Source organism: Pseudomonas sp. FG29, from assembly GCF_057809355.1.
Genome location: NZ_JBMDJU010000012.1, coordinates 55,571 through 111,624 on the forward strand (window position 1 = coordinate 55,571; position 56,054 = coordinate 111,624).

At 62.5% G+C, this 56,054-nt stretch carries 53 protein-coding genes (2 of these 53 running past the window's edge); 36 read left to right on the forward strand and 17 right to left on the reverse strand.

Annotated features, from left to right (window positions below; genetic code table 11):
* From uppS to ispD, 19 genes are all read left to right on the forward strand, one after another.
* Positions 1-408 carry the 3' portion of a polyprenyl diphosphate synthase gene (gene uppS, locus ACODS1_RS14075; RefSeq protein WP_489086141.1) on the forward strand. It extends 339 nt beyond the left edge of the window, so the window shows 408 of its 747 coding nt (coding positions 340-747); its start codon lies beyond the left edge, outside the window; its stop codon occupies positions 406-408.
* Complete coding sequence (locus tag ACODS1_RS14080; protein WP_489086142.1) at positions 408-1,223, forward strand: phosphatidate cytidylyltransferase; 816 nt, start codon at positions 408-410, stop codon at positions 1,221-1,223. The genes uppS and ACODS1_RS14080 overlap by 1 nt, the downstream gene beginning before the upstream one ends.
* The gene (gene ispC, locus ACODS1_RS14085; RefSeq protein WP_489086143.1) at positions 1,220-2,404 is read left to right on the forward strand and encodes a 1-deoxy-D-xylulose-5-phosphate reductoisomerase; all 1,185 of its coding nucleotides are present in this window, start codon (positions 1,220-1,222) and stop codon (positions 2,402-2,404) included. Before ACODS1_RS14080 ends, ispC begins: the two co-directional genes overlap by 4 nt.
* A 19-nt stretch (positions 2,405-2,423) precedes the next feature.
* Entirely contained in the window at positions 2,424-3,776 is a 1,353-nt protein-coding gene (gene rseP, locus ACODS1_RS14090; RefSeq protein WP_489086144.1) for a sigma E protease regulator RseP, read from the forward strand.
* A gap of 73 nt (positions 3,777-3,849) precedes the next feature.
* Entirely contained in the window at positions 3,850-6,210 is a 2,361-nt protein-coding gene (gene bamA, locus ACODS1_RS14095) for an outer membrane protein assembly factor BamA (protein ID WP_489086145.1), read from the forward strand.
* Between the two features lie 36 nt (positions 6,211-6,246).
* The gene (locus tag ACODS1_RS14100) at positions 6,247-6,750 is read left to right on the forward strand and encodes an OmpH/Skp family outer membrane protein (RefSeq protein WP_322978417.1); all 504 of its coding nucleotides are present in this window, start codon (positions 6,247-6,249) and stop codon (positions 6,748-6,750) included.
* A complete protein-coding gene (gene lpxD, locus ACODS1_RS14105) occupies positions 6,747-7,808 on the forward strand; it encodes a UDP-3-O-(3-hydroxymyristoyl)glucosamine N-acyltransferase (RefSeq protein WP_489086146.1) in 1,062 nt (353 codons plus the stop codon). Before ACODS1_RS14100 ends, lpxD begins: the two co-directional genes overlap by 4 nt.
* 47 nt (positions 7,809-7,855) lie before the next feature.
* The gene (gene fabZ / locus ACODS1_RS14110) at positions 7,856-8,296 is read left to right on the forward strand and encodes a 3-hydroxyacyl-ACP dehydratase FabZ (protein ID WP_036998539.1); all 441 of its coding nucleotides are present in this window, start codon (positions 7,856-7,858) and stop codon (positions 8,294-8,296) included.
* On the forward strand, positions 8,293-9,069 hold the full coding sequence (gene lpxA, locus ACODS1_RS14115; RefSeq protein ID WP_322978416.1) for an acyl-ACP--UDP-N-acetylglucosamine O-acyltransferase: 777 nt from the start codon (positions 8,293-8,295) through the stop codon (positions 9,067-9,069). Before fabZ ends, lpxA begins: the two co-directional genes overlap by 4 nt.
* 5 nt (positions 9,070-9,074) lie before the next feature.
* Positions 9,075-10,208 carry a lipid-A-disaccharide synthase gene (gene lpxB / locus ACODS1_RS14120; RefSeq protein WP_322978415.1) on the forward strand — a complete coding sequence of 378 codons (1,134 nt, stop codon included), beginning with the start codon at positions 9,075-9,077 and terminating at the stop codon, positions 10,206-10,208.
* A complete protein-coding gene (gene rnhB, locus ACODS1_RS14125; protein WP_489086147.1) occupies positions 10,208-10,804 on the forward strand; it encodes a ribonuclease HII in 597 nt (198 codons plus the stop codon). Before lpxB ends, rnhB begins: the two co-directional genes overlap by 1 nt.
* Before the next feature lie 71 nt (positions 10,805-10,875).
* Positions 10,876-14,406: a DNA polymerase III subunit alpha gene (gene dnaE / locus ACODS1_RS14130; protein ID WP_489086148.1), complete on the forward strand. Its 3,531-nt coding sequence runs from the start codon at positions 10,876-10,878 to the stop codon at positions 14,404-14,406.
* Positions 14,407-14,532: 126 nt separating this feature from the next.
* Entirely contained in the window at positions 14,533-15,483 is a 951-nt protein-coding gene (locus tag ACODS1_RS14135) for an acetyl-CoA carboxylase carboxyltransferase subunit alpha (RefSeq protein ID WP_489086149.1), read from the forward strand.
* A 58-nt stretch (positions 15,484-15,541) separates the two neighbouring features.
* Positions 15,542-16,864: a tRNA lysidine(34) synthetase TilS gene (gene tilS / locus ACODS1_RS14140; protein ID WP_489086150.1), complete on the forward strand. Its 1,323-nt coding sequence runs from the start codon at positions 15,542-15,544 to the stop codon at positions 16,862-16,864.
* Positions 16,865-17,014: 150 nt separating this feature from the next.
* Positions 17,015-18,646, forward strand: coding sequence for a CTP synthase (gene pyrG, locus ACODS1_RS14145; protein ID WP_322978410.1), 1,632 nt, complete (start codon positions 17,015-17,017; stop codon positions 18,644-18,646).
* Positions 18,647-18,649: 3 nt separating this feature from the next.
* On the forward strand, positions 18,650-19,495 hold the full coding sequence (gene kdsA, locus ACODS1_RS14150; RefSeq protein WP_489086151.1) for a 3-deoxy-8-phosphooctulonate synthase: 846 nt from the start codon (positions 18,650-18,652) through the stop codon (positions 19,493-19,495).
* 148 nt (positions 19,496-19,643) lie between these two features.
* On the forward strand, positions 19,644-20,933 hold the full coding sequence (gene eno / locus ACODS1_RS14155) for a phosphopyruvate hydratase (RefSeq protein ID WP_322978408.1): 1,290 nt from the start codon (positions 19,644-19,646) through the stop codon (positions 20,931-20,933).
* A gap of 405 nt (positions 20,934-21,338) precedes the next feature.
* The gene (gene ftsB, locus ACODS1_RS14160; RefSeq protein ID WP_322978407.1) at positions 21,339-21,617 is read left to right on the forward strand and encodes a cell division protein FtsB; all 279 of its coding nucleotides are present in this window, start codon (positions 21,339-21,341) and stop codon (positions 21,615-21,617) included.
* The gene (gene ispD / locus ACODS1_RS14165) at positions 21,614-22,318 is read left to right on the forward strand and encodes a 2-C-methyl-D-erythritol 4-phosphate cytidylyltransferase (protein ID WP_489086152.1); all 705 of its coding nucleotides are present in this window, start codon (positions 21,614-21,616) and stop codon (positions 22,316-22,318) included. Before ftsB ends, ispD begins: the two co-directional genes overlap by 4 nt.
* Positions 22,319-22,321: 3 nt before the next feature.
* Here ispD and ACODS1_RS14170 read toward each other — a convergent pair whose 3' ends face one another.
* Together ACODS1_RS14170 and ACODS1_RS14175 are read right to left on the reverse strand one after the other, a co-directional pair.
* On the reverse strand, positions 22,322-22,636 hold the full coding sequence (locus tag ACODS1_RS14170) for an HPF/RaiA family ribosome-associated protein (protein ID WP_489086153.1): 315 nt from the start codon (positions 22,634-22,636) through the stop codon (positions 22,322-22,324).
* Between the two features lie 112 nt (positions 22,637-22,748).
* Entirely contained in the window at positions 22,749-23,636 is an 888-nt protein-coding gene (locus ACODS1_RS14175; RefSeq protein WP_489086154.1) for a LysR substrate-binding domain-containing protein, read from the reverse strand.
* Between the two features lie 138 nt (positions 23,637-23,774).
* Here ACODS1_RS14175 and ACODS1_RS14180 point away from each other — a divergent pair, with 138 nt between their 5' ends.
* The 9 genes from ACODS1_RS14180 to rpoS all read left to right on the forward strand — a co-directional run bounded on the left by ACODS1_RS14180 (position 23,775) and on the right by rpoS (position 31,823).
* Positions 23,775-24,887 (forward strand): S-(hydroxymethyl)glutathione dehydrogenase/class III alcohol dehydrogenase, encoded by a 1,113-nt coding sequence (locus ACODS1_RS14180; RefSeq protein WP_489086155.1) that lies wholly within the window; start codon positions 23,775-23,777, stop codon positions 24,885-24,887.
* 65 nt (positions 24,888-24,952) lie between these two features.
* A complete protein-coding gene (fghA, locus tag ACODS1_RS14185; RefSeq protein WP_489086156.1) occupies positions 24,953-25,795 on the forward strand; it encodes an S-formylglutathione hydrolase in 843 nt (280 codons plus the stop codon).
* A gap of 98 nt (positions 25,796-25,893) precedes the next feature.
* Complete coding sequence (gene ispF, locus ACODS1_RS14190) at positions 25,894-26,367, forward strand: 2-C-methyl-D-erythritol 2,4-cyclodiphosphate synthase (protein WP_489086157.1); 474 nt, start codon at positions 25,894-25,896, stop codon at positions 26,365-26,367.
* Complete coding sequence (truD, locus tag ACODS1_RS14195; RefSeq protein ID WP_489086158.1) at positions 26,364-27,422, forward strand: tRNA pseudouridine(13) synthase TruD; 1,059 nt, start codon at positions 26,364-26,366, stop codon at positions 27,420-27,422. Before ispF ends, truD begins: the two co-directional genes overlap by 4 nt.
* Positions 27,410-28,159, forward strand: a complete 750-nt coding sequence (gene surE / locus ACODS1_RS14200) for a 5'/3'-nucleotidase SurE (protein WP_489086159.1) — start codon at positions 27,410-27,412, stop codon at positions 28,157-28,159. The genes truD and surE overlap by 13 nt, the downstream gene beginning before the upstream one ends.
* Positions 28,160-28,197: 38 nt before the next feature.
* Positions 28,198-28,833, forward strand: a complete 636-nt coding sequence (locus ACODS1_RS14205; protein ID WP_322978692.1) for a protein-L-isoaspartate(D-aspartate) O-methyltransferase — start codon at positions 28,198-28,200, stop codon at positions 28,831-28,833.
* A gap of 26 nt (positions 28,834-28,859) precedes the next feature.
* Positions 28,860-29,789, forward strand: coding sequence for a polyprenyl-phosphate transporter (locus tag ACODS1_RS14210; RefSeq protein WP_489086160.1), 930 nt, complete (start codon positions 28,860-28,862; stop codon positions 29,787-29,789).
* Positions 29,790-29,844: 55 nt separating this feature from the next.
* On the forward strand, positions 29,845-30,714 hold the full coding sequence (locus ACODS1_RS14215) for a peptidoglycan DD-metalloendopeptidase family protein (RefSeq protein ID WP_489086161.1): 870 nt from the start codon (positions 29,845-29,847) through the stop codon (positions 30,712-30,714).
* Positions 30,715-30,815: 101 nt separating this feature from the next.
* Positions 30,816-31,823, forward strand: coding sequence for an RNA polymerase sigma factor RpoS (gene rpoS, locus ACODS1_RS14220; protein ID WP_322978397.1), 1,008 nt, complete (start codon positions 30,816-30,818; stop codon positions 31,821-31,823).
* A gap of 498 nt (positions 31,824-32,321) precedes the next feature.
* Here rpoS and fdxA read toward each other — a convergent pair whose 3' ends face one another.
* A complete protein-coding gene (fdxA, locus tag ACODS1_RS14225; protein ID WP_021441853.1) occupies positions 32,322-32,645 on the reverse strand; it encodes a ferredoxin FdxA in 324 nt (107 codons plus the stop codon).
* A 138-nt stretch (positions 32,646-32,783) separates the two neighbouring features.
* A complete protein-coding gene (gene mutS / locus ACODS1_RS14230; protein WP_489086162.1) occupies positions 32,784-35,351 on the reverse strand; it encodes a DNA mismatch repair protein MutS in 2,568 nt (855 codons plus the stop codon).
* A gap of 79 nt (positions 35,352-35,430) precedes the next feature.
* On the opposite strand from mutS, the gene ACODS1_RS14235 reads away from it, so the two are divergent.
* From ACODS1_RS14235 to recX, 3 genes are all read left to right on the forward strand, one after another.
* Positions 35,431-35,931, forward strand: a complete 501-nt coding sequence (locus ACODS1_RS14235; protein WP_489086163.1) for a CinA family protein — start codon at positions 35,431-35,433, stop codon at positions 35,929-35,931.
* A gap of 87 nt (positions 35,932-36,018) precedes the next feature.
* Positions 36,019-37,062: a recombinase RecA gene (recA, locus tag ACODS1_RS14240; protein ID WP_322978394.1), complete on the forward strand. Its 1,044-nt coding sequence runs from the start codon at positions 36,019-36,021 to the stop codon at positions 37,060-37,062.
* Between the two features lie 3 nt (positions 37,063-37,065).
* On the forward strand, positions 37,066-37,533 hold the full coding sequence (recX, locus tag ACODS1_RS14245; protein ID WP_489086164.1) for a recombination regulator RecX: 468 nt from the start codon (positions 37,066-37,068) through the stop codon (positions 37,531-37,533).
* On the opposite strand, the gene ACODS1_RS14250 is transcribed toward recX, so the two are convergent.
* The gene (locus ACODS1_RS14250; protein WP_489086165.1) at positions 37,530-38,405 is read right to left on the reverse strand and encodes a DUF6685 family protein; all 876 of its coding nucleotides are present in this window, start codon (positions 38,403-38,405) and stop codon (positions 37,530-37,532) included. The genes recX and ACODS1_RS14250 overlap by 4 nt on opposite strands.
* A gap of 138 nt (positions 38,406-38,543) precedes the next feature.
* Between ACODS1_RS14250 and ACODS1_RS14255 the strand changes: the two genes are divergently transcribed.
* Together ACODS1_RS14255 and ACODS1_RS14260 are read left to right on the forward strand one after the other, a co-directional pair.
* Positions 38,544-38,765, forward strand: coding sequence for a DUF2835 domain-containing protein (locus ACODS1_RS14255; protein ID WP_489086166.1), 222 nt, complete (start codon positions 38,544-38,546; stop codon positions 38,763-38,765).
* 79 nt (positions 38,766-38,844) lie between these two features.
* Positions 38,845-39,867: a quinone-dependent dihydroorotate dehydrogenase gene (locus ACODS1_RS14260; protein WP_322978390.1), complete on the forward strand. Its 1,023-nt coding sequence runs from the start codon at positions 38,845-38,847 to the stop codon at positions 39,865-39,867.
* Positions 39,868-39,988: 121 nt separating this feature from the next.
* Here the strand turns inward: ACODS1_RS14260 and rmf are convergent, their stop codons facing one another.
* Entirely contained in the window at positions 39,989-40,204 is a 216-nt protein-coding gene (gene rmf / locus ACODS1_RS14265; protein ID WP_322978389.1) for a ribosome modulation factor, read from the reverse strand.
* 413 nt (positions 40,205-40,617) lie between these two features.
* Between rmf and rlmKL the strand changes: the two genes are divergently transcribed.
* Entirely contained in the window at positions 40,618-42,795 is a 2,178-nt protein-coding gene (rlmKL, locus tag ACODS1_RS14270) for a bifunctional 23S rRNA (guanine(2069)-N(7))-methyltransferase RlmK/23S rRNA (guanine(2445)-N(2))-methyltransferase RlmL (RefSeq protein ID WP_489086167.1), read from the forward strand.
* Between the two features lie 92 nt (positions 42,796-42,887).
* Here rlmKL and dacB read toward each other — a convergent pair whose 3' ends face one another.
* Entirely contained in the window at positions 42,888-44,327 is a 1,440-nt protein-coding gene (gene dacB, locus ACODS1_RS14275; protein ID WP_322978387.1) for a D-alanyl-D-alanine carboxypeptidase/D-alanyl-D-alanine endopeptidase, read from the reverse strand.
* Positions 44,328-44,485: 158 nt separating this feature from the next.
* Between dacB and ACODS1_RS14280 the strand changes: the two genes are divergently transcribed.
* On the forward strand, positions 44,486-44,827 hold the full coding sequence (locus ACODS1_RS14280; protein ID WP_322978386.1) for a YggL family protein: 342 nt from the start codon (positions 44,486-44,488) through the stop codon (positions 44,825-44,827).
* Positions 44,828-44,869: 42 nt separating this feature from the next.
* On the opposite strand, the gene ACODS1_RS14285 is transcribed toward ACODS1_RS14280, so the two are convergent.
* The 7 genes from ACODS1_RS14285 to ACODS1_RS14315 form a co-directional block, all read right to left on the reverse strand.
* Entirely contained in the window at positions 44,870-47,821 is a 2,952-nt protein-coding gene (locus tag ACODS1_RS14285; protein ID WP_489086168.1) for an HD domain-containing phosphohydrolase, read from the reverse strand.
* Positions 47,822-47,921: 100 nt separating this feature from the next.
* Positions 47,922-48,986 (reverse strand): FUSC family protein, encoded by a 1,065-nt coding sequence (locus tag ACODS1_RS14290; protein WP_489086169.1) that lies wholly within the window; start codon positions 48,984-48,986, stop codon positions 47,922-47,924.
* A gap of 6 nt (positions 48,987-48,992) precedes the next feature.
* Positions 48,993-50,324: a deoxyguanosinetriphosphate triphosphohydrolase gene (locus ACODS1_RS14295; RefSeq protein WP_489086170.1), complete on the reverse strand. Its 1,332-nt coding sequence runs from the start codon at positions 50,322-50,324 to the stop codon at positions 48,993-48,995.
* A 69-nt stretch (positions 50,325-50,393) separates the two neighbouring features.
* On the reverse strand, positions 50,394-51,557 hold the full coding sequence (locus tag ACODS1_RS14300; RefSeq protein WP_322978382.1) for an EAL domain-containing protein: 1,164 nt from the start codon (positions 51,555-51,557) through the stop codon (positions 50,394-50,396).
* Between the two features lie 98 nt (positions 51,558-51,655).
* A complete protein-coding gene (locus ACODS1_RS14305; protein ID WP_489086171.1) occupies positions 51,656-51,985 on the reverse strand; it encodes a hypothetical protein in 330 nt (109 codons plus the stop codon).
* Entirely contained in the window at positions 51,982-52,341 is a 360-nt protein-coding gene (locus ACODS1_RS14310) for a phage holin family protein (RefSeq protein WP_489086172.1), read from the reverse strand. Before ACODS1_RS14310 ends, ACODS1_RS14305 begins: the two co-directional genes overlap by 4 nt.
* Before the next feature lie 10 nt (positions 52,342-52,351).
* On the reverse strand, positions 52,352-52,669 hold the full coding sequence (locus tag ACODS1_RS14315) for an ElaB/YgaM/YqjD family protein (RefSeq protein WP_322978379.1): 318 nt from the start codon (positions 52,667-52,669) through the stop codon (positions 52,352-52,354).
* 357 nt (positions 52,670-53,026) lie between these two features.
* Here ACODS1_RS14315 and ACODS1_RS14320 point away from each other — a divergent pair, with 357 nt between their 5' ends.
* The gene (locus ACODS1_RS14320; RefSeq protein ID WP_489086173.1) at positions 53,027-54,235 is read left to right on the forward strand and encodes an ammonium transporter; all 1,209 of its coding nucleotides are present in this window, start codon (positions 53,027-53,029) and stop codon (positions 54,233-54,235) included.
* Positions 54,236-54,292: 57 nt separating this feature from the next.
* Here ACODS1_RS14320 and ACODS1_RS14325 read toward each other — a convergent pair whose 3' ends face one another.
* The 3 genes in view from ACODS1_RS14325 to purM are tightly spaced (at most 8 nt apart) and all read right to left on the reverse strand, a layout consistent with a single transcriptional unit that may run on beyond the window.
* Positions 54,293-55,009, reverse strand: a complete 717-nt coding sequence (locus tag ACODS1_RS14325) for a DUF3108 domain-containing protein (RefSeq protein ID WP_322978377.1) — start codon at positions 55,007-55,009, stop codon at positions 54,293-54,295.
* 8 nt (positions 55,010-55,017) lie between these two features.
* Positions 55,018-55,662: a phosphoribosylglycinamide formyltransferase gene (purN, locus tag ACODS1_RS14330; protein ID WP_489086174.1), complete on the reverse strand. Its 645-nt coding sequence runs from the start codon at positions 55,660-55,662 to the stop codon at positions 55,018-55,020.
* A protein-coding gene (purM, locus tag ACODS1_RS14335; RefSeq protein ID WP_322978375.1) for a phosphoribosylformylglycinamidine cyclo-ligase crosses the window boundary here: on the reverse strand, positions 55,662-56,054 show its end. 666 nt of this gene lie beyond the right edge of the window; the window shows 393 of its 1,059 coding nt (coding positions 667-1,059); the start codon falls outside the window, past its right edge — the gene reads right to left on this strand; the stop codon is at positions 55,662-55,664. The genes purN and purM overlap by 1 nt, the downstream gene beginning before the upstream one ends.

A 56,054-nucleotide genomic window follows, 5' to 3' on the forward strand; every position in this document is an offset into this window, starting at 1 on the left:
GCCGCCATGCGCGAAGCCGAGCAGCTTACGGCGGGGGCGCGGCGTTTCACGCTGCAGATCGCGGCCAACTATGGTGGCCAGTGGGACATCATCCAGGCCGCCCAGCGCCTGGCACGCGAGGTGCAGGCCGGGCATCTGCAGCCCGACGAGATCACTGCCGAAGTGCTGCAGGGATGTCTGGCAACCGGCGACATGCCGCTGCCGGATCTGTGCATTCGCACCGGTGGCGAGCACCGCATCAGCAATTTCCTGCTCTGGCAGCTGGCTTACAGCGAGCTGTACTTCTCCGACCTGTACTGGCCGGATTTCAAGCACGAGGCCATGCGCAAGGCGCTGGCCGATTTCGCCACTCGCCAGCGTCGCTTCGGCAAGACCTGCGAGCAGGTAGAAGCAGAGGCGCGCTCCTAATGTTGAAGCAACGAATCATCACGGCGCTGGTGCTGCTGCCTATCGCGCTCGGTGGCTTTTTCCTGCTCGATGGAGCGGCTTTCGCGCTGTTCATCGGTGCCGTGGTTACCCTGGGGGCATGGGAGTGGGCGCGGCTCGCCGGGCTGGCAGCTCAGGCGCAGCGTGTCGGTTATGCGGCGCTGGTGGCACTGCTGCTGGTGGGCCTGTATCAGGCGCCGCAACTGGCACCTGTGGTGTTGCTGCTGGCGGTTGCCTGGTGGGCTGTGGCCACCTTGCTGGTGCTCAGTTATCCCGATAGCAGTCGTTTCTGGGGCGGTGTACCCGGGCGTCTGGGCATCGGCTTGCTGATTTTGTTGCCGGCCTGGCAAGGCTTGGTGCTGCTCAAGCAGTGGCCTCAGGCGAACTGGCTGATCATTGCCGTCATGGTGCTGGTCTGGGGCGCCGATATCGGGGCGTATTTCTCGGGCAAGGCATTCGGCAAGAAGAAGCTGGCGCCGCGTGTCAGCCCCGGCAAGAGCTGGGAAGGATTGTATGGTGGCCTCGCCGCCAGCCTGGCGATCACCCTGGTGGTCGGCCTGTTGCAAGGCTGGTCGGCGCTCTCCGTGCTTATGGCATTGGCTGGTGCGGCGTTGGTGGTGTTGATCTCGGTGGTCGGTGACCTGACCGAGAGCATGTTCAAGCGTCAGTCCGGGATCAAGGACAGCAGCAATCTGCTGCCTGGTCATGGCGGCGTGTTGGATCGCATCGACAGCCTCACGGCCGCGATACCGCTGTTCGCGACGCTGCTCTGGCTGGCTGGCTGGGGCTCGCTGTGAGCGCGGTGCAGCGTATTACCGTGCTGGGGGCGACGGGCTCCATCGGCCTCAGCACCCTTGATGTGATCGCGCGCCACCCCGAGCGTTATGAGGTTTTCGCCCTCACCGGTTTCTCGCGTCTGACCGAGTTGCAGGCGCTGTGCCTGCTGCACCGGCCGCGCTTCGTGGTGGTGCCCGATGAGGCTGCCGCCGAGACGTTGCAGGTTGCCTTGCGCGCTGCGGGCCAGGCGTGCGAAGTGCTGGTGGGTGAAGAGGGCCTGTGCGCGGTTGCTGCGCATGCCGAGGTCGATGCCGTAATGGCGGCCATCGTCGGCGCGGCAGGCCTCAAGCCGACGCTGGCGGCAGTCCGCGCCGGCAAGAAGGTGTTGCTGGCCAACAAGGAGGCGCTGGTCATGTCCGGCGCCCTGTTCATGCAGGCGGTGCGTGAAAGCGGTGCGACGCTGCTGCCGATCGATAGCGAGCACAACGCCATTTTCCAGTGTCTGCCGCATGACTATGCGCGTGGCCTGGCGGCGGTCGGTGTGCGGCGGGTGTTGCTGACCGCTTCTGGTGGGCCGTTCCGCGAAACCCCTGTAGCTGACCTGGAGCATGTAACGCCCGAGCAGGCCTGTGCCCATCCCAATTGGTCGATGGGGCGCAAGATTTCCGTCGATTCGGCCAGCATGATGAACAAGGGGCTCGAACTGATCGAGGCCTGCTGGCTGTTCGACGCGGCGCCGGCGCAGATCGAGGTGGTGATTCACCGGCAGAGCGTGATTCACTCACTAGTCGACTACATCGACGGCTCGGTGCTGGCGCAAATGGGCAATCCCGATATGCGTACGCCAATCGCTCATGCCCTGGCGTGGCCGCAGCGAATCGATTCCGGTGTCGCCCCGCTGGATCTGTTCGCTATCGGTCGCCTGGACTTCCAGCGCCCGGACGAGCAACGCTTCCCCTGTCTGCGTCTGGCGCGCGAGGCGGCGCAGGTGGGGGGCACGGCGCCGGCCATTCTCAATGCGGCCAATGAAGTAGCGGTCGAGGCATTTCTGCAGCACCGCGTTCGCTTCACCGACATCCCGCGTATGATCGAGTCGGTGTTGAACAGCCAGGCGTCGCAAGCTGTCCAATCGCTCGATATGGTTTTGGCGGCTGACTCGCAGGCGCGCGAGCTGGCCAGGCAGTGGTTGGCTCGCCATTGATGCGGATTGGAGAAGAGAAATGAGTGCGCTGTACATGCTGGTGGGCACGCTGATCGCCCTGGGTGTGCTGGTCACCTTCCACGAATTCGGTCATTTCTGGGTGGCGCGCCGCTGCGGGGTCAAGGTGCTGCGTTTCTCCGTGGGCTTCGGCAGCCCACTGGTGCGCTGGCATGATCGGCAGGGCACCGAGTTCGTCATCGCCGCCATCCCGCTGGGTGGTTACGTCAAGATGCTCGATGAGCGCGAAGGCGATGTGCCGACTGAGTTGCTCGGGCAGGCCTTCAACCGCAAGACGGTCGGTCAGCGTATCGCCATCGTTGCCGCTGGACCGATTGCCAACTTCCTTCTCGCACTGGTGTTCTTCTGGGTCATCGCCATGCTGGGCAGTCAGCAGGTGCGTCCGGTCATCGGTGCGGTAGAGGAGGGTGGCCTGGCGGCTGCGGCTGGCTTGCAGTCCGGGCAGGAAATCGTTTCGGTCAATGGTCAGTCCACCACGGGCTGGGCGGCGGTGAACCTGCAACTGGTGCGTCGCCTTGGTGAGAGCGGAACACTCGATATCGGTGTGCTCGAGCCGGGCTCGACGGTCGAGTCGCCCAAGCGTGTGCAGTTGAACAACTGGTTGCGCGGTGCTGACGAGCCCGATCCCATTGCTTCGCTGGGTATCCGTCCGTGGCGTCCGGCCCTGCAACCGGTACTCGAAGAACTCGATGCGCAGGGGCCGGCGCAGGCCGCCGGTCTGCGCCCCGGTGATCGCCTGCTGGCGCTTGATGATCAGCCGCTGGATGATTGGCAGCAAGTCGTCGACAAGGTGCGTGCGCTGCCGGGGCAGCGGATCACGTTGCGCTACGAGCGCGACGGTCAGGCGCAGGATCTGCAGTTGACTCTGGCCAGTCGTGGCGAGGGTGAGGCGCGTACCGGTTACCTCGGTGCAGGGGTCAAAGGTGTCGAGTGGCCGGCAGAAATGTTGCGCGAGGTGCGTTACGGCCCGATAGACGGTGTCGTCGAGGGCGCAAGGCGTACCTGGTCGATGAGTCTGCTAACCCTCGATTCGCTGAAGAAAATGCTGTTCGGTGAGCTCTCGGTAAAAAACTTGAGTGGGCCGATAACCATTGCTAAAGTGGCGGGCGCTTCCGCTCAGTCGGGCATCGGGGACTTCCTGAATTTCCTGGCCTATCTGAGCATTAGCTTGGGGGTTCTCAATCTGCTGCCCATCCCTGTGCTGGATGGCGGTCATCTGCTTTTTTATCTGGTCGAGTGGGTGCGTGGTCGCCCCTTGTCTGAGCGGGTTCAAGGTTGGGGGATGCAGATCGGCATCAGTCTGGTCGTCGGGGTCATGCTGCTGGCCCTGGTCAACGATCTCGGTCGTCTGTAACCCGTGCTGAATTACAAATCTGTCGCCTAGTGCGGCAGATTTTTTATCGTCAGTTGGAATAAGAAAGGACTTCATGAAACGTCTGCTGCTACCTGCGGTGCTGTCCGCATTGATGATCGCCGAAGTTCACGCCGAGTCCTTCACCATCTCCGATATACGTGTCAACGGACTGCAGCGGGTCTCCGCCGGTAGCGTATTCGGTGCTCTGCCGCTGAACGTGGGTGAAAATGTCGATGATCGTCAACTCGTCGACGCAACCCGTTCCCTGTTCAAAACCGGTTTCTTCCAGGACATCCAGCTCGGTCGCGATGGCGACGTGCTGGTCGTCACCGTGGTCGAGCGTCCGTCGATTTCCAGCATCGAAATCGAGGGCAACAAGGCCATCACCACCGAAGACCTGCTCAAGGGCCTGAACCAGTCCGGTCTGGCCGAAGGTGAGATCTTCCAGCGCGCCACCCTCGAAGGTGTGCGTAACGAGCTGCAGCGCCAGTATGTCGCTCAGGGCCGTTACTCCGCTGAGATCGAAGCCGAGGTGATTCCGCAGCCGCGCAACCGCGTGGCGCTGAAGATCACCATCAACGAAGGCACCGTGGCCGCCATCTCCCACATCAACGTGGTTGGCAATACCGTGTTCGGCGACGAAGAGCTGTCCGACCTGTTCGAGCTGAAGACCACCAACTGGTTATCGTTCTTCAAGAACGACGACAAGTACGCCCGCGAAAAACTCTCCGGTGACCTGGAGCGTCTGCGTTCCTACTACCTGGATCGCGGCTACATCAACATGGATATCTCTTCCACTCAGGTGTCCATCACCCCGGACAAGAAGCACGTCTACATCACCGTAAACGTCGAGGAAGGCGAGAAGTACAGCGTTCGCGACGTGAAGCTCTCCGGTGACCTCAAGGTGCCGGAAGAGGACGTACGTGCGCTGTTGCTGGTCAAGGAAGGTCAGGTGTTCTCGCGCAAGGTGATGACCACCACCAGCGAGCTGATCACCCGTCGCTTGGGTAACGAGGGCTATACCTTCGCCAACGTCAACGCTGTGCCGGAAGCGCACGACGAGGACAACACTGTATCGATCACCTTCTTCGTCGACCCGGGCAAGCGTGCCTACGTCAACCGCATCAACTTCCGTGGCAACACCAAGTCCGAGGACGAAGTGCTGCGCCGTGAGATGCGTCAGATGGAAGGTGGTTGGGCCTCCACCTACCTGATCGACCAGTCCAAGACGCGCCTGGAACGTCTGGGCTTCTTCAAGGAAGTCAACGTTGAGACCCCGCAGGTGCCGGGTACGGACGACCAGATCGACGTCAACTACAGCGTCGAAGAACAGCCGTCCGGCTCCATCACCGCCAGCGTCGGTTTCGCCCAGAACGCCGGTCTGATCCTCGGTGGCTCGATTAGCCAGAACAACTTCCTGGGTACCGGTAACAAGGTCAGCATCGGTCTGACCCGTAGCGAATACCAGACCCGTTACAGCTTCGGCTTCGTTGACCCCTACTGGACCGTCGACGGTATCAGCCTGGGCTACAACGCCTTCTACCGCACCACCGACTACGATGAACTCGACGTCGATGTGTCCAGTTATTCGGTAGACAGCCTGGGCGCCGGTGTGAATATCGGTTATCCCATCAGTGAGACTTCGCGCCTGACCTACGGTCTGAGCGTGCAGCAGGACACCATCGACACCGGTCGCTACACCGTCGACGAGATCTTCGATTTCATCGAGCAGGAAGGCGACAACTACCTGAACTTCAAGGGCTCCATTGGTTGGTCCGAGTCGACCCTCAACCGTGGTGTGCTGGCCAACCGTGGTCACTCGCAAAGCCTGGTGCTGGAAACCACGCTGCCGGGTAGCGATCTGGCGTTCTACAAGCTCGACTACCGTGGCCAGGTGTTCAAGCCGATCAGCGATAACTACACGCTGCGCTTCCACACCGAGCTGGGTTACGGCGACAGTTATGGCTCCACGTCTGAGTTGCCGTTCTACGAGAACTATTACGCCGGTGGCTTCAACTCCGTACGTGGCTTCAAGGACAACACGCTGGGCCCACGCAGCACGCCGAGTTCGGGCAACAAGCCAGGTACCCTGCGTGACCCGGATCAGGATCCGCTGCCGTTCGGTGGCAACGTGATGGTGCAGGGCGGGGTGGAAATGCTCTTCCCGCTGCCGTTCGTCAAGGATCAGCGTTCGCTGCGCACCTCGGTGTTCTGGGATGTGGGTAACGTGTTCGACACCAATTGCTCGTCGAGCCAGAAGAAGATCAGCGACAGCTGCAACATCGACTTTGGCAGCCTGGCCAGTTCCGTTGGTGTCGGCTTGACCTGGATTACCGCGCTGGGCCCGTTGAGCTTCAGCCTGGCCATGCCGATCAAGAAACCGGAAGATGCCGAAACTCAGGTCTTCCAGTTCTCCCTCGGCCAAACTTTCTAACACCGAAAGCCAACAGCTTTGTTGCAGGAGTGCATTGTGCGTAAGTTGACTCAACTGGTTCTGTTCACCGCCGCTCTGATCGCCACTCCGGCGTTCGCCGAAATGAAGGTGGCCGTGCTGAACTATCAGATGGCGCTGCTCGAGTCCGATGCCGCCAAACGTTACGCCGTGGATGCGGAGAAAAAGTTCGGCCCCCAGCTGAACAAGCTCAAGACCCTGGAAAGCGATGCCAAGCGCATTCAGGATCGCATGGTCAAGGAAGGCGACAAGATGCAGCAGGCTGAGCGCGAGCGCCTGGAACTCGAGTTCAAGCAGAAGGCCCGTGACTTCCAGTTCCAGTCCAAGGAACTGAACGAAGCCAAGGCCGTCGCCGACCGCGAGATGCTGGCCAAGCTCAAGCCGAACCTGGATAAGGCGGTTGAAGAGGTCATCAAGAGTGGCAACTTCGATCTGGTGCTCGAGCGCGGCGCAGTGGTCGATGTCAAACCGCAGTACGACATCACCCGCCAGGTCATCGAGCGCATGAACAAGATGCGTTGAGCATGACCCTGACATTCACTCTCGGCCAATTGGCCGAGCGCCTGGGCGCCACCTTGCGTGGCGCCGAGGGCAAGGTCATCACGGGCCTGGCCACCTTGCAGGAGGCCAGGCCCGAACAGTTGAGCTTCCTGGCCAATGCCCAGTACCGCAAGTACCTGGCGCAGACTCAGGCCGGTGCCTTGCTGCTCACGGCGAGTGATGCCGAAAGCTATGCCGGCGATGCACTGATCGTTGCCAACCCCTACCTGGCTTACGCCCAGCTTTCGCACCTGTTCGATCGCAAACCCAAGGCCAATGCCGGCATTCACGCCACGGCGCAGGTCGCGGACGATGCGCAGGTCGATCCGAGCGCCAGTATCGGGGCTTATGCGGTCATTGAAAGCGGTGCTCGCATCGGCGCGCAGGTGACGGTCGGTGCGCATTGCGTGATCGGTGCGCGCTGCGTGATCGGTGAGGGTGGCTGGTTGGCGCCGCGGGTGACGCTCTACCACGACGTCAGCATCGGCAAGCGCGTAGTGATCCAGTCCGGCGCGGTGATTGGTGGCGAAGGCTTCGGCTTTGCCAATGAGAAGGGCGTCTGGCAGAAGATCGCGCAGATCGGTGGCGTGACCATCGGTGATGATGTCGAAATCGGGGCCAATACCACGGTCGATCGTGGCGCGCTGTCCGATACCTTGATCGGCAACGGGGTGAAGCTCGATAACCAGATCATGATTGCGCACAACGTGCAGGTCGGCGACAACACGGCCATGGCTGGCTGTTGCGGCATTTCCGGCAGCACCAAGATCGGCAAGAACTGCATGATCGCGGGTGGCGTCGGCATGGTCGGACACATCGAGGTGTGCGACAACGTGTTCGTCACCGGCATGACCATGGTGACCCGTTCGATCACCGAGCCTGGTGCTTATTCTTCCGGTACCGCCATGCAACCGGCGGGCGAGTGGAAGAAGAGTGCTGCCCGTATTCGTCAGCTGGACGAGATGGCCAAGCGTCTGCGTGAGCTGGAAAAACAGCTCGCCGCCGTGACCCAGACGGCAAACGTCTCATCTGATGCCTGAGCACGGTGTCGCCGTGCTCTTTTCTTTTCTTACAGGCTTAACCGGACATGATGGACATCAACGAAATTCGTGAATATTTGCCGCACCGCTATCCTTTCCTGCTGGTGGATCGTGTGGTGGACCTGGACGTCGAAGGCAAGACTGTTCGCGCCTACAAGAATGTCAGCATCAACGAGCCGTTCTTCAACGGGCACTTCCCCGAGCATCCGATCATGCCAGGCGTGCTGATCATTGAAGCCATGGCGCAGGCCGCCGGGATCCTCGGCTTCAAGATGATGGGCGTGAAGCCGGCCGATGGCACCCTGTACTACTTTGTCGGCTCCGACAAGCTGCGCTTCCGCTCCCCTGTTACGCCGGGCGACCAGCTTATGCTGGAGGCCAAATACCTGAGCGACCGTCGCAGCATCTGGAAATTCGAGTGCCGTGCCACTGTCGACGGCAAGGAAGTATGCTCCGCTGAAATCATCTGTGCGGAACGCAAGCTATGAGTTCGATTGACCCTCGCGCCATCATCGACCCCAGTGCCAGACTGGCCGACGACGTTGTCGTCGGCCCGTGGAGCATTGTCGGGCCTGATGTGGAGGTCGGCGAGGGTACTGTGATTGGCCCGCACGTGGTGCTCAAGGGGCCGACCGTGATCGGTAAGCACAACCGTATCTACCAGTTCTCCTCGGTTGGCGAGGACACGCCCGACCTGAAGTACAAGGGCGAACCGACGCGGTTGGTGATCGGCGATCACAACGTCATTCGCGAAGGCGTCACCATTCACCGTGGTACGGTGCAGGATCGCAGTGAAACGACCATCGGTGACCATAACCTGATCATGGCCTATGCCCACATCGGCCATGACAGTGTGATCGGTAATCACTGCATCCTGGTCAACAACACCGCGCTGGCCGGGCACGTGTGGGTCGACGACTGGGCGATCCTGTCCGGCTATACCCTGGTGCACCAGTTCTGCCGAATTGGCGCGCACAGCTTCTCCGGCATGGGCACCGCCATCGGCAAGGACGTACCTGCGTTCGTCACCGTGTTCGGCAACCCGGCTGAAGCACGCAGCATGAACTTCGAGGGCATGCGTCGCCGAGGCTTCTCCAGCGAAGCGATTGCCGCTTTGCGTAAGGCCTACAAACTGGTTTACCGCCAGGGGCTGACCGTCGAGCAGGCGCTGACGGAGCTCGCCGAGTCCGCTGTAGAGTTCCCCGAAGTGGCGATTTTCCGCGACTCCATTCAGGCCTCCACGCGCGGCATTACCCGCTGATTCCCATGAGTAGACCCCTTCGCGTCGCACTGGTCGCTGGTGAGGCGTCCGGTGACATCCTCGGTTCCGGCCTGATGCAGGCCATCAAACAGCGCTATCCGGATGCCGAGTTCATCGGCGTCGGCGGCGCACGCATGGAAGCCGAGGGCCTGAACTCCTATTTCCCCATGGAACGCCTGGCTGTCATGGGCCTGGTCGAGGTGCTCGGCCGCTTGTTCGAGCTGCTTGGCCGCCGCCGTCAACTGGCGCGTGATCTGATAGCCGCCCAGCCGGATGTGTTCATCGGTATCGATGCGCCTGATTTCAACCTTGGCCTCGAACTCAAATTGCGCCGCGCCGGAATCAAGACCGTGCACTACGTCAGCCCGTCCGTATGGGCCTGGCGGCAGAAGCGGGTGCTGAAAATTCGCGAAGCCTGCGACCTGATGCTGACGCTGTTCCCGTTCGAGGCGCAGTTCTACGACGAGCATCAGGTACCGGTGCGCTTCGTTGGCCACCCGCTGGCCGACGCTATCCCGCAGCAGGCCGACCGTGCTGCGGCGCGCGAAGCGCTGGATCTACCGCAGGATGAACCAGTGGTCGCGCTGATGCCGGGAAGTCGCGGGGGGGAAGTTGCACGTCTTGGTGAGCTGTTTCTCGATGCAGCGATTCGCCTGCGCGCGCTGCGCCCAGGGATTCGCTTTCTGCTGCCGTGCGCCACGCCGGAGCGACGTCAGCAACTGGAACAGATGCTGGTCAATCGCGACCTGCCGCTGACCCTGCTCGACGGTCGTTCCCACGAAGCGCTGGCCGCCTGCGATGCGGTGCTGATCGCCTCGGGTACCGCGACGCTGGAGGCGCTGCTGTACAAGCGTCCGATGGTGGTAGCGTACCGTGTGGCGCCGATGACCTATCGGATTCTCAAGCGTCTGGTGAAGAGCCCTTATATTTCGTTGCCCAACCTGCTGGCCGAGCGGCTGCTGGTGCCTGAACTGATCCAGGATGCGGCGACTGCCGATGCCCTGGCTCAGGCCGTCGCGCCGCTGATCGAGGGTGGTCAGGTGCAGACCGAGGGCTTCGATGTGATTCACCGTGCCTTGCGCCGCGATGCCTCGGTTTCGGCAGCCGATGCGGTGCTCAAACTGGCGGGGCGCGCCTGATGCAGCTCGGCTTGGACTTTACCCTGGTCGAAGAGCTGGTCGCTGGCGTTGATGAGGTCGGTCGCGGCCCGCTCTGCGGCGCGGTAGTGACAGCGGCGGTGATTCTCGATCCGGCCCGGCCGATTCTTGGGCTGAATGACTCGAAGAAGCTCAGCGAGGCGCGCCGTGAGGCACTGTTCGACGAGATTCGCGAAAAGGCCCTGGCTTGGTGCATTGCCCGCGCCGAGGTGGAGGAGATCGACCGCCTGAATATCCTGCATGCCACCATGCTGGCCATGCAGCGCGCCGTCGAAGGCTTGAGCGTGACGCCGAAGCTGGCACTGATCGACGGCAATCGCTGCCCGAAACTGGCGGTGCCCAGTGCCCCGGTGGTCAAAGGCGACAGCCGGGTGCCGGCCATTGCGGCTGCCTCGATCCTGGCCAAGGTCAGCCGCGACCGCGAGATGTTCGAACTGGATCGGCTCTATCCCGGTTACGGCATTGCCGGCCACAAGGGCTACCCCACACCCGTGCATCTCGAAGCGCTCAAGCGCCTGGGGCCGACGCCGATTCATCGGCGCTCTTTCGCGCCCGTGCGTGCACTGCTCGAAGTCTGAACCTCTGGCCCTAAGCCAGACCCGCTTAGGCTACAATCCGCGCTTTGTCGTTTTCACCTGCAAGGCCGCCCATGACTCAAGCGTTCGTCCACCTGCGTCTGCACACCGAATATTCCCTGGTCGATGGCCTGGTGCGGGTCAAACCGCTGATCAAGGCCGTCGTCGGGGCGGGTATGCCGGCGGTGGCTGTCACCGACATGAGCAACATGTGCTCGTTGGTGAAGTTTTATAAAGCGGCCATGGGCGCCGGGGTCAAACCGATCTGTGGTGCTGACATATGGATGGCCAGCGCCGAGGAAGACGGCCCGCTGACGCGCCTGACCCTGCTGGCGATGAACGCCAAGGGCTACCGCAACCTCACCGAACTGATCTCCCGTGGCTGGTCCGAAGGGCAGAGCAATGACCTGGTGATCATCCAGCGTGACTGGGTCAAGAATGCTGCCGAAGGTCTGATCGCGCTCTCCGGGGCTCGTGAGGGCGAGGTCGGCATGGCGTTGCTGGCCGGTGACGAAGCCTTGGCCGAAGCGCGCCTGCGTGAATGGATGGCGGTGTTTCCGGATCGTTTCTACCTGGAAGTGCAGCGCACCAGCCGCGTGGGGGACGAGGAATACCTGCACGCCGCGGTGGCGCTGGCCGATCGCGTCGAAGCGCCGCTGGTGGCCACCAACGATGTGCGCTTCATCAAGCAGGACGACTTCGAGGCACACGAGACCCGCGTCTGCATCGGTGAAGGTCGTACTCTGGATGACCCGCGTCGGCCGCGTCATTACTCCGATCAGCAGTATCTGAAAAGCGCTGCGGAAATGTGGGAGCTGTTCGCCGACCTGCCCGAGGCGCTGGAAAACACCGTCGAGATCGCCAAGCGCTGCAACATCGAGGTGCAACTCGGCAAATACTTCCTGCCGGACTTTCCCACGCCGGGTGGCATGGGTATCGACGACTACCTGCGCCATGCCTCCTTCGAGGGCCTGGAAGAGCGTCTCGAGGTGCTGCTGCCCAAGGACACGCCGGATTACGAGGCGAAGAAGCAGGTCTACATCGATCGCCTCAACTTCGAACTCGACATCATCATCCAGATGGGTTTCCCCGGTTACTTCCTGATCGTGATGGACTTCATCCAGTGGGCCAAGAACAACGGCGTGCCGGTCGGCCCAGGCCGTGGTTCGGGTGCCGGCTCCCTGGTGGCCTACGTGCTGAAGATCACCGACCTCGATCCGCTGGCCTACGACCTGCTGTTCGAGCGCTTCCTCAACCCCGAGCGGATTTCCATGCCCGACTTCGACGTCGACTTCTGCATGGACGGCCGCGACCGGGTGATCGACTACGTGGCCGAGAAGTACGGGCGTAACGCGGTGAGTCAGATCATCACCTTCGGCTCCATGGCGGCCAAGGCGGTGGTGCGCGACGTGGCGCGGGCGCAGGGCAAGTCCTATGGCCTGGCTGACCGACTGTCGAAGATGATCCCCTTCGAGGTCGGCATGACTCTGGAGAAAGCCTACGAGATGGAGGAGCCGCTGCGCGACTTCCTCAAGAACGACGAAGAGGCCCAGGAAATCTGGGACATGTCGCTCAAGCTCGAAGGCGTGGTGCGCGGCACTGGCAAGCACGCCGGGGGCGTGGTGATCGCGCCGACCAAACTCACCGACTTCTCGCCGATCGCCTGTGACGAGGAAGGCGGCGGCCTGGTGACCCAGTTTGACAAGGACGACGTCGAGCAGGCCGGCCTGGTCAAGTTCGACTTCCTCGGTCTGCGTACCCTGACCATCATCAAGTGGGCGATGGAGACCATCCACCGCATCCAGAAGCGCGACGGTGCGCCGGATGAGGAGCTGGTCAACATCGACTTCATCCCGCTGGATGACAAGAAGACCTACGACATGCTGCAGAAGGCGGAGACCACCGCAGTCTTCCAGCTCGAATCGCGCGGCATGAAGGAGCTGATCAAGAAGCTCAAGCCCGACTGCCTGGAAGACATGATCGCCCTGGTGGCGCTGTTCCGCCCCGGTCCGCTGCAGTCCGGTATGGTGGACGACTTCATCAACCGTAAGCACGGCCGCGCTGAGCTGTCCTACCCGCACCCGGATTATCAGTACGCCGGCCTCGAGCCCGTGCTCAAGCCCACCTACGGCATCATCCTGTATCAGGAGCAGGTGATGCAGATCGCCCAGGTCATGGGCGGTTACACCCTGGGTCAGGCGGACATGCTGCGCCGCGCCATGGGCAAGAAGAAGCCCGAGGAGATGGCCAAGCAGCGTGGCGGCTTCATCGAAGGTTGTGCCAACAACGGTATCGATGCCGAGCTGGCGGGTAACATCTTCGATCTGGTGGAAAAGTTCGCCGGCTACGGCTTCAACAAGTCGCACTCCGCTGCCTACGGCCTGGTGTCATACCAGACCGCCTGGCTCAAGGCGCATTACCCGGCGCCGTTCATGGCCGCCGTGCTCTCGGCGGATATGCACAACACCGACAAGGTGGTGATCCTGGTCGAAGAGTGCCGCAACATGAAGTTGCGCATCGATCCGCCAGATGTGAACGTTTCCGAATTCAAATTCACCGTCAACGACGACGGCCGTATCGTCTACGGCCTCGGCGCGGTCAAGGGCGTGGGCGAGGGCCCGGTGGAGGCCATCGTCGAATGCCGTGCCGAAGGTGGGCCGTTCAAGGATCTGTTCGACTTCTGCAACCGCGTCGACCTCAAGCGCATCAACAAGCGCACCCTGGAAGCGCTGATCCGCAGTGGTGCGCTGGATCGCCTCGGCCCCTATTACCAGGACGAACTCAAGGCTTACCAGGCCAGCGTGGACAAGAACCGCGCGGTGCTGCTGGCGTCCATGGAAGAGGCCGTGCAGTCGGCCGAGCAGACCGCGCGCAGCGCCGAGAGCGGCCACATGGATCTGTTCGGCGGCCTGTTCGCCGAGCCTGAGGCGGATGTCTACGCCAACCACCGCAAGGCCCGCGAGCTGCCGATCAAGGAACGTCTGAAAGGCGAGAAGGACACCCTGGGCATCTACCTGTCCGGCCACCCGATCGACGAGTACGAGGGCGAGATTCGCCGTTTCGCCCGTCAGCGTATCGTCGAACTCAAACCGGCGCGTGACACCCAGACCATCGCCGGGATGATCGTCAACCTGCGGGTGATGAAGAACAAGAAGGGCGACAAGATGGGCTTCATCACCCTCGACGACCGTTCCGGGCGCATCGAGGCTTCGCTGTTCGCCGATGCCTTCGCCAGCAACCAGGCGTTGCTGCAGAACGATGCGCTGGTGGTGGTCGAGGGCGAAGTCAGCAACGACGATTTCTCCGGCGGCTTGCGCCTGCGTGCCAAGCGTGTGATGAGCCTGGAGGAGGCGCGTACCGGCCTGGCCGACAGCCTGCGGGTGAAGGTCGCCAGCGACGCACTCAAGGGCGATCGTCTGCGCTGGTTGGCCGAGCTGTGCAGCAAGCACAAGGGCGCCTGCCCGGTGACGTTGGACTACAGTGGTGAGCAGGCACGTGCCTTGCTTCAGTTCGGTGACGCCTGGCGAATCGACCCGGCTGACACTTTGATTCAGGCATTGCGTGACCAGTTCGGGCGCGACAACGTCTTTTTGCACTACCGCTGATGCGAGAGGGGGCTTGGCTCCCTCTTGGTTCGGCACACTCGACCCGCAGCGCCCCATCCCTTAAGGTAGGGCGCTTAATGGATACAGCTCCCCGGCCACTTGGCCGTCGACGCAAGACGGATGACTATGAACCCGAATTTCCTCGATTTCGAACAGCCGATCGCCGACCTGCAAGCCAAGATCGAAGAGCTACGCCTGGTTGGCAATGACAACGCGCTGAACATTGGTGACGAGATCGCTCGTCTGCAAGACAAGAGCAGCGCGCTGACCGAAAGCATCTTCGGCAACTTGAGCAGCTGGCAGATCGCCCAGCTCGCGCGCCATCCGCGCCGCCCCTACACCCTGGACTACATCCAGCACATCTTCACCGAGTTTGACGAGCTGCACGGCGACCGTCATTTCTCCGATGATGCCGCCATCGTGGGTGGCGTTGCCCGTCTGGGTGACCAGCCGGTGATGATCATCGGTCACCAGAAGGGCCGTGAGGTGCGTGAGAAGGTGCGCCGCAACTTCGGCATGCCGCGCCCGGAAGGCTACCGCAAGGCTTGCCGCCTGATGGAAATGGCCGAGCGCTTCAAGATGCCGATCCTCACCTTTATCGACACCCCCGGCGCTTACCCGGGTATCGATGCCGAGGAGCGTGGCCAGAGCGAGGCTATCGCCTGGAACCTGCGCGTGATGGCGCGTCTGAAAACGCCGATCATCGCCACCGTCATCGGTGAGGGTGGTTCCGGCGGTGCGCTGGCCATCGGTGTCTGCGACCAACTGAACATGCTGCAGTACTCCACCTATTCGGTGATCTCCCCGGAAGGTTGCGCCTCAATTCTCTGGCGTACCGCCGAGAAGGCGCCGGAAGCGGCCGAGGCCATGGGCATCACCGCCGAGCGCCTGAAGGATCTGGGTATCGTCGATCAGGTTATCGCCGAACCCTTGGGTGGCGCCCATCGTGATCCGGCTGCCGCGTCCGAGTCGATCCGTCAGGAGTTGACCAAGCAACTGGCCAGCCTGCAGAAGCACGATACCGACGCGCTGCTCAAGCGTCGTTACGATCGCCTGATGAGCTACGGCATCGCCTGAGTTCTTCCTGCATGCATCTCAACGGGCCTTCGGGCCCGTTGTTGTTTAAGCTTGGCCCATGACTGCTCTCGAACTTCGCCTGCGCCAGGCTCTTCAGCCCTGGCGTATGGCTCCTGCTTGGCGCATCGCCTTTTCCGGTGGCCTGGATTCCAGCGTGCTGCTCCATCTGCTGACCGACTGGGCACGGTGCGAGGCGCTGCCACCCTTGTCTGTCATTCATGTCCATCATGGCCTGCAGCCGGCGGCTGACGCCTGGCCTGAGCATTGCGCGCAGGTGTGCGCGCGGCTGGGTGTTCCTCTGGAAATCGTCAGGGTGCAGGTGGCGGCAGGTGCCAGTCTCGAGCAGGAGGCGCGGCGAGCACGTTATGCGGCGTTCAGCGAGCGGCTGGGCCCGGCTGAGGTATTGCTCAGCGCCCAGCATCGTGAGGATCAGGCCGAAACCCTGCTGTTCCGTCTGTTGCGCGGCGCTGGCGTGCGTGGCCTGGCAGCGATACCGGCCAGTCGAGCATTGGGGCAGGGCAGCCTGATTCGGCCGCTGCTCGACTGTTCGCGGGGCGAGCTGCAGGCCTATGCGCAGGATCACGAGCTCTTCTGGATCGAGGATCCGAGCAATGCCGACGAACGGTTCAGTCGTAATTTCTTGCGCAGGCAGGTGATGCCATCGCTAACTGGGCGTTGGCCGCAGGCGTCGACCAGCCTGGCGCGTAGCGCAAGCCATCTGGCCGAGGCCCAGCAACTGCTGGAGGAGTTGGCCGAGATCGATCTGCTGGCGGCGCGTGGTGTTTCCGCATTGCCCTGGCTGCCCTTGCCTTCACTGGATCTTGCCTCTGTGGCTGCGTTGAGCGATGTCCGTCAGCGCAACCTGCTACGCCATTGGCTGGAACCGTTGAGCCGTATGCCCGATAGCGATCATTGGGCGGGCTGGCTCGATCTGCGTGATGCCAAAAGCGATGCGGCGCCAATCTGGAAGCTGGCCGATGGTGAGCTGCATCGCGCCGATGGTCGGTTGTGGTGGCTCAGTGACGAATGGTTGAGTCCACCGCAGCTGCTCGATCTGCCTTGCAGCTTGGGCGCGGACTCCGTGGATCTGCCCGGGAATGGGCGTGTCGAGTTGTCGGGCGAGTTGCCACAGGGGCGTTGGCACCTGCGCTATCGCCAGGGCGGGGAGTCGCTGCAACTGCCGGGGCGTGGCCGGCGTGACCTCAAACGCCTGCTCAATGAGCTGCGCGTGCCGGCATTCGTGCGTCCGCGCCTGCCGCTGCTGTTCGAGGGCGATGAGCTGATGGCGGTGGCGAACCTGACGCAGGCATCAGGATTCGAGGCGAAAGGCCTGCGTTTGCGCTGGTCGCCACCCATCGGCGCGCAAGGTTTGAGCTGGTAAGGCCTTTCGAGTAGACTACGCTCCCGTCTTAATACAGCTTTTGCCGACTCCCTCAGGGAGCTTGGCGAGCTTGCCATTGTGTTGTTGATGGCGCTCCTTCGCTTTCCCCGGCGGCACTGACCGCTTAAACGCAGACTTCTAGGGTTTTTCATGACGCGCTACATCTTCGTCACGGGTGGTGTTGTTTCTTCATTGGGGAAAGGCATCGCCTCGGCTTCACTGGCGGCCATCCTGGAGGCGCGGGGCCTGAAGGTCACCATGCTCAAGCTGGACCCCTACATCAACGTCGATCCGGGCACCATGAGCCCGTTCCAGCACGGTGAGGTGTTCGTCACCCACGATGGCGCCGAGACCGACCTCGACCTGGGCCACTACGAGCGGTTCATCCGCACCACCATGACCCAGAACAACAACTTCACCACCGGCCGCGTGTACGAAGACGTACTGCGTAAGGAGCGCCGTGGTGATTATCTGGGTGCGACCATTCAGGTCATCCCGCACATCACCGACGAGATCAAGCGTCGCATCATCAAGGGCGCCGGCGATGCCGACGTGGCCCTGGTGGAGATCGGTGGCACCGTGGGCGACATCGAGTCGCAGCCGTTCCTCGAGGCGATCCGCCAATTGCGCGTCGAAGTGGGCGCCAAGCGCGCCATGCTGATGCACCTGACCCTGGTGCCGTACATCGCCACCGCTGGCGAGACCAAGACCAAGCCGACTCAGCACTCGGTCAAGGAACTGCGCTCCATCGGCTTGCAGCCTGACGTACTGGTGTGCCGCTCCGATCATCCCATCGACGTATCTTCGCGCCGCAAGATCGCCCTGTTCACCAACGTCGAAGAGCGTGCGGTGATCAGCCTGGAAGACGTCGACACCATCTACAAGATTCCTGGGGTGCTGCATGCTCAGGGGCTGGATGACTTCGTCGTCGAACGTTTCGGCCTGCAGTGCAATCCGGCCGACCTCTCCGAATGGGATCGCGTGGTCGATGCCAAGCTCAATCCGGAGAAGGAAGTCACCATCGCCATGGTCGGCAAGTACATGGAGCTGCTCGACGCGTACAAGTCGCTGATCGAGGCCATGAGCCACGCCGGCATTCAGAACCGCACCAAGGTCAACATTCGCTACATCGATTCCGAAGACATCGAGAACCAGGGCACTGCGCTGCTCGAAGGGGTCGATGCCATTCTGGTACCGGGCGGTTTCGGCCTGCGCGGTGTGGAAGGCAAGATCAAAACCGTTCAATACGCTCGCGAGCACAAGATCCCCTACCTGGGCATCTGCCTGGGCATGCAGGTCGCGGTCATCGAGTACGCCCGTAACGTGGTGGGCTGGAGCGATGCCAACTCCACCGAGTTCGACATGGCCAGCCAGCATCCGGTGGTCGGTCTGATCACCGAGTGGCAGGACGCGACCGGTGCCACCGAGCAGCGCACCGAGAACTCCGACCTGGGCGGCACCATGCGCCTGGGTGCGCAGGATTGCCAGTTGCAGAGCGGTTCGCTGGTGCATGACTGTTACGGCAAGGATGTGATCGTCGAGCGTCACCGTCACCGTTACGAGGTGAACAACAACCTGCTGCCGAAGCTGACCGAGGCTGGCCTGAAGGTCACCGGTCGTTCTGGCGATGGCGCGCTGGTGGAAGTGGTCGAGGCGCCGGATCATCCGTGGTTCGTTGCCTGCCAGTTCCACCCGGAATTCACCTCCACGCCGCGTGACGGTCATCCGCTGTTCAGCGGTTTCGTCAACGCTGCCCTGGCGCAGAAAGCGAAGAAGGCTTAAGGAATGGCTCAGAAGATCATCAAGGTCGGCAATATCGAAATCGCCAACGACAAGCCGTTCGTGCTGTTCGGTGGCATCAACGTGCTCGAATCGCGTGACCTGGCCATGCAGGCCTGCGAGGAATACGTGCGGGTGACCGAGAAGCTCGGTATCCCTTACGTGTTCAAGGCCAGTTTCGACAAGGCCAACCGTTCTTCCGTGACCTCCTTCCGTGGCCCGGGCCTGGAAGAGGGCATGAAGATCTTCGAAGAAGTGAAGAAGACCTTCGGCGTGCCGGTGATCACCGACGTCCACGAGCCGCACCAGGCCGCCCCGGTGGCCGAGGTGTGCGACATCATTCAGTTGCCGGCCTTCCTCTCGCGGCAGACCGACTTGGTGGTGGCCATGGCCAAGACCGGTGCAGTGATCAACATCAAGAAGGCGCAATTTCTCGCCCCGCAGGAAATGAAGCACATCCTGCGCAAGTGCGAGGAGGCCGGTAACGATCAGTTGATCCTCTGCGAGCGCGGTTCCTCCTTCGGTTACAACAACCTGGTGGTGGACATGCTCGGCTTCGGCATCATGAAGCAGATGGAGTACCCGGTATTCTTCGACGTGACCCACGCCCTGCAGATGCCAGGTGGTCGTGCCGATTCGGCCGGTGGTCGCCGTGCTCAGGTCACCGATCTGGCCAAGGCGGGCATGAGTCAGGGGCTGGCCGGTCTGTTCCTCGAGGCGCATCCGGATCCGGAAAACGCCAAGTGCGACGGCCCGTGCGCGCTGCGTCTGAACAAGCTGGAACCCTTCCTCACTCAGCTCAAGCAACTGGACGATCTGGTGAAGAGTTTTCCGCCGATCGAGACTGCCTGAACCATTCGCAATCCGGTAAAGTGCCGCTCCGGCAAAATCTCCCCTGACCCGTGAGTCAGAGTGTGCCGCCGCTACCCTCATGGGCAGCGGCGGTTTCGCGCAGCCCGTTGCTGCCGTCTTATCGTCAACCTTTGGAGTGTTAACAACAATGGCAAAGATCGTCGACATCAAGGGTCGTGAGGTTCTCGACTCCCGTGGCAATCCCACCGTGGAAGCCGACGTCATCCTCGAAGGTGGCATCATCGGCAGCGCTTGCGCTCCGTCCGGCGCCTCCACTGGCTCGCGCGAAGCGCTGGAGCTGCGTGATGGCGACAAGAGCCGTTATCTGGGCAAGGGCGTGCTGAAAGCCGTCGCCAACATCAACGGCCCGATCCGTGATCTGCTGCTGGGCAAGGACGCTGCCGATCAGAAGGCTCTGGATCACGCGATGATCGAGCTGGACGGTACCGAGAACAAGGCCAAGCTGGGCGCCAACGCCATCCTCGCCGTATCCCTGGCTGCCGCCAAGGCTGCTGCCCAGGCCAAGGGCGTGCCGCTGTACGCGCACATCGCCGACCTGAACGGCACCCCGGGCGTCTATTCCATGCCGGTACCGATGATGAACATCATCAACGGCGGCGAGCACGCCGATAACAACGTCGACATCCAGGAGTTCATGGTGCAGCCGGTTGGCGCCAAGAACTTTGCCGACGCACTGCGCATGGGCGCCGAGATCTTCCACCACCTCAAAGCCGTACTGAAGGCGCGTGGCCTGAACACTGCGGTGGGCGACGAAGGCGGCTTCGCGCCGAACCTGGCCTCCAACGAAGACGCTCTGGCTGCCATCGCCGAAGCCGTGGCCAACGCTGGCTACAAACTGGGTGACGACGTGACCCTGGCTCTGGACTGCGCCTCCAGCGAGTTCTTCAAGGACGGTCAGTACGATCTGGCTGGCGAAGGCAAGGTGTTCAGCGCCGAAGGTTTCGCCGACTACCTGGCTGGCCTGACCCAGCGCTACCCGATCATCTCCATCGAAGACGGCATGGACGAGTCCGACTGGGCTGGCTGGAAAGTCCTGACCGACAAGATCGGCGAAAAGGTACAGCTGGTTGGCGACGACCTGTTCGTGACCAACACCAAGATCCTCAAACGCGGTATCGACGAGAAGATCGGCAACTCGATCCTGATCAAGTTCAACCAGATCGGCTCGCTGACCGAGACTCTGGAGGCCATCCAGATGGCCAAGGCTGCCGGCTTCACCGCCGTGATTTCGCACCGCAGCGGCGAAACCGAAGACAGCACCATCGCCGACCTGGCTGTAGGTACTGCCGCTGGTCAGATCAAGACCGGCTCGCTGTGCCGCTCCGACCGCGTGTCCAAGTACAACCAGTTGCTGCGTATCGAAGAGCAGTTGGCCGGTAAGGCTCCGTATAAGGGCCGTGCCGAGTTCCGCGGCTAAGTCACGATCTGCTGCGCGTCGGCCCTACTGCGTTAAAAACAGGCTCGGAATGCTCATTTACTTCAGTAAACTCCGCTTCCTCGCCTGTTTTTGCCTTGTAGGTCTCTAGCTCGCGATATCGTTTGAGTTTGATGAGGGGCGACGCAAGTCGCCCTTTTTTGTGCTGGCCCTAGCGCTGGTGCGGCATGTAGGAGCGGACTCATCCGCGATCTTTCACGGCTGAAGTCGCTCCTACACAAGGGCTGTGCCACTGCTGATATGGCCTTTTTCATCGTCGTTTCGTCGATTTCCGGGAACCCTTGCACGGATGCAGAACCTTAAAACCCATGTCACCCATCAGCCGGCTCCTTTTCAAGCATGATCGCAGCCCCTACCATGCCGATGACTCAATCCGCGAGCCGCTCCATGCGTAGTCCTTATTGGCTGTTCATCGTGCTGATCCTGCTACTGGCTGGCCTGCAGTATCGTCTGTGGGTGGGCGAGGGCAGCCTGGCGCATGTCAGTCGTCTGCAGCAGCAGATCGCCGAGCAGAAAGGCGAGAACGAGCGTCTGCTGGAGCGCAACCGTATCCTCGAAGCCGAGGTGATGGAGCTCAAGCGCGGCATGGAGACCGTTGAAGAGCGTGCGCGGCAGGAGCTGGGCATGGTCAAAGAGGGCGAAACCCTCTATCTGCTGACGAAATGAGCGTGCCGTTCTGGCTGGTGATTCCGGCTGCCGGTGTTGGCGCACGCATGGCCGCTGATCGGCCCAAGCAGTACCTGGAAGTCGCTGGGCGCTGCATTCTCGAACATACCCTCGATTGCTTTCTCGACCACCCCGGTCTGCTCGGTGTCATGGTCTGCCTGGCCGTGGATGATCCGTATTGGCCAAACCTGGCGTTGGCCAGCGATCCGCGCATTCGTCGTGCCGATGGCGGGCGCGAGCGTGCCGACTCGGTGCTGGCCGGGTTGCGTGCATTGCAGCAGGCTGGGGCTGCGGATGATGACTGGGTGCTGGTGCACGATGCGGCGCGGCCGAATCTCGCCCGCAGCGATCTCGATCATCTGCTCGATACCCTTGCCATGGATCCGGTGGGGGGGCTACTGGCCGTACCGGCACGCGACACGCTCAAGCGTGCCGATGCTGCTGGCAGGGTGGCGCAGACCGTGGATCGTGCCGTGATCTGGCAGGCTTACACGCCTCAGATGTTTCGCTTGAGGGATTTGCGCCTGGCCCTGGACACCGCGCTGGCGGCGGGTGTGCCCATCACCGATGAGGCATCGGCTCTGGAGTGGGCGGGCAAGGCGCCACGTCTGGTTGAGGGCCGGGCAGACAACCTCAAAGTCACCCGCCCGGAAGATCTGCAATGGCTGCGCCTGGCATGGGCTGGGCGCAGCGCGGGTTGAGGGTCAGTTCTGCCGCTGGCGGCTGAGGTTGCGCTCAAGCACCGTACCCAGTTTTTCCATGGCGCCCTCCAGGGCCTGCTCGATGTTGTCACCGTTATGACTCACTGAGACCGGATCGCGCCCCTTCAATCGCGCTTCGGCCTGGCAGCGTTTGTCCAGGCCGCCGCCCTTGTGGCTGTTCTCGTCGTTGAAGTGCAGCTCGACGCGTGTCAGGTGATCCTCGAAACGTCTGAGCTTGAGCAGCACGCGACCCCGCACCTTGTCCGCCAATGCTGCGGAGCCGTGAATGTGGTTGTCGCTGTTGACCATGACTTGCATAGCGCTTACCTCCGGTTTCGGTGAAGACGATGCCGCAGCGGGCATCACTCATTCTGGCCGCAACCGAAGCCAGGGGTTCCAGTCTGGCTGTGACAATCTGTTGCCCCTGGTTTCAGGCGTACTCGGGGAACTCGGCGAGACCGCGCTTGAGATGATCGACGAGCTGCCGAACCTTGGGCGACAGGTGGCGCTGCTGCGGATAGATCGCCCACACCGCCGTGTTGGGTGGCTGGTGTTGTTCTAAAAGTGAAATCAGGGCGCCGCTGCGCAGATGCGGCAACACGTAGTAGTCAGGTAACTGGCACAGTCCGAAACCGCGCAGCGCCGCATCCAGCACAGCCTGGCCACTGTTGCATCGCCAGTTGCCTTGCACTCTGATCTGAGTTTCCCGCCCACCTTCGGCGAAGCTCCAGTGATCGCTGCTGCCGATCAGGCAGTTGTGCCGGGACAGCTCGGACAGCGAGTGCGGGCGACCGTAGTGCTGCAGATAATCCGGCGCCGCGCACAGGTACATCATCCGTGGCGCCAGGCGAGCCGCGACCAGGCGCGAGTCCTGCAGGCGGCCCAGGCGAATGGCCAGGTCGAGCCCTTCATGCAGCAGGTCGAGCTGGCGATTGGACAGCTCGATTTCTACGCGCAGTTGTGGGTGCAGCGCCATGAACTGGTTGACCAGCGGCACGATGAAGCGCTCGCCGTAGGCGACCGCGCAGGTCATGCGCAGCAGCCCCTTGGGTTCGGCGCCCAGGTCGCTGACGGCGCGCAGGGCTTCCTCGCGGGCGTCCTGCAGGCGCTGGCAGTGTTGCAGGAAGGTGTGGCCGGCTTCGGTCAAGGCGACACGCCGCGTGCTGCGATAGAACAACCGGCTTTGCAGGCGCTCCTCCAGGCGTGCCACCTGGCGACTGACCTGCGAGGTGGAGAGCCCAAGTCGCTGCGCAGCCGCGCTGAACTGACCGCATTCGGCCACGGCAACGAACTCGTCGAGCCCTTCCCAGCGATTCATCGTCGTCTCCTGCGTGGTCATGTCCGAAAACGATAGATTATCCCTGGTTGGCAATAATGTTTTGATATTTGCAGAACTCTCTCCATTTTTCATTGCTTTAGACTGCGGGCACTTTCGTCCACGCTCAGGAGCGCTTCCATGATCAAATCCCGTGCAGCCGTCGCCTTCGCCCCCAACGAGCCGCTGAAGATCGTCGAGATCGATGTCCAGCCGCCGAAGGCTGGTGAAGTGCTGATCCGCATCGTGGCCACTGGCGTCTGCCATACCGATGCCTACACCCTGTCCGGTCAGGACTCCGAAGGCGTGTTCCCCTGCGTACTGGGCCACGAGGGTGGCGGCATCGTCGAAGCTGTGGGCGAGGGCGTGACCTCGGTCAAGGTCGGCGATCATGTGATTCCGCTCTATACCGCCGAATGCCGTGAGTGCAAATTCTGCAAATCCGGCAAGACCAACCTGTGCAGCTCGGTGCGTGCCACCCAGGGCAAAGGCCTGATGCCGGACGGCACGAGCCGCTTCAGCTACAACGGTGAGCCGGTTTATCACTACATGGGCTGCTCGACCTTCTCCGAGTACACCGTGCTGCCGGAAGTCTCGGTTGCGGTGATTCCTAAGGAGGCCCCGCTGGATAAGGTGTGCCTGCTCGGCTGCGGCGTCACCACCGGTATCGGTGCCGTGCTCAATACCGCCAAGGTCACCGAGGGCTCGACCGTGGCCATTTTCGGGTTGGGCGGCATCGGTCTGGCCGCGATCATCGGCGCCAAGATGGCCAAGGCTTCGCGCATCATCGGTATCGACATCAACCCGGCCAAGGAAGCCGTGGCGCGCGAGCTGGGCATCACCGACTTCGTCAATCCGAAAGAGCACAGCAAGCCGATCCAGGAGGTCATCGTCGAGATGACCGACGGCGGCGTCGACTACAGCTTCGAGTGCATCGGCAACGTGCAACTGATGCGTGCTGCGCTGGAGTGCTGCCACAAGGGCTGGGGCGAGTCGACCATCATCGGCGTGGCGCCGGCCGGTGCCGAGATCAGCACCCGTCCGTTCCAACTGGTGACCGGTCGCGTCTGGCGCGGAAGCGCCTTCGGCGGGGTCAAGGGCCGCACCGAGCTGCCGAGCTACGTCGAAAAGTCGCAGAAGGGCGAGATTCCGCTGGATACCTTCATCACCCACAACATGGGCCTGGATGAAATCAACGAAGCCTTCGAGCTGATGCACGAAGGCAAGAGCATCCGTACCGTTATCCATTTCTAACCAGCGGCAAACGTCAAGCTGCAAGTGGAGCCTTGCTTGCCGCTTGACGCTGCCTGGAGGGGCTTATGGAAATCGTTTCCAGCAACAAGAGCTTTGGTGGCTGGCACAAGCGTTATCGCCATCGCTCCAGCACCCTTAATTGCGACATGGTATTCGCTGTTTACCTGCCGCCGCAGGCCGAGCAGGGCGGCAAGCTGCCGGTGCTGTACTGGCTGAGCGGTCTGACCTGCACCGATGAGAACTTCATGCAGAAGGCCGGTGCCCAGCGCATGGCCGCCGAGCTTGGCTTGATCATCGTCGCGCCGGATACCAGCCCGCGCGGCGAAGGCGTGGCCGATGATGCCAATGGTGCCTATGACTTCGGCCTGGGTGCCGGCTTCTACGTCAATGCGACGCAAGAACCGTTCGCTCGTCACTACCGCATGTACGACTACGTGGTGCAGGAGCTGCCGGCGTTGATCGAGGCCAATTTCCCGGTTTCGGATAAGCGCGGCATCGCGGGCCACTCCATGGGCGGTCATGGCGCGCTGATCTGCGCGTTGAAGAATCCCGGACGTTACCACTCGGTGTCGGCGTTCTCGCCGATCAGCAACCCGATGAACTGCCCCTGGGGCGAGAAGGCATTTTCGCTGTATCTTGGCGAAGAGCGCTCGCGCTGGCGTGAGTGGGATGCCAGCGTGCTGATCGCCGAGGCCAGCGAAAAGCTGCCGATCCTGGTGGATCAGGGTGACCGTGACGACTTCCTCGAAGGCCAGCTCAAGCCGCAGGCATTGCAGGCGGCTGCCAAGGCGGCCGGTCATCCGCTGACGCTGCGCATGCAGCCTGGCTATGACCACAGCTATTACTTCATCGCCAGCTTCATCGATGATCACCTGCGCCATCACGCGGCCGCTTTGCAGCAGTCGTAGTGCGGATGAAATTCGCCGGCGAATTTCCCGGATTTCATCCGGGCTAATCGGCAATGCGGTTAGAATCACGCCCTGACTTTTTCAGGGCGTTGTTCTTTATGCGTATCGGTCATGGCTATGACGTACACCGCTTCGGCGAAGGCGATTTCATCACCCTCGGCGGCGTGCGGATTCCCCATAAATTCGGCCTCGTCGCCCATTCCGATGGTGACGTGCTGCTGCACGCCCTGAGCGATGCCTTGCTTGGCGCGGTGGCGCTGGGTGATATCGGCAAGCACTTTCCCGACACCGATCCGACCTTCAAGGGTGCCGACAGCCGTGTGCTGCTGCGTCATGTGATGGGCTTGGTGCGTTGCAAGGGTTATGCGGTGGGCAATGTCGACGCCACCATCATTGCCCAGGCACCGAAGATGGCGCCGCATATCGACACGATGCGCGAGCGCATCGCCGAGGATCTCGGCGTGGCGCTGGATCAGGTCAACGTCAAGGCCACCACCACCGAGAAGCTCGGTTTCACCGGGCGTGAGGAAGGTATTGCGGTGCACGCCGTCGCCTTGCTGGTCAAGGCATGAACGAGTTGCAACTGCTGGGCCCGCGCGCCCATGGCGAGGCCTGTGGGCGTGCCGTACTCAAGGCCACTGCCGAAGATTTCCAGGTCGACGAGGTGCTCGACATTCCGCTTACAGGCCAGGGTGAGCACCTCTGGCTGTGGGTGGAAAAGCGTGGCCTGAATACCGAAGAGGCCGCTCGGCGCATCGCCCGTGCTGCCGGTTTGCCGCTCAAGGCGGTCAGCTATGCCGGGCTCAAGGATCGCCAGGCGTTGACTCGGCAGTGGTTCAGCCTGCATCTGCCGGGCAAGGCCGACCCGGATCTGGGCGCTGCCCAGGGCGATGATCTGGCCATCCTGCGCAGCCAGCGGCATAACCGCAAGCTGCAGCGCGGTGCTCACGCGGCCAATGGCTTCACCCTGCGCCTGACGGCGCTCGAGGCGGATCGTGAAGCGCTGGAACAGCGTCTGCAGCGTATCGCCGAGCAGGGTGTGCCCAACTATTTCGGCCTGCAGCGCTTTGGTTTTGACGGTGGCAATGTCGAGCAGGCGCGTGATTTCGCCTCGCGCCAGGAGCTACCGGTGCAGCGCAACCTGCGTTCGCGGCTGCTTTCATCCGCACGGAGCTACCTGTTCAATCAGGTGCTGGCCAGGCGTGTCGCTGCCGGTACCTGGAACCAGGCGCAGGTCGGCGACGTGCTGGCGTTCACCACCAGTCGCAGTTTCTTTGTCGCGGGGGAGGCCGAATGCAGCGACCCGCGACTGGCCGCGCTCGATGTGCACCCGACTGGCCCGCTCTGGGGCGATGGCGCGCTGCCGAGCCTCGCTACGGTGCAGGCGCTGGAGCTGTCGGTGGCTGATGAGTGCGCGGAGTTGGTGCAATGGCTGGTCAAGGCGGACATGGCGCACGAACGGCGAATTCTGCGCCTCCCCATTGGCGGCCTGTCGTGGCATTATCCCGAGCCCGATATTCTGCAACTTGCATTCGTCCTGCCGGCCGGGTGTTTCGCCACCGTCGTGGTGCGTGAACTGCTCGATCTGGTGCCAGCAGGGCAGACGGATACTCCATGCGAATTCTGATTTCCAACGACGACGGGGTAAACGCCCCCGGGATCGCCGCGTTGCACCAGGCGCTGGACGACTACGCCGAGTGCGTGGTGATCGCGCCGGCCGAGGACAAGAGTGGCGCCAGCAGCTCGCTGACGCTCGACCGTCCCCTGCACCCGATGGTGTTGCCCAATGGTTACACCAGCCTCAACGGCACGCCGACCGATTGCGTGCACCTGGGGCTCAACGGCCTGCTCGAGCAGATGCCGGAGATGGTCGTGTCCGGTATCAACCTGGGGGCCAACCTGGGGGACGACGTGCTGTACTCCGGCACCGTTGCCGCTGCGCTGGAAGGACGTTTCCTGAACAAGCCGGCGTTCGCGTTCTCGCTGTTGTCGCGGCAGGTCGATAACCTGCCGACCGCGGCCTATTTCGCGCGCAAGCTGGTCGAGGCCCATGGGCGTCTCGAACTGCCGCCGCGCACCGTGCTCAACGTCAACATTCCCAACCTGCCGCTGGAACACATCCGCGGCGTGCAGTTGACGCGCCTCGGCCACCGTGCCCGCGCTGCCGCGCCGGTCAAGGTGGTCAATCCGCGTGGCAAGGAAGGCTACTGGATCGCCGCCGCCGGCGACGTCGAAGAGGGCGGCCCCGGCACCGATTTCCATGCAGTGATGCAAGGCTACGTGTCGGTCACGCCATTGCAGCTCGACCGTACCTTCGGTGCGGCCTTCGGGGGTATGAGCGACTGGCTGGAGGGCATCTTCTGATGCGCGGACAGGACGACCTGCAACGCCATGGGATCGGCATGACCTCGCAGCGCACGCGTGAGCGTCTGATCCAGCGCCTTTATGAGGAGGGCCTGTCGAACGCGCGCGTGCTCGAAGTGATCCGCCGTACGCCGCGCCATCTGTTCGTCGACGAGGCGCTGGCACATCGCGCCTATGAAGACACCGCGTTGCCCATTGGCCACAACCAGACCATTTCCCAGCCTTACATGGTCGGCCGCATGACCGAGCTGCTGCTGGCTGCGGGGCCGCTGGACAAGGTATTGGAGATCGGCACCGGCTCCGGTTACCAGACCGCCGTGCTGGCGCAACTGGTCGAGCGGGTGTTCTCGGTGGAGCGTATCCAGGCTTTGCAGGAGCGCGCCAAGGAGCGCCTGGTCGAACTCAATCTGCGCAACGTGGTCTTTCGCTGGGGCGACGGCTGGGAAGGTTGGAACGCCCTCGGCCCCTACAACGGCATAATCGTCACTGCTGCGGCTGCCGATGTGCCCGCAGCGCTGCTCAATCAACTGGCTCCTGGTGGGCGCCTGGTGATTCCGGTCGGAACCGGTGATGTGCAGCAGTTGCTGTTGATCATTCGTGAGGATGAGGGGTTTTCCCGCCACGTGCTTGACGCCGTTCGTTTCGTTCCCCTGTTAAATGGCCCCTTGGCCTGACGGCCATGGCCCTCCTGGAAGGATCCATGAAAAAGTATTTCCTGCTCTATGCCAAGGGCATTGCCATGGGCGCTGCGGATGTCGTGCCTGGCGTGTCCGGCGGCACCATCGCTTTCATCAGTGGTATCTACGACGAACTGCTGCGTTCCATCGCCAGTGTGCCCGAGGCGCTGATGCAACTGGTGCGTGGACGAATCAAAGCGGCCTGGCAAACGGCCAATGCCACCTTTCTGCTGGTGCTGCTGGCCGGGATACTGACCAGCATTCTCAGTCTGGCGCGGCTGATCACCTACCTGTTGGCGCATCATCCGGTACCGGTCTGGTCGTTCTTCTTCGGCCTGATCCTGGTGTCGGTCTACCTGGTGGGGCGCGATATCGGGCGTTGGAACTGGAGCCGTTGCGTGAGTTTTCTGCTCGGACTGGCCTTTGCCTACTGGATCACCGTGGCCGCGCCAATCCAATGGGGCAGCGATCCGCTGACGTTGTTCTTCGCCGGTGCCATCGCCATCTGCGCGATGATCCTGCCAGGTATTTCCGGTAGCTTCATTCTGCTCCTGCTGGGGCTGTATGCCACCGTGCTGGGCGCGGTGAAGAGCCTTGATCTGGCAGTGCTGGCCGTGTTCGCGGCGGGCTGCCTGGTCGGCTTGCTGAGCTTCGCGCGTCTGCTCAGCTGGATGTTGTCGCACTGGCGTGACCTGACTCTGGCATTTCTCACCGGCCTGATGCTGGGCTCGCTGAACAAGGTCTGGCCCTGGAAGGAAACCATCAGTTGGCGTGTCGACAGCAAGGGTGAGCAGGTTCCGTTGCTGCAGCACAATCTGCTGCCCGGCCAGTTTGCCGAGGTCAGCGGCCAGGATTCCCAGTTGCTGTTGGCCATTTTCCTGGCCTTCGCCGGTATTTTCGTCGTGCTTGCGCTCGAGTGGCTGGCGCGGCGCAAGCCGCAAGTGGCTGCTTGATCCGGCACAATAGCGCATCATGATCGTACTTCGGGATCGTTCAAGGGAGCACTGGGTGAGTCGTACAACCGTTCACGCGCTGATTTTCAGAGCCGTTGACCTTCGTCTGCTCACCTCGCTGCTGGGTGCTCTGCTGCTTTCCGCTTGCGTCAGCTCGCCACCCGGTGGCGTCCAGGTCGTCGATCGTGGCCAGAATCAGGGACGAGCTCCGCTGATCCAGCGCCAGCCAGTGCGCACCGGTCACTACGTGGTTCAGCGTGGCGATACGCTGTACTCCATTGCCTTCCGCTTCGGCTGGGACTGGAAGGCGCTCGCGGCGCACAACGGCTTGCGTGATCCTTATCTGATCCGGGTCGGTCAGGTCATTCGTTTCGATAATCGTCAGGCGTCGGGCTCGCCCGTCGTGGCCGCTGCCCCGAGCAACCCTGCGCCCAGGCCCACGCCATCTCAGCCAGCCAGTCAACCCGTCGCCACGGCACCGGTGGCGACAGCGCCGAAGCCGCCTGTGGCGACTACGCCGGCCACCACACCGGTCACTCCGGTAACCCGCTCGGCAACCGGTTGGGCCTGGCCCACTCAAGGGGCGGTGATCAGTCGTTTTTCCTCAAACGGCAGTTTGAATAAAGGCATTGATATCGCAGGGGAATTAGGACAGCCTGTTTTAGCTGCGTCTGATGGATCGGTGGTGTACGCCGGGAGTGGTTTGCGGGGCTACGGCGAATTGGTCATCATCAAGCACAGCGACACCTACGTTAGCGCTTACGGTCACAACCGTAGGCTGTTGGTTCGGGAGGGGCAGCAGGTCAAGGCTGGGCAACGTATTGCCGAGATGGGGTCCACAGGGGCCGACCGGGTGAAGCTTCATTTCGAGATTCGCCGTCAGGGAAAACCTGTCGATCCGCTGCAGTATCTGCCTAACCGTTGATCCGTCGCCCATCCGTTCCACTACGTGGGAGGGACGGGCTCAGGTGTGGCCAGGACGTGTCCGCCAGAGCTTGTTGTCGAACTCATCTTGGGACTACAACAATGGCTCTCATAAAAGAAGAAGCGCCGGAGTTTGACGTCGACGATGAACTGCTCCTCATGGAGCCAGGCATCGTTTTGGGCGAGGTTCAGAACGACGAGGCGCAAATGCCAACGTCGCGTGCCAAAGCCAAACACGCCACCCCCTCCAAACAGCACAAACACATCGATTACACCCGGGCGCTGGACGCCACTCAGCTTTACCTCAATGAAATCGGCTTCTCGCCGCTGCTGACTCCCGATGAGGAGGTGCACTTCGCGCGGCTCGCGCAGAAGGGCGATCCCGCCGGGCGCAAACGCATGATCGAGAGCAATCTGCGCCTGGTCGTGAAGATCGCGCGGCGTTACGTCAACCGTGGGCTGTCACTGCTCGACTTGATCGAGGAGGGCAATCTGGGCTTGATTCGCGCCGTCGAGAAATTCGACCCGGAGCGCGGCTTCCGCTTCTCCACCTATGCGACCTGGTGGATCCGTCAAACCATCGAGCGCGCGATCATGAATCAGACGCGCACGATTCGCTTGCCGATCCATGTGGTCAAGGAGCTCAACGTCTACCTGCGCGCGGCGCGTGAGTTGACCCAGAAGCTCGACCATGAGCCCTCTGCCGAGGAGATCGCCAATCTTCTGGAGAAGCCCGTCGGTGAGGTCAAGCGCATGCTCGGCCTGAACGAGCGTGTCTCTTCCGTGGACGTTTCGCTCGGGCCGGACTCCGACAAGACCCTGCTCGATACCCTGACCGATGACCGCCCGACGGATCCCTGTGAGTTGCTGCAGGATGACGATCTTTCACAAAGCATTGATCAGTGGCTGTCGGATCTGACCGAGAAGCAGCGCGAGGTCGTGGTGCGCCGTTTCGGCCTCCGTGGTCACGAGAGCTGCACGCTCGAAGAGGTGGGGCAGGAAATCGGCCTGACGCGTGAGCGGGTCAGGCAGATTCAGGTCGAGGCGCTCAAGCGTCTACGCGAAATCCTCGAGAAGAACGGCTTGTCCAGCGACGCATTGTTTCAGTAACAATGCGCTTTCGACGAACCCCGGCCATGGCCGGGGTTCGCCTTTTATGGGCCTTGCCCGTGATTCTTCTATGAACCCTGAGCGGTACGGTTTTTAGAAGCTCATTGTCAGCCATCGCTTACAACTGGCGTCAGCCTTTGGGGCAAGGCGAGTCTGGATATCAGCGCATTTCGTCTCTTTAAATTTATAACCCTTTGTTTTTATTTGATTTATTCGTAATGCGGGTGTCTCTGATCGACTGTCAGAGCGTGCTGCAGGGGAGTTGAGCTGATTCTGCCAGCGGGTAATATCGGTTCCGTGCTCAGGGACAAGCACAGATCATCAGGATGATGATCAGGAACATCGCATGATGCGATTCATCAGGATGATGGAGTTGGGAGACGAAGGGACTAGGGAATAAAAGTGGGCGGCGCAAGCCGCCCCTTTTTTTGCCTGTGAAAAGGCCTTGGCCCAAATAAAAAGACCCGCATATCGCGGGTCTTCTCGTTTCGGGCGAACTCAGCGCTCGAGATGTTGCAGCTTGTCCTTAACGCCATCCCACTCTTCGGCATCTGCCAGGGCGTCTTTCTTCTCGGTGATGTTCGGCCAGACTTCAGCCAGATCGGCGTTCAGTTCGATGAACTCCTGCATGTCCTCTGGCACTTCATCTTCGGAGAAGATCGCCTGTGCCGGGCACTCGGGCTCGCACAGGGCGCAGTCGATGCACTCGTCCGGGTGGATCACCAGGAAGTTCGGGCCTTCGTAGAAGCAATCGACCGGGCAGACTTCCACGCAGTCGGTGTATTTGCACTTGATGCAGTTGTCGGTAACGACGAAGGTCATGTCTGATTCTCTCCTCGGGCGGCGGCCTGGGTTCTTTCTGCGAAGAATCTCCAGGCGTTCTGTCAGTGCCGCGGCTCAGGCTGTAAACCGGGCTGTCGTGAAAATGCGCGCGATTCTAACAGCTTGCGCGCGTTAGCGTTAGATCCGTGTCTTCCAGCTATATAGCAGCTCCAGCGCCTTGCGCGGACTCAGATCATCCGGATTGATCTTCTGCAATTCCTCCAGCAACGGATGCGGCACGCTGGCGAACAGATCGCTCTGCATCGGCACCTGTGACTGGCCAGGGGATTGCTTGGGCAAGTCGTGCGGCAGGCTCGTCGCTTCCAGGCGCGCCAGGTGCTCGCGCGCGCGGCTGATCACTTTGCCCGGCACGCCCGCCAATTGTGCTACGGCCAGGCCGTAGCTCTGGCTCGCCGGGCCGGGTTGAACGTGATGGAGGAAGACGATGCGCTCGTTGTGCTCGGTGGCGGAGAGGTGCACGTTGGCCACCACCGGTTCGCTTTCCGGCAGTACGGTCAGCTCGAAGTAATGGGTGGCGAACAGGGTGAAGGCACGCAGGTGCGCCAGGTGCTCGGCTGCCGACCAGGCCAGGGACAGGCCATCGAAGGTGCTGGTTCCCCGGCCGACCTCGTCCATCAGCACCAGGCTGCGTTCGCTGGCGTTGTGCAGGATGTTGGCGGTTTCGCTCATCTCCACCATGAAGGTGGAGCGGCCGCCCGCCAGGTCATCGCTGGAACCGATGCGGGTGAAGATACGGTCGACCAGCGATAGCTCGCAGGCCGTAGCAGGCACGAAGCTGCCGATATGGGCCAGCAGCACGATCAGCGCAGTCTGGCGCATGTAGGTGGATTTACCGCCCATGTTCGGCCCGGTGATGACCAGCATGCGGCGGTTGTCGTCGAGATCCAGGTCGTTGGCCACGAAGGGCGTGGTCAGCACCTGCTCGACCACTGGGTGGCGCCCCTGGTCAATGCGCATGCAGGGCTCTTCGACGAAGCGCGGGCGATTGAGGTCGAGGTTCAGCGCACGCTCGGCCAGATTGCTCAGCACGTCCAGTTCGGCCAGTGCCGCAGCGCTGTCCTGCAGCGGGGCGAGGTGGCCGATCAGGCGTTCGAGCAACTCATCGTAGAGCATCTTCTCGCGTGCCAGGGCGCGGCTCTTGGCCGACAGTGCCTTGTCCTCGAACTCCTTAAGCTCCGGGGTAATGAAGCGCTCGGCGCCCTTGAGCGTTTGCCGGCGGATGTAGTCGGCCGGCGCCGACTCGGCTTGTTTGGTCGGCAGCTCGATGAAGTAGCCATGCACACGGTTGTAGCCCACCTTGAGATTGGCCAGACCGGTACGGGCTTTCTCGCGGGCTTCCAGATCCATGAGGAACTGGCCGGCGTTCTCGCTCATCGATTGCAATTCGTCCAGCTCGGCGTCGTAGCCGGTCTTGAGGACGCCGCCGTCGCGGATCACCGCTGGCGGGTTGTCGATGATGGCGCGGGCCAGCAGGTCGGCCAGTTCCGGGTAGGTGGCGATGCTCAAAGCCAGTTGCTGCAGGTGCGGGGTGTCCAGCGTGGTCATCGCCCGTTGCAGCTCGGGCAGCGCAGCCAGCGCATCGCGCAGGCGGGCCAGGTCGCGCGGGCGGGCGTTGCGCAGGCCGATACGGGCAAGGATGCGCTCCAGGTCACCGATTTCCTTGAGCTGCGGTTGCAGCGTTTCGAAGCGGTAGCCGTCGAGCAGGCAGGCGATGGCCTCCTGGCGCGCTTCGAGCACCGTGCGATCACGCAGCGGGCGGTTCAGCCAACGGCCCAGCAGGCGGCTGGCCATGGCGGTCTGGCAGCGATCCATGACCGATTGCAGGGTATTGTCGCGGCCGCCAGCGAGGTTGATGTCCAGCTCCAGGTTGCGGCGGCTGGCGCCATCGAGGATGACGGTGTCGTCCAGACGCTCATGACGCAGGCTGCGCAGGTGGGGCAGGGCGGTGCGCTGGGTTTCCTTGGCATAAGCCAACAGGCAACCGGCGGCGCCGATGGCCAGGGTCAGGTTCTCGCAGCCGAAGCCTTTCAGATCCTGGGTGCCGAATTGCTGACACAGGCTCTTGAAGGCGCTGTCACGGTCGAAATCCCAGGGGGCGCGGCGGCGCGAACCCTTGCGCTTCTCGGCAGGCAGGCCCTGCGGCCAGTCGTCTGGAATCAGCAGTTCAGCCGGGTTCAAGCGCTCCAGTTCGGCCAACAGGTTTTCCCAGCCCTTGATCTCCTGCACGCTGAAGCGGCCGCTGGTGATGTCCAGCACGGCCAGGCCGAACAGGCGTTCATCTCCGAGCACGGCAGCCAACAGGTTGTCGCGATGTTCATCGAGCAGGGCTTCGTCGCTGATGGTGCCGGGGGTGATGATACGTACCACCTGGCGCTCCACCGGGCCCTTGCTGGTCGCCGGATCGCCGATCTGTTCGCAGATCACCACCGACTCGCCAAGCTTGACCAGCTTGGCCAGGTAACCTTCTACCGAGTGGAAGGGAATGCCGCACATGGGGATCGACTGACCGGCCGACTGACCGCGGGCGGTCAGGGTGATATCCAGCAGCTTGGCTGCCTTCTTCGCGTCTTCGTAGAAAATTTCGTAGAAGTCACCCATGCGATAGAACATCAGCTGATCCGGGTGCTGGTTCTTCAGTTTCCAGTACTGCTGCATCATCGGGGTGTGGGCTGAAAGATCCGTCATGGTTTCCGCTGTCCGGCTTAAATCGCAAAAGCGCCTAGTGTAGGGTATCGGGCTGGCCCGTTTCACCCCGGAGAACAACATGGATTCCGTCAGCCAACTGGCCGCGCAGCTCGGACGACAATTGCAGGCCGCCCATGCTCAGGTGACGACGGCCGAGTCCTGCACAGGGGGTGGTATCGCCGAGGCGATCACCCGCATTCCTGGTAGCTCCGCCTGGTTCGAGGCTGGCTACGTGACCTATTCCAATGCTCAGAAAACGCGGCAACTCGGCGTCTGTGCCGACTTTTTCAGCACGGTCGGGGCTGTCAGCCAGGAGGTCGTCGAAGCCATGGTTCGTGGCGCCCAGGCTCACAGTGGAGCGCGTTATGCCGTAGCGGTCAGTGGTGTGGCGGGGCCTGATGGCGGTTCACCCGAGAAGCCTGTGGGCACTGTCTGGCTGGCCTGGGGGGACGGAGAGCGTCTTTTCAGCCTGCGCAAGCAGTTTGCCGGTAACCGCGATCAGGTGCGCCGACAGACGGTCGAGGCCGCACTGGCTGGGCTCATCAGCCTGCTATCAGGGGAAAATCCGCTGGCGGGGTAGGCGGATGGCTTGCCCTGTGGAATAATACTGGCTACTTATACAGTTGTTGGCGGCCATCGAGGCCCTTGTGAATACGTGAGGATGGTAATGGACGAGAACAAGAAGCGCGCCTTGGCGGCTGCCCTGGGTCAGATCGAGAAACAATTCGGCAAAGGCGCCGTGATGCGCATGGGCGATCACGAGCGGCAGGCCATTCCGGCCATCTCCACGGGCTCGCTCGGGCTGGATATCGCTCTGGGTATCGGTGGCCTACCTAAAGGCCGTATCGTGGAAATCTACGGCCCGGAATCCTCGGGTAAGACCACGCTGACGCTCTCGGTAATCGCCGAAGCGCAGAAGATGGGGGCGACCTGTGCCTTCGTCGACGCCGAGCACGCCCTCGATCCCGATTACGCGGGCAAGCTTGGCGTCAATGTCGATGACCTGCTGGTTTCGCAGCCGGATACCGGCGAGCAAGCGCTGGAAATCACCGACATGCTGGTGCGCTCCAATGCCGTCGACGTGATCATCGTCGACTCCGTGGCCGCTCTGGTGCCCAAGGCCGAGATCGAAGGCGAGATGGGTGACATGCATGTTGGTCTGCAGGCGCGTCTGATGAGCCAGGCACTGCGCAAGATCACGGGCAACATCAAGAACGCCAATTGCCTGGTGATCTTCATCAACCAGATCCGTATGAAGATCGGTGTGATGTTTGGCAGCCCGGAAACCACCACCGGCGGTAATGCGCTGAAGTTCTACTCCTCGGTTCGTCTCGACATCCGCCGTACCGGCGCGGTGAAAGAAGGTGAGGAAGTGGTGGGCAGTGAAACCCGCGTGAAGATCGTCAAGAACAAGGTGGCGCCGCCATTCCGCCAGGCCGAGTTCCAGATTCTTTACGGCAAGGGTATCTATCGCAACGGCGAGATCATCGATCTCGGCGTCCAGCAAGGTCTGGTCGAGAAGTCGGGTGCCTGGTACAGCTATCAGGGCAACAAGATTGGCCAGGGCAAGGCCAACGCCGCGAAGTACCTGGAGGACAATCCGGCTGTTGCACGCGAGATCGAAGGTCAGATCCGCGACAAATTGCTCGTAGGCGGTGCGCCTGCCAAGGCTTCGGCCGAGGATATGGCTGACGCCGAAGTCGACTTCTAAAGCATGCCGGTCGTGCTGGACAGCCCGTCGGCAGTGCGGCGGGCGGCCATGGATCTGCTGGCGCGGCGTGAGCACGGTCGTGTCGAGTTGTCGCGCAAGCTCCTGCGGCGTGGTGCGCCGCAAGAGCTGATCGACGCTGCGCTGGAGCGCCTCGCCGCGGAGGGGCTGCTCTCAGAGGCCCGCTATCTGGAAAGTTTCGTCGCATCACGGGCGCGAGCTGGCTACGGCCCGCAACGCATTCGTGAGGAGTTGTTGCAACGCGGGCTTGCGCGGGGTGATATCGATCAGGCGTTGCGTGATAGCGGCGTTGACTGGTTCACCCAGTTGCGTGAAGTCTGGCAGCGCAAGTTTGCAGGTTGTCTGCCCGGCGATGCACGCGAGCGTGCTCAACAGGGGCGCTTCCTGGCCTATCGTGGCTATTCCATGGAAATGATCGGTCGCCTGTTGAGTGGCCGTGGCGAGTGGGACTAGCCGGTCAGGTCGTGCAGGTAGGTGAGCATGTCTGGCGCGCCGGCCAATCGCAGGCCCTCTCCCAAAGCCGTGGCTTGCGGATGATCCTTGGGTAGCAACAGCAATTCGGGCGTGCCTGCGCTCTTCCAGAGTGACAGGCGGGCATAAGGCATGCCGCTATCCAGTAACAGTCCCATGAATGCCGGGTCGTTCCAGGCTTCGCAGGGCATCGCCAGGACGTGATAACGCTGCTCAAGGCTCGCCAGAGCGTTGGAGTCGAGGCGGTAATGCGTCAAGTTGGCGGGCAGCATCACTTCCAGGCCGCGGCGGCGGGCATAAACGATTGCGCCCGCGAAGTTCGCGCCTTGCTGTTCTCCAGCCCAGAACGTGCGCTGAGCGCGCCAACTGGCCTGGCGTAGTTCGATCGGATCGCCCGCCAGATAGCGGGGCAGTGCCAGGCTGAATGTGCGGATAAAATCCTTGTAGCTGATGATGCGAACCTGTTTGCAGTGTTCGCTCGCGGCGTAATCCTCGAACGTTCGATAGCTCGTGCCATTGGCAAGCGTATTGGAGAAACCGTCGACCAGGCGTAGATCGAAGGACTGCAGAGTGTATTGCTCGATGGACACCACGCCGGCCAAGGCGGCGTGTGCCAGGGCTTTGTCTTCCTGCACCGGCCCGGAAAGCGCGTCGCGCGGTAAATCCACCAGGCGGTAAAGAGGTGGGCCGTCTTGCCAGACAATGCTGTCATGCTGTGCTGGCAGTGGCTTGAATGGCAACTGCAGGGCGCTTGCGCGCAGGAATGTCTGTCGCGCACTGCGGCCGATCAAGCCCAGGCGTTGGGCTAGCGAGGTCAGCCGAGTGCTGAAAGTCTGAGGCTCGGGCAGAGTCATGGCCAACAGGCGGCTCCAGATGGATCTGCTTCATTGTGGCAGACAGTGCTGGATGCTGCATGCAGGCAGGCGCCACGGGCAAAACTGTAGGGTCTGCGCTGTGGCAGAATAGCTGCATTCATTTGCGAGGGTGCCTCCATGCCCAGCCTGGTGCTGGATATCGCGTTATCGGCGGAACGGGTGCAAGCCATCTATCGTGGCCATGCCAACCGGATTATGGCGCAAAGCCGTGACGGACGCCGAGTCAGTTTACCTGCACACCATTTCCGGCCCTTTCTGACTCATACCGGCATCCATGGTTCCTTCGAGCTGGAATTCAGTATCGAGGGCGAGTTACTGAGTCTGCGTCGACTGGGCTGATGCGCGACGCGCCTCGCGTCGTTGCGGGATCGGCGGCTATAATCGCGACCCTCCATCTTCTGCCGAGCTGAGCCTGTCCATGTACTCCCTGGCCCGCGAGCTGCTATTCAAGTTGTCCCCGGAAACCTCCCACGAGCTATCGATCGATCTGATCGGCGCTGGCGGTCGCCTGGGGCTAAATGCACTTCTGACCAAGGCGCCGACGAGCCTGCCGACCCAGGTAATGGGGCTGCAGTTCGCCAACCCGGTAGGCTTGGCCGCCGGGCTGGACAAGAATGGTGATGCCATCGACGGCTTCGCGCAGTTGGGCTTCGGTTTTGTCGAGATCGGCACCGTCACGCCGCGCCCCCAACCGGGCAACCCCAAGCCGCGTCTGTTCCGCCTGCCGCAGGCCGAAGCGGTGATCAACCGTATGGGCTTCAACAACCTTGGCGTCGATCACCTGCTGCAACGGGTGCAGGCAGCGAAGTTCAAAGGCGTGCTTGGCATCAATATTGGCAAGAATTTCGACACGCCCGTCGAGCGCGCCGTGGATGACTACCTGGCCTGCCTGGACAAGGTCTACGCCCATGCCAGCTACGTGACGGTCAACGTCAGCTCGCCCAATACGCCCGGGTTGCGCAGCCTGCAGTTCGGCGATCAGCTCAAGGCTCTGCTCGAGGCGTTGCGCCTGCGCCAGGAAGATCTGGCCCAATTGCATGGCAAGCGCGTACCACTGGCCATCAAGATCGCCCCTGACATGAATGATGAAGAGACCGCTCTGGTGGCCGCTGCTCTGGTCGAGGCGGGTATGGATGCGGTGATCGCCACCAATACCACCTTGAGCCGTGAGGGTGTCGAAGGGTTGGCGCACAGCGAAGAAGCAGGCGGCCTTTCCGGAGCCCCGGTGCGCGACAAGAGCACGCATGTAGTCAAGGTGCTGGCAGGTGAGTTGGGCGGACGTCTGCCGATCATCGCGGTCGGCGGTATTACCGAAGGCAAGCATGCTGCGGAGAAGATCGCTGCCGGGGCGAGTCTGGTGCAGATTTACTCTGGGTTCATTTACAAGGGGCCGGCGCTGATCCGCGAAGCCGTGGATGCGATTGCCGCCATCCGCAAATGAAAAGGGGCTCCCTCTGGAGCCCCTGGGCTTGCGCCCGCCGCCCGGATGGGGTCGGCATGGTGAAGTCTGAAGAGTCTTGGAGCCTGGCTAACTGATTAAGCGGTGGAACCAGGCTCCTGAATCAGCCGACAGCGTGAAGTTCGTTGAGTCGGTGGATACCGGCCGCGCCGGTCAGCCCGTCCCAGTTGTCGCCACGGCCCTCACGCCAGCCGTTCATCCAGGCTTGACGTACCGATGGCAGGGTGAATGGGCAAAGTTCGCGGGATTTACCATTGATGCCGTATTGATAGCCGCGCAGAAAAGCTCGTTCTAACGGATCACGCTTAAGTCTTCTCATAGGGTGTTGCCCTCACTGTTGACTGTTATGTCCCGTTGGCCTCGTGGCGAGGCCTGGCAGATGGATGTCTGCCTGCGGAGGTCGCTGCCGGCGTGGCGAGCCTCCTGTTGCGTTCGCCGTTGCAGCGAAGCCTTAGGTAGAGTTCTAACGAATGCCCTCTGCCCTGTGAATGATCGATTTGTCATAAGGGCGTAACCTTATCGAGGGTCAAGCCATAAGTAGACTGGTCATGCGTCCAGTCAGCGCCAGCCAAACGGCGTGAAGACTGGGCTGCAACTGCGGCGCTGTCACCGTGATGGCGCAAATGAGATTGCTGCTTATTCCGACGAAGGGTCGCGCTGCGACGCTTTGTCACTTAATGTGAGTCGAGGTGCGTTGCACCTTTTTTACCTGCCACTGGCACTGGATTGTTCATGTCCGAGCGTTACGAAATCGTACTTACCTGCCCCAAGGGGATCGAAGGCCTGCTGCTGGAAGAGGCGCGTAGTCTCGGTCTGGAAGAGGCGCGCGAGCAGACCGCGGCTGTCCGCGGGCAGGGCGATCTGGAGGTGGCTTATCGGCTGTGCCTCTGGTCGCGTCTGGCTAACCGCGTGCTGCTGGTGTTGTCGCGCTTCTCCATGGGCAGCGCCGAGCAGCTGTATGAGGGTGTTCAAGCCGTGGACTGGCGTGATCATTTGGAGCCGGCGGGCAGTCTGGCCGTCGAGTTCAGTGGCCATGGTTCCGGCATCGACAACACGCATTTCGGCGCATTGAAGGTCAAGGACGCTATCGTCGACCGCCTGCGCACCCGCACGGGCGAGCGGCCGAGCATCGACAAGCTCAACCCGGATCTGCGCGTGCACCTGCGCCTCGACCGGGGTGAGGCCGTGTTGTCGCTGGATCTGTCTGGGCATAGCCTGCACCAGCGTGGTTATCGTCTACAGCAGGGCGCCGCACCTCTCAAGGAGAACCTTGCCGCGGCCGTGCTGATCCGTGCCGGTTGGCCGCGTATCGCCGCCGAGGGCGGCGCTCTGGCCGACCCCATGTGCGGGGTGGGTACCTTTCTCGTCGAGGCGGCGCTGATGGCGGCCGATATCGCCCCCAATCTGAAGCGCGAGCGCTGGGGTTTTTCCAACTGGCTCGGCCATGTGCCGGCGCTGTGGAAAAAACTGCATGTCGAGGCCGAGCAGCGTGCTGCCGCCGGTCTGGCCAAGCCGCCGCTGTGGATTCGAGGTTACGAGGCGGATCCCCGGCTGATCCAGCCGGGGCGCAACAACGTCGAGCGGGCCGGATTGGCCGACTGGGTGAAGATCTATCAAGGCGAACTCGGTACCTTCGAGCCGCGCCCCGACCAGAATCAGAAAGGTCTGGTGATCAGCAACCCGCCCTACGGCGAGCGCCTGGGTGACGAGGCCAGCCTGCTGTACCTCTATCAGAATCTCGGTGAGCGCCTGCGTCAGGCCTGTCTGGGCTGGGAGGCTGCGGTGTTCACCGGGGCTCCTGAGTTGGGCAAGCGCATGGGGCTGCGCAGCCATAAGCAATATGCCTTCTGGAACGGTGCGCTGCCGTGCAAGCTGTTGCTGATCAAGGTGCAGACCGAGCAGTTCGTCACTGGTGAGCGCAAGGTGCGTAGCGAGGAAGACGTACCCGCCGAGGCGGCGACGCCGGCGCGCTTGTCCGAAGGTGGGCAGATGTTCGCCAATCGCCTGCAGAAGAACCTCAAGCAACTGGGCAAATGGGCGCGCCGGGAGGGTGTGGAGTGCTACCGCCTGTACGATGCCGATATGCCCGAGTATGCCCTGGCGGTCGATCTGTACCGCGACTGGGTGCACGTGCAGGAGTACGCTGCGCCGCGTTCGATCGACCCGGAGAAGGCGCAGGCGCGCCTGCTCGATGCCCTGGCTGCTATTCCACAAGCGCTGGGCGTGGCCCAGAACCGTGTGGTGATCAAGCGCCGTGAGCGTCAGGTCGGCACCAAGCAGTATCAGCGCCAGGCCGCTCAGGGGAAGTTCATGGAGGTGGTCGAGGGCGGCGTGAAGTTGTTGGTCAACCTGACCGATTACCTCGACACCGGCCTGTTCCTCGATCATCGTCCGCTGCGCCTGCGTCTGCAGAAGGAAGCCTCAGGCAAGCGCTTCCTCAACCTGTTCTGCTACACCGCGACGGCCACCGTGCATGCCGCCAAGGGCGGTGCGCGTAGCACTACCAGTGTCGATCTGTCGAAGACCTATCTCGATTGGGCGCGGCGCAATCTCTCGCTCAACGGCTTTTCCGACAAGCACCGTCTGGAGCAGGCCAACGTCATGGAATGGCTGCAGGCTGACCGCCAGGAATACGATCTGGTCTTCATCGATCCGCCAACCTTCTCCAACTCCAAGCGCATGGAGGGCGTGTTCGACGTGCAGCGTGACCACGTCGAGCTGATCGACCTGGCCATGGCGCGTCTGGCGCGTGGTGGCGTGTTGTACTTCTCCAACAACTTCCGCAAGTTCCAACTCGATGAAGGGCTGGCGGCGCGTTATCAGGTGGAGGAGATCAGTGCGCAGACGCTGGATGCGGATTTCGCGCGCAATCCCAAGATCCACCGTGCCTGGCGCTTCACGGCACGATAGCGCGAGAACGGCAGGTGATGACTGAGGCGTTCAGTCATTACCTGCCGATATAAGGCCGGATGGACAAAGCGCCATCCGCCGTGTGTTCTGACTCAGCGTTTCGGCTGCTTGTAGGTGTCCAGCAACACCTGATCGAGGATGGAGCTGGCGCCCCAGGGTTTCGGATCGTTGAGAATCGCCACCACGGCCCAGTCCTGTCCATTGCTGTCGCGGCTGTAGCCGGCGATGGCGCGCACATTGTTCAGGGTTCCCGTCTTGATGTGCGCTTCACCAGCCAGCGGCGTACGGCGCAGACGTTTGCGCATGGTGCCGTCCATTGCCGCCAGCGGCAGGGAGCTGCGGAACTCAGCGGCATAGGGGCTGCGCCAGGCGGCCTGGAGGATGGCTGCCATCTCGCGTGCGCTGATGCGCTCTGCCCGCGACAACCCTGAACCATTCTCCATGACCAGTTGCGAGGCCGTGATGCCTTTGCGCGCCAGCCAGCTGCGAATCACCCGTTGAGCGGCCATGCCGTCGTCCTTGTCGGCCGCGGTGCGGAAGTGCGCGCCGAGGCTGAGGAACAGCTGCTTGGCCATGGTGTTGTTGCTGTACTTGTTGATGTCGCGGATCACTTCCACCAGATCCGGTGATTGCGCCTGCACCAGCAGACGCGCCTTCTCCGGTACCTGGCCCTGACGATCCTTGCCGAGGATCTTGCCGCCCAGCTCCTGCCAGATCCCGCGTACTGCACCAGCGGCGTAACTGGGGTGGTCGAGCAGCGACAGGTAGGTCTGTGCGCTGCAGCCCTCGGGTAGCTTGCCGGTGACGATCACCGTGGTGCCGTCGTACTGGCTGACCGGGTTGTAGCGCACGTCCGGCCAGGCGGGGCAGGGCGCGGACTTGAGCAGCTTGACCTGGTTGTCGATACGGATCGAGGGAATCGGCGGATCCATGGCGATCTGCACCTTGCCCTCGGCGGCGCGAGCGACGAAACGCTGTGCCTTGAGGTTGACCAGCAGCGCATCAGGCTTGACCAGGAAGGGCTTGTTCTCATCGCCGCCGTCGTCATTGAAGGCAGGTAGCTGCGGAGTGACGAAGAAACTGCGGTCGAGCACCAGATCGCCCTGAACCTGCTGTACGCCGTTGATGCGCAGATCACGCAGCAACAGCCAGAGCTTCTCCATGTTCAGCTTGGGATCGCCACCGCCCTTGAGATAGAGGTTGCCTTGCAGCACACCGTTCTCCAGTGGGCCGTCGGCATAGAACTCGGTTTGCCAGTGGTGGGTCGGCCCCAGCAGTTCCAGCGCGGCGAAAGTGGTCACCAGCTTCATGGTCGATGCCGGGTTGACCGAAACGTCGGCATTGAACTGCAAGCCACCAGGCTGGCCACTGAGCGGCAGTGTCACTACGGACAGCGATTGGGTGGAAATCTTGTTCGCTCGCAGGGCTTTTTCGACATTCGCCGGCAGGCTGATGGACGTTGCCGCGTAGGTGGTCAGAGCGAGGGGGAGCAGAAAGGCGCCGAGCGCCAGTTGGCGAAACCGTTGGATCATCGAGAAAACCTTCCGCGTGCAGCGGAGCAACGATAGATGGGCAGGGACGAATGGCGCCCATTATGCCGTACGGCTGTGCTTTTGCACGCGATCAAGACGGGCTATCGGGCGTGGAAACTGCTAGAGTGCCGCGCGTTATCACCTAAGAGGAAAGTTACATGGCGACCAATCGTTCCCGCCGTCTGCGCAAGAAGCTCTGTGTCGATGAATTCCAGGAACTGGGCTTCGAGCTGACCCTGAACTTCAAGGCCGACCTGAGCGATCAGGTGATCGACAGTTTCATCGACCAGTTCCTGGACGATGCCATCGCCGGCAATGGTCTGGACTACGTCGGTGGCGAAGACTACGGCCTGGTGTGCCTGGCCAAACGGGGTTCGGTCAACGAAGAGCAGCGCAGTGCCGTCGAAGCCTGGCTCAAGGGCCGCGACGAGCTGCAGGGCTTCGAAGTCAGCCCGCTGCTCGATGTCTGGTATCCGGGTAATCCGATCAACCAGGCGTGAGCCTGTGGAGTGCCGGGCTCCCGGCACTCTCTCTTTGCTCGTTCAGGCCAGCCCTGCCTTCGCCAGGATGGCCTGTTCGTCCAGCGCATCGATCTGCTGCTTCTGCATGAAACGTTCGGCGTAACGCATTGCGACGCCCGAACGAATGAAGAGCGCGAACAGATCGGGGTCGATATGCGCGCCTCGGCACATCCCGGCCATGATGTTCAGCGCCTCGGATAGTGTCTTGCCCTTTTTGTAAGGGCGATCCACTGCCGTCAGGGCTTCGAAGATATCGGCGATGGCCATCATCCTGGCCGGCAGACTCATCTGCTCGCGTGTCAGGCGCTTGGGATAGCCGCTGCCGTCCATTTTTTCATGATGACCGCCAGCGATCTCGGCGACGTTCTGCAGGTGCCGTGGAAACGGCAAGCGGCTGAGCATGAGAATGGTCTGCACGATGTGGTGGTTGATGATGTAGCGCTCCTCGGCCGTCAGCGTGCCTCGGCCGATGCCGAGGTTGTGCAGCTCGCCGCGGTTGAATTTGTAGGTGGGCACTTCCAGCTGGAAACCCCAGGGGTTGTCCGCATCGATGCGCTCCTGTTCGGCGCGTTCGATCAGGTGCTCGGGGCGATCGGCCAGCAGCGGCTCGGCAACCGGCAGAGCGGCCGCTGGCGTGCGCTCCAGGCGTTGGGCCTCTTCCCAGGACACTCCCAGGCGGTTGTCGAGCGTGCGCAGCCAGCGGCGCTGTGCGATCTGCTGGAGGCGGGCGAGATCGGCTTCGGCCATGGCTTCTCCGCCGAGGTTGGTGTGGGCGACGAAGGCGAATTCGTCGTCGAGTTGGCCCAGCAACTCGTCGCGCAGCAGGGCCAATGCCTGCGCATCGCCACCCTCGGCGCAGCCTTTCCAGTAGCTGATCCAGGCATCGCGCTTGAGCACTTCGAAGCGCATGCGTATTTCGTGGATGCGGTCGTACAGGGTTTCCAGCTTGGTGGCCTTGTCCACCACGTATTCCGGGGTGGTGACCTTGCCGCAGTCGTGCAGCCAGGCCGCGATATGCAGTGCTTCCCACTCTTCCTCGTTGGGTTGGTAGTCGCTAAAGGCCGGTGCATTGCTATTGGCCGCAGCCTCGGCGAGCATCAGGGTGATTTCCGGCACGCGCTGGCAGTGGCCGCCGGTGTAGGGGCTCTTGGCGTCGATGGCGCCGGCGATCAACTGGATGAAGGCGTCCAGCAGCTGTTTCTGCCGGGCCAGCAGGCGCTGGCTTTCGATGCACAGGGCTGCGCTGCCGGAAACCGCATCGACGAATGCCACGCGCTCGGGGCTGAGCATGCTGTCGTCCTGTTCGCCGCTATCGCGCTGCAGCAGCACCAGAACTCCGACCGTTTCGCCCTGGCGATTGTGCAGGCCGGCGGCGATCAGGTGCAGGCGCGGGCTATCCATGGCCGACAGCAGACCGCGGAACTGGCCGGCCTGGTCGAAGCCGATGGAGGTCGCGACGCTATTGCCACCGCGTGCCGGGCCGCTGAGCCATGCCGGTAGGCTGCTATCATCACGCTGCAGCGCCTCGATGCCGAGCGCCGCTATGGACTGGCTTTCGCCGTCGATCAACACACCCTGGGGCTCCAGGCGCGCGCTGTCGGCGTCGAGCAGGTAGAGCAGCCCGCCCTGAGCCTCGCTGATGGCCACGGTGGAATCCATCACCCGCTTGATCAGCGTCTCGAAGCGGGTTTCCGCCGAGAGGCTGGCGGCGATGTCGAGAAAGCGTGACAGCGTGTCCTTCATGTGGGTCATGGACAGCGCCAACTGGTCGACTTCGAGGATCGGCGAGCGGCCACTGGCCGGATGGCCGAAGTCGAAGCGACGAATGGCCTCGGCTTCCTCGACCAGCGAGCGCAGCGGCTTGACCACCAGCCGCGAGGTCAGCCAGCCCAGTGGCAGGCACAGCAGCAGCGTGGTCAGGGTGATCAGGGCGCCTTGCCAGCGGATGCGATAGGCCTCGGCCAGCAATTCGTGCTCCGGCACCAGCAGGGCCAGATTCAGCCCTTGCGGGCCGCCTTCACGAATATGGCGCTGAGCCATGACCCAGCGCTGATGAGCCAGTTCGATCACGCCCTGGCTTTGCTCGCCCAGGTTGCGTTCGAGCAGCTCGCCGAGTGCAGGATTGAGGTCGCGCACCTTGACCCGGCTGGTGCGCCCCTCTTTCTCTGCCAGCAAGCGGCTGCTGTCCGGGTAGGCGACTGCATTGCCGTCGCTGTCCGCCAGCACCACTTCGCTGTTGGGCGTCACGCGATGGGCGGCGAGGGTGGCGGACAGGTCGTCGAGGGTGAGATCGGCCGCCAGCACGGTGGTCAACCCGGTACGGCGTGCCAGGGTGGTGCCGATCTCCTGGGTGGAGAAGAACAGGTAGGGCGCGGTCGTGATCTGCCCACCATCACCCCGGGCGCGCTTGAACCAGTCGCGCTCGCGCGGATCGTAGCGCTCGCTGAGGTTCTGCCGGCGGCTCAGCAGATTCAGCGAGCCGTCATAGAACAGGTAGTCGCTGGCTGTGCCAATGCTGCTGCGCTCGATGGCCCAGACCTGAAAGGCGGCCTTGTCCGGGGCATCGAAGCGCTGCTTGAGTACGTCGCTGCGCAGGGGGCGCACCATGAAGAAGTCGCCATCCTCGTAGCCGAGATAGATCGACGCCAGTTTGGGGTTGTCGCGCAGGGCCTGGACGAACAGCGGCAGCAGGGTGAGGCGGTCGTCGAGGTTGTCGGCCTGGGTCGAGGGGTTGAGTGCGATCAGGCTGAGCAGGTGGCGAATGGGGCGGTAGGTACTGTCCAGATCCTTCTCGACGTCGAGCTGGATGCGCTCGAACAGCGTGCTGCTGCTGGAGAAGATCAGGTGGCTGGTCTGTCGGTAGTTGAACAGGCCGAGCACAACGCCGGTAAAGAGCAGAAGCAGGGTGAACAGCACGCTGATGTGAACGTGCAGGGGAAAACGGCGTTCGCGGGGAACTGCTGCCTTGAGCATCGCTCTTCACTCCTTGGTCGCGCTGCGGACGACGGTTCGGGCTGGCTGATAAGGCGAGCCCTCTGAAGCGTAGTGAAGAGTTGGCCGACTTGCTGGGACGTCAGTGCTGAGTCTTGTCGGTCTGTGCACTGCCTGGCGTTTTACCCAGGCGCAATTGCAGCGCATGGATCAGCAAGGCCACCGCCAGCGCCAGGGCGGTGCCGATCAGCGCGTTGAACAGGCGCACTTCGGGCAGGTGCCAGTCGCGCGAAAGACTTTCGGCCAGCAGCACGAAACACAGGCTGGTCTGCAGGACGAACAGGCCATAGTGGTTGGCCTGCAGGGCGCGGCTGAGGACGATCAGCGGCAGCAGCATCATCACCATCATCGGCGGGCTCTGCAGGCTGTGCCCGAGCAGGATCAGCAACCCGGCGGCAGCAAGGCTGGCGAGGCTGGCCTGAACGGCACGCACCAGGCTGTTGTGAAAATCCAGCTGCAGCGTGGTGATCACTGCCAGGGTCAACCAATAGCCGCGCGACAAGCCGGCGAGGTTGACCACCAGCCCCGATGCGGCAAAGGCCAGCATGCAGGCCAGTGCGTGCAGGCGCCACTGGCGACGCGGCAGGCGCTGGGCATGCCGACGCAGTACCTTGAGCAGGCTGATCACGCGCGGCATATAGGGCCACATGCGCAGGCCATGCACGCCGCGCAGACCGAACGCCAGTAGCATCACCCACAGGCCGCCGAGGCTGAACAGCGTGGCTACGGCATAGGGGTTGTGCAAGTTGCCCATACCGAACTGGCCCTGGCCGAGGCATAGACAGATCGACAGGCCGATGCCGAGCTTGCCGGCCTCGCTGCCGAAGCGTTGCAGCCAGGCCAGCAGCAGGCCGAACGTGGCGAACAGCGCCAGGCTGATCAGCGGATGGCTGCCAGCCCAGAAACCCAGGCCGGTGCTGCAGGCGCCAAGGGCGGTGAGTAACAGCATGCGCAGCATGCCGAAGCGATGCAGCGGATTGGCCTGTGCCGCCTGAAACGCGCCCACCGACGCCCAGAGAAAGCCCGTGTGCGATGTGAACAGGCCCAGCAGCAAGGGCAGGGCGCAGCCCAGCCCGGCGATCACGGCGGGGCCCCAGGCGGGTGGCCCGGCATGCCAGGTGAAACTGTTGCGAATCAGGTTCTTCATGGACGCCTAGATGGGGCTGGAGCGACCGGTCATTTCCCGGGCCATTTCAGTTGCATAGCTGTCGGTCATGCCGGCGATGAAATCGATCACCCGCATGAACGAGCGATAAAGCGGCCAGCCCGGCTCCGGCGCATAGTAACTGAGCAGATCGAGGATGCGTTGATGCTTGAACGACAGCGGGCGGCCGCTGTGCAGCTCCAGTGCCGCGCCGCAGAAGGCGTTGAGCAGGATCTCCAGAGTGGTATAAGCGCCGATCTCGTGCAGGGTCTTGCGCTTGTCGTGGAAGATCTTCTCTCGCGCCAGGGCCTTGGCGTGCTGTACGCAGCGCTTGGCCGAGCCGTGCATGTGCTCGACCAGATCACCCTGCAGGGCACCGCGCAGCAGATCCTGCTGTTGCTCGACGAACGCGCCGGCAGCGGCGTTGGTCAGGTGCTCGATGGCCTTGCCACGCAGGATCGCCAGCTTGCGCCGGCGTGAATCCTTCGGGCCGAGCTGACGGTAGGTTTCCGGCAGGTCATCGCCGACCAGGTCGAGCAACAGGGCTTCCACTTCGCTATAGTCGAGCAGTTCCATCTCGACGCCGTCTTCCAGGTCGATCAGGCCGTAGCAGATGTCGTCTGCGGCCTCCATCAGATAGACCAGCGGGTGGCGCGCCCAGCGCTGGCTTTCCAGTTGGGGCAGCTCCAGCTTGGTCGCGATCTGTTCGAGCAGCGGCAACTCGCTCTGGTAGCAGCCGAACTTGTGCTTCTTGTAGCCCAGGGCTTCGGCGTGGCGCGCCGTCCAGGGGTATTTGAGGTACGTGCCCAGGGTGGCGTAGGTCAGGCGCGTACCACCGTCGAACTGGTGGTATTCCAGCTGGGTGAGCACACGAAAGCCCTGGGCATTGCCCTCGAAGTTGAGAAAGTCGCCGCGTTCGGCATCGCTCATGGCGTCCAGCCAGCCCTTGCCGGCGGCCTGCTGGAACCAGTGGCGGATGGCATCCTCGCCGGAATGGCCGAACGGCGGGTTGCCGATGTCATGGGCCAGGCAGGCCGACTGCACGACCATGCCCAGATCGCTCGGCTCGCACCAGTCGGGCAGTTCGTCGCGGATCATCTCGCCGACACGCATCGCCAGCGAGCGGCCGACGCAGCTGACTTCCAGCGAGTGGGTCAGGCGGGTATGGATATGGTCGTTGCTCGATACCGGGTGCACCTGGGTCTTGCGTCCCAGGCGGCGAAAGGCGCCGGAGAAGATGATGCGGTCATGATCCTTGTGAAACGGGCTACGGCCCAACTCGGCCGAGCTGGGCGCTGGTTTGCCGAGACGTTCGCGGGTGAGCAGGGTATGCCAATCCAAGGCCGATCCTCGCCGGGTTGATCAAGGCCCCTAGCTTGGGTGTTCGGGCGGTTGCCTGCAAGTCGCGGATTACAGGCCGGCGGCGTCGATGTCGACCAGTAGCAGGCGACGGCCGTTATCGATGAACTGGCCAGCCGTCAGGCAGTACTGGTTGCTGGTGGCGTCGCGGTAGGTGCTGGAGAGCGTCAGGCGGCGTTCTTCCCAACCTTCGGCGAGCAGTTGGTAGAAGTACGGTCGCCACGACCAGTTGTGGCCCAGGTAGCGGTTGTCGGCCTGCCAGCGTTGTGCGCGCCACTCGAGGTTGGGCGTGAGTTGCGTGCCATGACGGTCGCATTGGTAGATGCGCAGCAGCCAGGGGTAGCCATCCGGTGGGCGGAGGGCCTCGGCCGAGGCGCCGCTTTCGGCCCAGGCCTTGAGTTCGCTCATCAGTTCGGCCAGTTGCTGGCGCATGTTCACCAGGCGTGCTCGCTCGGACAGCTTGTGCTGCACGTAGCTGTCGCGCAGGTGGGCGAAACGGCCGACGAAGGCGTCGCTGGCGAACAGTTCGCGCTCGGGGCGGGCGAACAGGAAGCCTTGTACGTAGCGGGCGCCGCATTCCAGCGCGAAATTCAGCTCGGCCTCGGTTTCCACGCCCTCGGCGATGATCCAGCAGCCGGTTTTCTCGGCCATCTGCGCCAGTGCCTTGACCACTTCACCGCTGGGGCCGCCACGGGCGGCCTCCTGGAACAGGCGCATGTCCAGCTTGAGGATGTCCGGCTGCAGCGCCAGTACGCGGTCGAGCTGCGAGTAACCGGCGCCGAAGTCGTCGATGGCGATGCGTGCTCCGGCCTCGCGGTACTGCGCGACCACGTGTGGCAGGCGCTGACTGGCGCCCCCCAGCTCGGTGATCTCGAAGACGATGCGGCCCGGTTCGATGCCGCTGCGTTCCAGCTGGATGAGGCTGGGCAAAGGCTGAGTGGGGCGCAGGCGGCTGATCCAGCGCGGTGAGATGTTGAGGCTGAGAAACCAGTCCTTGGGCGCTTCGTGAAAGCGCATCAGGGCATCTTCGCGAACCTGGCGATCGAGCCGGCGCAGGGCCGCTGGCGGCGTTTTGGGATCGGCGAACAGAGGGCCAGCCGAGCGTGCCTGGCCGTGCTCATCGCGCAGCCGTGCCAGCGCTTCGACCCCGGCAATGCGCCCGGTGGCCGTGTCGATGAAGGGCTGGAAGACGGCGAAAGGCAGTCCGTCGATCACCTGGGCATCCTTAATTGTGAGCTGTGTTATGGCTATTGGATAAGCAGACGGCTCGACTAAGCAAGATCGCGGCCAGGCGGTATAGACCAGCGAAAATTTTATCGGCTAGTCATATCGCGCGGAGTGGCGGGGGCGTTGGAATTACGGCGCCTGAGCAGTGGCGCCAGCAGCAGGGCCAGGCGCAGCCAGCGGCGCCAGCCGCGTTTGCCGCCGATGAGGCCAGCCAGGGCCAAGGCACCACCAGTGAGCCATATTGGTGCGCTGCCGCTGCGCAGGCTGAGGCCGAAGTCTTTCGCCTGGCGCAAGGGTTGGGTCAGCAGCAAGGCCTCATGGCGGATTTCCTGGCGGCGCATTTCCAGGCGCATGCGCAACATGGCTTTGCGCAACTCACGGCGCGAGGCATTGCTGGGCAGTGTGGGTAGGCTCATGGCAACAGTTGCTCCCGGTCACGTTGCAGTTCTTCCAGGCTGGCGCTGAACGGGGCGGGCGCACGCAACAGGCTGGCCAGCAGCCAGCCGGCGCAGAGCAACAGGCCGATGCCATAGAACGCACAAAGCCCGATAGCCACGGCCAGGCGATGGGTATCCCAGTAGAGGATCAGCAGCAACGCGGACAAGCCGATCAGCAGCAGCAGGGCGAAGCCCAGGCTCAGCCCACCCAGCAGCAGGATGCGCAACGCCTGGCTGCGCTGTTCTTCCAGTTCGTGGCCGACCAGCTCCAGGTGACCCTGGAGCCAGCCGAGCAGTGCGCCGCCGAGGCGGCGCGGCGAAGGGCTATCGCTCATCTGCACGGTATCAGCGTCGGCTCAGGAGCAGGCCGATCAGCATGCCGATGGCAGCCGAGAGGCCGAGCGCCTGCCAGGGGTGCTTGTGCACATAGTCTTCGGTGGCGTCGACGGCGATCTTGCCCTGCTCGCGCAGGCTGGTCTCTGCGTGCTGCAGGGTTTCGCGAGCGCGAGACAGGCTGCTGCGGATGTCCTCGCGCAGATGATCGGCCTGCTCGCCGGCCAGGCTGGCGGAGTGCTGCAGCAGTTTCTCGGTGTCGTTGACCAGGGCCTGGAACTCGTCGAGCAGGCTGTCTTGCTGAGATGAAGCGGCAGTTTTGCGGGGCATCGTGCGCATCCTCTGCGTGGTGAATGTAAGGCTTGTGAGTGCAGAACGGCCTTGAGGGTTCAGTCAGATTAGCAAACTGTGTGCTGGTACATCGATTGCATTGTGCTGGTGCGTGATGCCTCGATCGTGCCCTTTGATGGGGCTTTTTCGGGTGGGGTCAGGATGGCCGAAATCGCGATTAACCCATTGATAAATAAAAAATAAGTACCTTTTCGAAAGAAACTGACGGTGCCATTTTGGTGCCGTCGGGCAGCGCCAGTATCGGGCGATGCCGTCTGGCTTGCCACTTGCTGGTGCGCAATTGCCAGGGTTTGCTTTCATTTGGTGCTTTTTCCATTTTCGGAGCCCTCGTCTTAGATGGAAAACCTCAACAGTGCCGTCGCCTCGCTGGTGCATGGTTCCAACACGCTGTTTATCTTGCTGGGTGCGATCATGGTGCTGGCCATGCACGCCGGTTTCGCCTTCCTCGAAGTGGGAACCGTCAGGCAGAAGAACCAGGTCAACGCGCTATCGAAGATTCTTTCCGACTTCGCCGTTTCGGCGTTGGCTTATTTCTTCGTCGGCTACTGGGTGGCCTACGGCATTACCTTTCTCGAGCCGGCTGCCGTGCTCACCGAAAACCATGGCTACGGTCTGGTGAAGTTCTTCTTCCTGTTGACCTTCGCCGCGGCCATTCCTGCGATCATCTCCGGTGGCATCGCCGAGCGTGCCAAGTTCGGCCCGCAGTTGTGCGCCACGGTGCTGATAGTGGCGTTCGTCTATCCCTTCTTCGAAGGGCTGATCTGGAACGGCAACCATGGCTTCCAGGCCTGGCTGGAGGCGCATTTCGGTGCCAGCTTCCACGATTTTGCCGGATCCGTGGTGGTGCACGGCGTCGGTGGCTGGCTGGCCTTCGGTGCGGTCATGCTGCTTGGCCGGCGCAATGGCCGCTACCGCGATGGTCGTCTGGTGGCGATGGCGCCGTCGAATATCCCGTTCCTGGCGCTGGGCTCATGGATCCTGATCATCGGCTGGTTCGGTTTCAACGTCATGAGCGCGCAGAATCTGGAAAATATCAGCGGCCTGGTGGCGGTCAACTCGCTGATGGCCATGGTCGGCGGCACCATGGCAGCCCTGCTGGTGGGGCGTAACGACCCCGGCTTTCTGCATAACGGCCCGCTGGCAGGCCTGGTGGCCGTTTGCGCAGGCTCGGATCTGATGCATCCGGTAGGCGCGCTGTTCACCGGCCTGATTGCCGGTGCACTGTTCGTCTGGGCCTTCACCGCCACGCAGGTAAAATGGAAGATCGACGACGTACTCGGCGTATGGCCATTGCATGGCCTGTGCGGCGTCTGGGGCGGGATCGCGTGTGGCATCTTCGCCCAGGAAAGTTTTGGTGGTCTGGGTGGTGTGAGCCTGGCCAGCCAGCTGATCGGCACGGCTGTCGGTGTGCTGGTTGCGCTGGTGGGTGGCTTTGCCGTGTATGGCCTGCTGAAGGCGACCCTGGGGATTCGCCTGGGTCAGGAAGAGGAGTTCAATGGCGCCGACCTGTCGATTCACAAGATCGGCTCGGTGAGCCACGACTGAGGTTTGCTACGGGCGTGAAAAAGCCGGGCATTGGCCCGGCTTTTTCATTGCTGAAGATCAGCCCTTGCGGCCTTCGACCTGCTTGCCGTTGACCGTGCCCTCCTTGAGCATGATCTGGTATTCCTTGCCGTCGGTTTCCACCTGATGCAGGCGCACCAGCAAATGGCCCCAATCCTTGGCGAACCAGAGTACGGTCTTGCGGCTGCTCTGGGTGGGGTCGCGCACGCGTTCGACCTTGATCGCGTCGATCAGGCCAGCGCGGGTGCGTACCACTTCCTCGCCCAGCACGCGGAAGTCATAGGTCTCGACTTCATCACCATCGACGACCTGGTAGCTCATGCTCTGCTTGCCGTCGGCGACGTCGAGCTGCAGGGCGATCTGGTAGCTGGATTTGTCCAGCAGGCCGCGATTGAGTGGCAGGCGCACGGCATTGTCGCGGTCGCTGCCGATGACCTGCTTCTGCTGCCAGTCGAAGTCCTGCTCGACCTTCTTGCTTTTGCCCAGGCCGCTGCGGTCGAAGCGGTAGCTCAGCGGCAGCAGCGTGCCGTTATCGAGCGTGAAGGTGCTTTGTTCGGTCAGGCCGGCGACCAGCATCGATGCCTCGAAATCGAGTTTCCAGCGCTCGCCATCGACTTTCTCGAGGCTGCGTTCGGCGCTGCCACTGACCGGCAGTTGCTTCCAGTCGGCGGTGTAGCTGGCGGAGAAGGGTTCCAGTTCTGCCGAGAAAGCCGGCAGGCTGAACAGGGTCAGGGCGAACAACAGAGCGCGACGCATAAAGTCTCCTAGGTTCGAATCACGTGGCCGCTGGCGGGCAGCGGCTGGCCATCCAGCATTGCGCCTTGAGCGCCAAGACGCAAGCGGCCCTCGGCGAACCAGCGTACCGCCAGCGGGTAGATGCGGTGTTCCTGCTGGTGCACGCGGCTGGCCAGGCGCTCGGCCGTGTCGTCTGCCAGCACGGGCAGCACAGCTTGTACGACCAGAGGGCCACCATCGAGTTCCTCGGTCACGAAGTGCACGCTGCAGCCGTGCTCCGTATCGCCAGCTTCCAGGGCGCGTTGATGGGTGTGCAGGCCCTTGTGGCGAGGCAGCAGGGACGGATGAATGTTGATCAGACGTCCGCTGTAGTGCTTGACGAAACCCGGGGAGAGGATGCGCATGAAACCGGCCAGCACCACCAGATCGGGCTGGTGGGCGTCGATGGCCTCGATCAATGCGGCATCGAAGGCTTCGCGGCCGTCGTAGTGCTTGTGATCGAGTACGCGGGTGGCAATGTCGGCCTGCTGCGCGCGCTGCAGACCGTAGGCGTCCGCGCGGTTGGAAATCACCGCGCGGATGCGTGCCGGGTTGTCGTCATGCGTGCAGCTGTCGATCAGCGCTTGCAGATTGCTGCCTGATCCGGAGATCAGGACGACGACATTGCAGGGCATCAGTGAGCTTTCAGGTTGTTCAGTACGACCTGTTCGGCACCGTCGGCGGCCGCGGCGATCTGGCCGATGACCCAAGGTTGCTCGCCGCTGGCGCGCAGGCTGCTCAGAGCGGCTTCGACCTGATCCTGAGCGACGCAGATGACCATGCCGACACCGCAGTTCAGCACGCGGTGCATTTCATGCTCGTCGACGTTGCCTTGTTCCTGCAGCCAGTCGAACACGGCTGGGCGATTCCAGCTGGCCACGTCGATCACCGCCTGGGCGCCTTGCGGCAGTACGCGCGGGATGTTGTCCAGCAGGCCGCCACCGGTGATGTGAGCCATGGCCTTGACCGCGCCGGTTTCCTTGATCAGCTTGAGCAGCGGCTTTACGTAGATGCGGGTCGGCGCCAT

What these genes read in the sequence shown, in the direction of transcription:
- ACODS1_RS14305 (WP_489086171.1), bottom strand. Translation starts at nt 51,985, where the DNA reads ATGAGCCTACCCACACTGCCCAGCAATGCCTCGCGCCGTGAGTTGCGC.
- tilS (WP_489086150.1), top strand. Translation starts at nt 15,542, where the DNA reads ATGACTGCTCTCGAACTTCGCCTGCGCCAGGCTCTTCAGCCCTGGCGT.
- ispD (WP_489086152.1), top strand. Translation starts at nt 21,614, where the DNA reads ATGAGCGTGCCGTTCTGGCTGGTGATTCCGGCTGCCGGTGTTGGCGCA.
- ACODS1_RS14310 (WP_489086172.1), bottom strand. Translation starts at nt 52,341, where the DNA reads ATGAGCGATAGCCCTTCGCCGCGCCGCCTCGGCGGCGCACTGCTCGGC.
- ACODS1_RS14320 (WP_489086173.1), top strand. Translation starts at nt 53,027, where the DNA reads ATGGAAAACCTCAACAGTGCCGTCGCCTCGCTGGTGCATGGTTCCAAC.
- ACODS1_RS14205 (WP_322978692.1), top strand. Translation starts at nt 28,198, where the DNA reads ATGACCTCGCAGCGCACGCGTGAGCGTCTGATCCAGCGCCTTTATGAG.
- ACODS1_RS14175 (WP_489086154.1), bottom strand. Translation starts at nt 23,636, where the DNA reads ATGAATCGCTGGGAAGGGCTCGACGAGTTCGTTGCCGTGGCCGAATGC.
- fdxA (WP_021441853.1), bottom strand. Translation starts at nt 32,645, where the DNA reads ATGACCTTCGTCGTTACCGACAACTGCATCAAGTGCAAATACACCGAC.
- ACODS1_RS14280 (WP_322978386.1), top strand. Translation starts at nt 44,486, where the DNA reads ATGGCGACCAATCGTTCCCGCCGTCTGCGCAAGAAGCTCTGTGTCGAT.
- dnaE (WP_489086148.1), top strand. Translation starts at nt 10,876, where the DNA reads ATGACTCAAGCGTTCGTCCACCTGCGTCTGCACACCGAATATTCCCTG.
- ftsB (WP_322978407.1), top strand. Translation starts at nt 21,339, where the DNA reads ATGCGTAGTCCTTATTGGCTGTTCATCGTGCTGATCCTGCTACTGGCT.
- rmf (WP_322978389.1), bottom strand. Translation starts at nt 40,204, where the DNA reads ATGAGAAGACTTAAGCGTGATCCGTTAGAACGAGCTTTTCTGCGCGGC.
- ACODS1_RS14210 (WP_489086160.1), top strand. Translation starts at nt 28,860, where the DNA reads ATGAAAAAGTATTTCCTGCTCTATGCCAAGGGCATTGCCATGGGCGCT.
- rpoS (WP_322978397.1), top strand. Translation starts at nt 30,816, where the DNA reads ATGGCTCTCATAAAAGAAGAAGCGCCGGAGTTTGACGTCGACGATGAA.
- pyrG (WP_322978410.1), top strand. Translation starts at nt 17,015, where the DNA reads ATGACGCGCTACATCTTCGTCACGGGTGGTGTTGTTTCTTCATTGGGG.
- ACODS1_RS14315 (WP_322978379.1), bottom strand. Translation starts at nt 52,669, where the DNA reads ATGCCCCGCAAAACTGCCGCTTCATCTCAGCAAGACAGCCTGCTCGAC.
- truD (WP_489086158.1), top strand. Translation starts at nt 26,364, where the DNA reads ATGAACGAGTTGCAACTGCTGGGCCCGCGCGCCCATGGCGAGGCCTGT.
- rlmKL (WP_489086167.1), top strand. Translation starts at nt 40,618, where the DNA reads ATGTCCGAGCGTTACGAAATCGTACTTACCTGCCCCAAGGGGATCGAA.
- ACODS1_RS14235 (WP_489086163.1), top strand. Translation starts at nt 35,431, where the DNA reads ATGGATTCCGTCAGCCAACTGGCCGCGCAGCTCGGACGACAATTGCAG.
- ACODS1_RS14290 (WP_489086169.1), bottom strand. Translation starts at nt 48,986, where the DNA reads ATGAAGAACCTGATTCGCAACAGTTTCACCTGGCATGCCGGGCCACCC.
- recX (WP_489086164.1), top strand. Translation starts at nt 37,066, where the DNA reads ATGCCGGTCGTGCTGGACAGCCCGTCGGCAGTGCGGCGGGCGGCCATG.
- lpxB (WP_322978415.1), top strand. Translation starts at nt 9,075, where the DNA reads ATGAGTAGACCCCTTCGCGTCGCACTGGTCGCTGGTGAGGCGTCCGGT.
- mutS (WP_489086162.1), bottom strand. Translation starts at nt 35,351, where the DNA reads ATGACGGATCTTTCAGCCCACACCCCGATGATGCAGCAGTACTGGAAA.
- dacB (WP_322978387.1), bottom strand. Translation starts at nt 44,327, where the DNA reads ATGATCCAACGGTTTCGCCAACTGGCGCTCGGCGCCTTTCTGCTCCCC.
- ACODS1_RS14255 (WP_489086166.1), top strand. Translation starts at nt 38,544, where the DNA reads ATGCCCAGCCTGGTGCTGGATATCGCGTTATCGGCGGAACGGGTGCAA.
- purN (WP_489086174.1), bottom strand. Translation starts at nt 55,662, where the DNA reads ATGCCCTGCAATGTCGTCGTCCTGATCTCCGGATCAGGCAGCAATCTG.
- ispF (WP_489086157.1), top strand. Translation starts at nt 25,894, where the DNA reads ATGCGTATCGGTCATGGCTATGACGTACACCGCTTCGGCGAAGGCGAT.
- ACODS1_RS14260 (WP_322978390.1), top strand. Translation starts at nt 38,845, where the DNA reads ATGTACTCCCTGGCCCGCGAGCTGCTATTCAAGTTGTCCCCGGAAACC.
- bamA (WP_489086145.1), top strand. Translation starts at nt 3,850, where the DNA reads ATGAAACGTCTGCTGCTACCTGCGGTGCTGTCCGCATTGATGATCGCC.
- ACODS1_RS14170 (WP_489086153.1), bottom strand. Translation starts at nt 22,636, where the DNA reads ATGCAAGTCATGGTCAACAGCGACAACCACATTCACGGCTCCGCAGCA.
- recA (WP_322978394.1), top strand. Translation starts at nt 36,019, where the DNA reads ATGGACGAGAACAAGAAGCGCGCCTTGGCGGCTGCCCTGGGTCAGATC.
- kdsA (WP_489086151.1), top strand. Translation starts at nt 18,650, where the DNA reads ATGGCTCAGAAGATCATCAAGGTCGGCAATATCGAAATCGCCAACGAC.
- ACODS1_RS14325 (WP_322978377.1), bottom strand. Translation starts at nt 55,009, where the DNA reads ATGCGTCGCGCTCTGTTGTTCGCCCTGACCCTGTTCAGCCTGCCGGCT.
- lpxA (WP_322978416.1), top strand. Translation starts at nt 8,293, where the DNA reads ATGAGTTCGATTGACCCTCGCGCCATCATCGACCCCAGTGCCAGACTG.
- surE (WP_489086159.1), top strand. Translation starts at nt 27,410, where the DNA reads ATGCGAATTCTGATTTCCAACGACGACGGGGTAAACGCCCCCGGGATC.
- eno (WP_322978408.1), top strand. Translation starts at nt 19,644, where the DNA reads ATGGCAAAGATCGTCGACATCAAGGGTCGTGAGGTTCTCGACTCCCGT.
- rnhB (WP_489086147.1), top strand. Translation starts at nt 10,208, where the DNA reads ATGCAGCTCGGCTTGGACTTTACCCTGGTCGAAGAGCTGGTCGCTGGC.
- fabZ (WP_036998539.1), top strand. Translation starts at nt 7,856, where the DNA reads ATGATGGACATCAACGAAATTCGTGAATATTTGCCGCACCGCTATCCT.
- ACODS1_RS14250 (WP_489086165.1), bottom strand. Translation starts at nt 38,405, where the DNA reads ATGACTCTGCCCGAGCCTCAGACTTTCAGCACTCGGCTGACCTCGCTA.
- ACODS1_RS14285 (WP_489086168.1), bottom strand. Translation starts at nt 47,821, where the DNA reads ATGCTCAAGGCAGCAGTTCCCCGCGAACGCCGTTTTCCCCTGCACGTT.
- ACODS1_RS14080 (WP_489086142.1), top strand. Translation starts at nt 408, where the DNA reads ATGTTGAAGCAACGAATCATCACGGCGCTGGTGCTGCTGCCTATCGCG.
- ACODS1_RS14180 (WP_489086155.1), top strand. Translation starts at nt 23,775, where the DNA reads ATGATCAAATCCCGTGCAGCCGTCGCCTTCGCCCCCAACGAGCCGCTG.
- fghA (WP_489086156.1), top strand. Translation starts at nt 24,953, where the DNA reads ATGGAAATCGTTTCCAGCAACAAGAGCTTTGGTGGCTGGCACAAGCGT.
- rseP (WP_489086144.1), top strand. Translation starts at nt 2,424, where the DNA reads ATGAGTGCGCTGTACATGCTGGTGGGCACGCTGATCGCCCTGGGTGTG.
- ACODS1_RS14135 (WP_489086149.1), top strand. Translation starts at nt 14,533, where the DNA reads ATGAACCCGAATTTCCTCGATTTCGAACAGCCGATCGCCGACCTGCAA.